Consider the following 57,671-nt stretch of genomic DNA (forward strand, 5'->3'; position numbering starts at 1 on the left):
GGCACTGTTGCAAATAGTCGGTGGTGATAAACTTATCATCCCCTTTTGCTGATGGAGCTGCACATGAACCCATTCAAAGGCCGGCATTTTCAGCGTGACATCATTCTGTGGGCCGTACGCTGGTACTGCAAATACGGCATCAGTTACCGTGAGCTGCAGGAGATGCTGGCTGAACGCGGAGTGAATGTCGATCACTCCACGATTTACCGCTGGGTTCAGCGTTATGCGCCTGAAATGGAAAAACGGCTGCGCTGGTACTGGCGTAACCCTTCCGATCTTTGCCCGTGGCACATGGATGAAACCTACGTGAAGGTCAATGGCCGCTGGGCGTATCTGTACCGGGCCGTCGACAGCCGGGGCCGCACTGTCGATTTTTATCTCTCCTCCCGTCGTAACAGCAAAGCTGCATACCGGTTTCTGGGTAAAATCCTCAACAACGTGAAGAAGTGGCAGATCCCGCGATTCATCAACACGGATAAAGCGCCCGCCTATGGTCGCGCGCTTGCTCTGCTCAAACGCGAAGGCCGGTGCCCGTCTGACGTTGAACACCGACAGATTAAGTACCGGAACAACGTGATTGAATGCGATCATGGCAAACTGAAACGGATAATCGGCGCCACGCTGGGATTTAAATCCATGAAGACGGCTTACGCCACCATCAAAGGTATTGAGGTGATGCGTGCACTACGCAAAGGCCAGGCCTCAGCATTTTATTATGGTGATCCCCTGGGCGAAATGCGCCTGGTAAGCAGAGTTTTTGAAATGTAAGGCCTTTGAATAAGACAAAAGGCTGCCTCATCGCTAACTTTGCAACAGTGCCCCTGCGCAAGCCGCAGCTCCGGCCGCAAAAGCGGAAGGCAAATCTGAGTTTGCTGAAAACGACGCTTACGTTCATGCAACGCCGCTGATTCGTCGCCTGGCGCGCGAATTCGGTGTGAACCTAGCGAAAGTGAAAGGTTCTGGCCGTAAAGGTCGTATCCTGCGTGAAGACGTTCAGGCTTACGTGAAAGACGCTATCAAGCGTGCTGAAGCGGCTCCGGCTGCAGCAGCAGGTGGCGGTATCCCGGGCATGCTGCCTTGGCCGAAAGTGGACTTCAGCAAGTTTGGTGAAATCGAAGAAGTGGAACTGGGCCGTATCCAGAAAATCTCTGGTGCTAACCTGAGCCGTAACTGGGTGATGATCCCGCACGTTACTCACTTCGATAAGACCGATATCACCGATCTGGAAGCGTTCCGTAAACAGCAGAACGCCGAAGCTGAAAAACGTAAACTGGACGTGAAATTCACCCCAGTAGTCTTCATCATGAAAGCCGTTGCCGCAGCTCTGGAACAGATGCCGCGCTTCAACAGCTCCCTGTCTGAAGACGGTCAGCGCCTGACCCTGAAGAAATACATCAACATCGGTGTAGCGGTTGATACTCCGAATGGTCTGGTTGTTCCGGTCTTCAAAGACGTGAACAAGAAGAGCATTACCGAGCTGTCTCGTGAACTGACCGTGATCTCCAAGAAAGCGCGTGATGGCAAGCTGACCGCTGGCGAAATGCAGGGCGGTTGCTTCACCATCTCGAGCATCGGTGGCCTGGGTACTACCCACTTCGCGCCGATTGTGAACGCGCCGGAAGTGGCTATCCTCGGTGTCTCCAAGTCCTCTATGGAGCCAGTGTGGAACGGTAAAGAGTTTATGCCGCGTCTGATGATGCCGATTTCGCTCTCCTTCGACCACCGTGTAATTGACGGTGCGGATGGTGCGCGCTTTATCACCATCATCAACAACATGCTGTCTGACATTCGCCGCCTGGTGATGTAAGCGAAAAAGCCGGCCCGACGGCCGGCTTTTTTCTGGTAATCTCATGAAGTCAGTGAGGTTATTGTGCGAAAGACAAATCGGTTGCCGTTTGTTGTTTCAAAATTGTTAACAATTTTGTAAAATACGGGCGGATAGAACGACCCGCTGGACGACGGGTATAAATTAAGAGGTCATGATGAGCACTGAAATCAAAACTCAGGTCGTGGTACTTGGGGCAGGCCCTGCAGGTTACTCTGCTGCCTTCCGTTGCGCAGATTTAGGTCTGGAGACCGTCATCGTAGAACGTTACAGCACCCTTGGCGGTGTTTGTCTGAACGTCGGCTGTATCCCTTCTAAAGCGCTGCTGCACGTAGCAAAAGTTATCGAAGAAGCCAAAGCGCTGGCTGAACACGGTATCGTTTTTGGCGAGCCGAAAACCGATATCGACAAGATTCGTACCTGGAAAGAAAAAGTTATCACTCAACTGACCGGCGGTCTGGCGGGTATGGCCAAAGGCCGTAAAGTGAAAGTGGTTAACGGTCTGGGTAAATTTACCGGGGCAAACACCCTGGAAGTTGAAGGCGAAAACGGCAAAACCGTGATCAACTTCGACAACGCAATCATCGCGGCGGGTTCCCGTCCGATCGAACTGCCGTTTATTCCGCATGAAGATCCGCGCGTGTGGGATTCCACCGATGCACTGGAACTGAAAACTGTTCCTAAGCGCCTGCTGGTAATGGGCGGCGGTATCATCGGTCTGGAAATGGGTACCGTGTACCATGCGCTGGGTTCAGAGATCGACGTGGTTGAAATGTTCGACCAGGTTATCCCGGCTGCCGACAAAGACGTGGTTAAAGTCTTCACCAAGCGCATCAGCAAGAAGTTCAACCTGATGCTGGAAACCAAAGTGACCGCCGTTGAAGCGAAAGAAGACGGTATCTACGTTTCCATGGAAGGCAAAAAAGCCCCTGCCGAAGCTCAGCGTTACGATGCTGTGCTGGTCGCTATCGGTCGTGTACCGAACGGTAAAAACCTCGACGCGGGCAAAGCTGGCGTGGAAGTTGACGACCGTGGCTTCATCCGCGTTGACAAACAGCTGCGCACCAACGTGCCGCACATCTTTGCTATCGGCGATATCGTCGGTCAGCCGATGCTGGCACACAAAGGTGTTCATGAAGGTCATGTTGCCGCTGAAGTTATCGCCGGCAAGAAACACTACTTCGATCCGAAAGTTATCCCATCCATTGCATACACTGAACCAGAAGTTGCATGGGTTGGTCTGACCGAGAAAGAAGCGAAAGAAAAAGGCATTAGCTACGAAACCGCCACCTTCCCGTGGGCTGCTTCTGGCCGTGCTATCGCTTCCGATTGCGCAGACGGTATGACCAAACTGATTTTCGACAAAGAATCTCACCGTGTTATCGGTGGTGCGATTGTCGGTACCAACGGCGGCGAGCTGCTGGGCGAAATCGGTCTGGCGATCGAAATGGGTTGTGACGCAGAAGATATCGCGCTGACCATCCACGCGCACCCGACTCTGCACGAGTCCGTTGGCCTGGCGGCAGAAATCTTTGAAGGTAGCATTACCGACCTGCCAAACCCGAAAGCGAAGAAAAAGTAATCTTCCCGCTTTTGTGAAAACGCCTCTTCGGAGGCGTTTTTTTTGCCTGAAAACTACCAGTTTTAGTAGTCATCTCATTGATATTTCCACTAAAAAAAATTGCGCAACTGCCGATACTTTTTTCGCCATTGTGTGGCTACTGGCCGCACGGAGAAGAGGCTCTGGACTCTCTATTACACGAAAAAGGAAAATACATGTCTTTAAAAAAAATCGCGGTTGTTGGCATGGTTGTCGCGACAATGACGCTGACCGGTTGTGGTGCGATGACCACCGCCGTTAAAAAACGTAACCTTGAAGTGAAAACGCAGATGAGTGAAACCATCTGGCTGGAGCCTTCCAGCGAGAAGACCGTTTACATTCAGGTAAAAAACACCTCTGACAAAGACATGAGTAACCTGCAAACCCTGCTGGCAAATGACCTGTCAGCGAAGGGGTATAAAGTGACCAGTTCGCCAGACAGCGCTTATTACTGGGTACAGGCGAACGTGTTGAAAGCGGACAAAATGGATCTGCGTGAAGCTCAAGGCTTCCTGAAAACGGGTTACGAAGGTGCCGCGATGGGCGCAGCGCTGGGCGCGGGGATTACCGCTTATAACAGCAACTCCTCTGGTGCGGCGCTGGGTGTTGGTATCGCGGCGGGGCTGATCGGCATGGCCGCGGATGCGATGGTGGAAGACGTTAACTACACCATGGTTACTGACCTGCAAATCTCTGAACGCAGCAAAGCGAAAGTGACAACGGATAATGTTGCTGCATTGCGTCAAGGGACATCTGGCATCAAGCTGCAAACCAGCAGCGCGCAAGGCGATCGCGCAAAATACCAGACCCGCGTTGTGTCTAATGCTAACAAAGTGAATCTGAAGTTCGAAGAAGCGAAGCCGGTGTTGGAAGCTCAATTGGCGAAATCTGTCGCTAACATCCTGTAATTTGTTGCGGGTTGCCGGGGGGCGGCTATGCCTTACCCGGCCTACTAACCTTCCGACTCGGTATCAGGGCGCTACAGGTTGCCAGTTTTTATCCGGATGGAATGTGGTTAACGCTTGTGCTTTCTGCTGTGATTCAACACCGAGATCGGCCTGGTAGACTTTGTCTTCACCGTTAATCATAAAACTCATCACGCCGGTGTGATCGTAGCTAACGGGCCAGGCTACCATGGCAAAACCGCTGGTTTTATCGGGAAGGATCCGGAAGCGATAGCCGTGATAGCCCATGCCCGGCTCCTGTGGACTGAAGGCTGGGCCAAGCGGGCTTGGCGCTTCGCCCGGCGAAACAGGCCAGTACAGACCATCCTTTTTCCCTTCAGAACTGACAATCTTTTGCGCGTATTTCTGGTTCATCGCAAAATAGCTCTGCTGAGCATCCACATAGGCGTGCAACGCCTCGATGGCAGCAAGTTCGTTGCGTCCAATCTCACGGGTCAGGATCTCTTCGGCCGCTTCCTTGATATCAAATTGCCAGCCTGAAGCGTTTTTGACGACCGGGATTGGCAGTTGCCAGTCGCTGTCCCCAACCACAAGATGCGCCGTATTGCCGTCGATGACAGTGCTATGGCGTACCTTCCAGTCACGCAGGAAGCGATCAACTGCATCAGGATCGACGCCTTCTGGCGGCAGAAAATCACGCCAGTTTTCCCCGAGCAGGTTGCTCATTGCACTTTCATTTTGCTCACTGATAGCGTTTGCCAGCGCATCTGTTGCCTGGTCTGGTGTGCTGAAGGATTGTTGTGCCATCGCGGTGGCCGAAACCATGAACAACACCATTCCACTGAGTAGTTTATTTTTCATGTCGGTTCCCTTAACGATGACGGAATTCACGGTGTTCAGCACGCCCGCCAGAAGGCTGGCGCGATGGCTGATTACGGGCGACCTGCCGGCTCTGGGCACCTCGCTGTTGCTGTGCCTGCCAGTTGGCGGAGCGACTGTCGTTACCGCTCAGCGCATTGGCGCGTGGCTGGCTGGTTCGCTGTTGAAGATTGCGCTGTTGCACATTGCGTTGTTGTGCCGGTTGCGTGACCCGTTTCTCCTGTCGCTGGGCGACTGCCTGGCGATTCTCACGCTGCTGAGTGCTCGTCCGCTTCGCGGTGTGCGGTTTGGTATCGTAACCGCGGTAGTTATTACGTTGGGAAATTTGCTTCAGCTGTTGATTCGATGCCTGACGCTGGGCGTCTTTCGTGCCCGAGCGTGCCGTCTGCGGGAATGTTTTCCCCGTCGATTTTTCCATTTGGCTCATCGCGGCCTGGCGCTGGTTATCACGGTTGACCGGTCTTTGCTGGGTCGAACTTAATCCGGTTGCCGTGTTAGTGGGGTGGAAGCGGTTATTGAGCTGGCTATTTGGGTAAGGCACACCCTCACGGTAGGCCGGGTTATGCTGCCAGGTACGGTTGGCATCTGTCAGGCGCTGACCACTGATTTTATTGAAGTTATCAACGTTAATGTTGATGTTGTTATCACCGTTGCGGTTATAGCCGCCATGGTTATCCCAGTCATCATTATGATGGTGGTCGTCGTCGTCATCCCAGTCGATGTTGCTGAAGATGGCATAGGTTGTGGCGACACCAAGGCTGAAGCCTAAACCATTGACGAAGCTGTTACCAAATTGCTCACCGGGCGTTGGTGGCAGATAGGTTGGCGGATAGGCGGTATTCGGCCAGGTACCGTAAACCGTGTTCGGGTTATAGGTTGGAACATACACCACCTGCGGATCGGCGGATTCAATCTTGATGACCGTAGGGCTTGTCGTGGTGGTAGTGCTGGTTGTTGACGTGCTGGTGGCGGTTTTCGCCGGTGCCGCTTTGGTCACGGTGGTGACGGTCTGTTGCGGTGTTGATTGCAGCGCGCCGGTTTGTTGCGCCAGCGCGCGCAGACGTTGAACGGAATCCATGACGTCTTTCGGCTGTGCGAGGAAAGCATCGCCCAGACTTTGTACCCACGGCGGATTTTCACCCATCAGCGACATCAACTGAGGAAAAGCGACCAGCGATTTCACGCTGGGATCCCAGGGCTGGCTGGCAACGGCCTGAATGGCGGCATCGCCCTGCATTTTGGGATTGTCTTTTGACCACTGTGCGGCCTGGATGACGTTAGCCGGATAGGTTGAGGCCATCAAAATTTGCGACAGCAGCGAGTCTGGATAGAGCGCGATAGGTGCAACCCACTGATCGATTTGTGCTGCTGAGTAGGTTGGTGCCACGGCGGGTGCAGTTTGCTCTACCGGGGCGGGGGCCGCTACGGGAGCTGGGGCCGGTGTTGACGGTTGCTGCGCAACGGGGGCCGGAGCAGCAGGCTCCGTTGTGCGACTTTTAACAAACATCACGCCAGAGGCGGCAAACAGCCCGGCACTGCACAAAAGGACAAGCAGATGTGGCTTAAGGGGCAACTTCATAAAATGACTCCAACGAGACGAGCGCTGTGCCGTGAGGCGTTCCTGTTGCCGCGAGTATTATTCACCCGTGTTAGACAGTTTTGACTTTTATGGTTGATTCACCAGATACGTCCGGAAAAAGAGTGTGAGTATTTATTACACAATTATATGTGATGGCGGAAAAATCGCTGGAATATTCAGCCGATCGCGCTTGAAAATTAACCGTTTATGGGCGATTTTAAGCTGACTTAATTTCGCCTCACCTTGTCGCTATACCATTCTTAACGATTCAGCCAATTTTTTATGTTGCTTTTTTGTAAACGGATTAACACTTAATGAAAATCCTGTTATTGTGCCTTATGCGGTACCGGGCATTTACCCTACTAACTACTGTCTCACAGGAGCGTGAAGAGAATCGCCCATCTACAAAAGCGCCGCATTATGACAATGAGAGCGAGGAGATATCGTCGTGCTAGAAGAATACCGTAAGCACGTAGCTGAGCGTGCTGCCCAGGGGATTGTGCCAAAACCTTTAGACGCAACCCAAATGGCTGCACTTGTCGAGCTGCTGAAGACCCCGCCTGTGGGCGAAGAAGAATTCCTGTTAGACCTGTTGATCAACCGCGTTCCTCCTGGCGTAGATGAAGCCGCTTATGTTAAAGCTGGTTTTCTCGCCGCTGTCGCAAAAGGCGACACCACCTCCCCGCTGGTTACCCCAGAAAAAGCCATTGAACTGCTGGGCACTATGCAGGGTGGCTACAACATTCATCCGCTGATCGACGCGCTGGACGATGCAAAACTGGCACCGATTGCCGCCAAAGCGCTCTCTTCAACGCTGCTGATGTTCGATAACTTCTACGATGTGGAAGAAAAAGCCAAAGCGGGCAACGAATATGCGAAGCAGGTAATGCAATCCTGGGCTGATGCCGAATGGTTCCTGAACCGTCCGGCTCTGGCTGAAAAAATCACCGTTACCGTCTTCAAAGTGACGGGTGAAACCAACACCGATGACCTTTCTCCGGCACCGGATGCATGGTCTCGCCCGGATATCCCTCTGCACGCGCTGGCGATGCTGAAAAACGCCCGTGAAGGTATCGAACCGGATCAGCCGGGCGTGGTTGGCCCGATCAAACAGATCGAAGAATTGCAGAAAAAAGGTTACCCGCTGGCTTATGTGGGTGATGTTGTCGGTACCGGTTCTTCGCGTAAATCCGCAACCAACTCCGTGCTGTGGTTCATGGGTGACGACATTCCTCATGTGCCGAACAAGCGCGGCGGCGGCCTGTGCCTCGGCGGAAAAATTGCACCTATCTTCTTCAACACCATGGAAGATGCGGGCGCACTGCCGATTGAAGTGGACGTGTCGAACATGAACATGGGCGACGTGATTGACGTTTACCCGTTCAAAGGCGAAGTACGCAACCACGAAACCGGCGAACTGCTGGCAAGCTTTGAGCTGAAAACCGAAGTCCTGATCGACGAAGTACGCGCCGGTGGCCGTATCCCGCTGATCATCGGTCGTGGCCTGACTACCAAGGCGCGCGAAGCGCTGGGTCTGCCGCACAGTGACGTATTCCGTCAGGCGAAAGACGTGGCGGAAAGCAGCCGTGGCTTCTCCCTGGCACAAAAAATGGTTGGCCGTGCCTGCGGCGTGAAAGGCATCCGTCCGGGCGCGTACTGCGAACCGAAGATGACCTCCGTCGGTTCTCAGGATACTACTGGCCCTATGACCCGTGACGAACTGAAAGACCTGGCGTGCCTGGGCTTCTCGTCTGACCTGGTGATGCAGTCCTTCTGCCACACTGCGGCGTATCCGAAGCCGGTTGACGTGAACACGCATCACACGCTGCCAGACTTCATCATGAACCGCGGCGGTGTGTCGCTGCGTCCGGGCGACGGCGTTATTCACTCCTGGCTGAATCGCATGCTGCTGCCGGATACCGTAGGTACCGGTGGTGACTCCCATACCCGTTTCCCTATCGGGATTTCCTTCCCGGCAGGTTCTGGTCTGGTGGCGTTTGCTGCTGCGACCGGCGTGATGCCGCTGGATATGCCGGAATCCGTTCTGGTGCGTTTCAAAGGCAAAATGCAGCCGGGTATCACCCTGCGCGATCTGGTACACGCCATCCCGCTGTACGCGATCAAACAGGGTCTGCTGACCGTTGAGAAGAAAGGTAAGAAGAACATCTTCTCTGGTCGCATTCTTGAAATCGAAGGTCTGCCGGATCTCAAAGTGGAGCAGGCGTTCGAATTAACCGACGCCTCCGCTGAACGTTCTGCTGCCGGTTGTACCATTAAGCTGAACAAAGAGCCGATCGTTGAGTATCTGAGCTCTAACATCGTTCTGCTGAAGTGGATGATCGCAGAAGGTTACGGCGATCGCCGTACGCTGGAACGTCGTGTGCAGGGCATGGAAAAATGGCTGGCGGATCCGCAGTTGCTGGAAGCCGACGCTGACGCAGAATACGCGGCAGTGATCGACATCGATCTGGCGGATATCAAAGAGCCAATCCTGTGTGCACCGAACGATCCGGACGATGCGCGTCTGCTGTCTGACGTACAGGGCGAGAAGATCGACGAAGTGTTCATCGGCTCCTGCATGACTAATATCGGCCACTTCCGTGCCGCTGGTAAGCTGCTGGATGCGCACAAAGGCCAACTGCCAACGCGTCTGTGGGTGGCTCCGCCAACCCGTATGGATGCGGCACAGCTGACCGAAGAAGGTTATTACAGCGTGTTCGGTAAGAGCGGTGCGCGTATCGAAATTCCAGGCTGCTCTCTGTGCATGGGTAACCAGGCGCGTGTAGCCGACGGCGCAACGGTGGTGTCGACCTCTACCCGTAACTTCCCGAACCGTTTAGGTACCGGGGCGAACGTCTACCTGGCTTCTGCGGAGCTGGCGGCGGTTGCGGCGCTGATCGGCAAACTGCCGACGGCGGAAGAGTACCAGACCTATGTGGCACAGGTGGATAAAACTGCCGTAGATACTTACCGTTATCTGAACTTCGACCAGCTGTCTCAGTACACCGAGAAAGCCGATGGTGTGATTTTCCAGACCGCGGTGTAATGCCCTAAAGCATTTTGTGTAAAAACGCATCAATGCCCGGAGAAGTCTGCTTCTCCGGGCATTTTTATTTCTATTCCTTATACCCACTACGCTTTTTTTCTGCCGCGCTGCTGCGATAATTACAGCAAGGCGCAATGCGGTATTGGCGCATTGCCGGGAGTAGAGGAAGACATTATGGATTACGAATTTCTGCGCGATATTACCGGGGTGGTAAAAGTGCGTATGTCCATGGGCCACGAGGTGGTGGGGCACTGGTTTAATGAGGAAGTGAAAGAAAACCTGGCCTTACTTGATGAAGTGGAACAGGCAGCGCGTGCGGTTAAGGGCAGTGAGCGCTCCTGGCAGCGAGCAGGGCATGAATACACGCTCTGGCTGGATGGCGAAGAAGTGATGGTTCGCGCTAATCAGCTGGAGTTCTCTGGCGATGAGATGGAAGAGGGGATGAGCTACTACGACGAAGAAAGTTTTTCGCTCTGTGGTGTAGAGGACTTTCTTCAGGTTGTGGCGGCATACCGCGAATTTGTGCATCAATCCTGAGATATTTCAGATATCAATGAAGCCGGGTGAGACAAACCCGGCTTTTTTTTCATCCGAATGATTATTTGATTTTTATTAATCATTCAAAAACTGTGATCTGCCGCGTTTGTGATCTTATTTTGATTGAATATAATCGTTGTGATTTTATTTAATCACAACATAACAACAGGCGGGAAGACCATGAACATCAAGAAGGCAATAGAACGCGTACCCGGCGGCATGATGGTTGTGCCGTTGGTTATCGGTGCCATTATCAACACTTTTGCCCCGCAGGCGTTGCAGATCGGTGGATTCACCACTGCTTTATTTAAGAATGGCGCGGCTCCCTTGATTGGCGCGTTCCTGCTCTGTATGGGCGCGGGAATTAGCGTAAAGGCGGCGCCGCAAGCTTTGCTACAAGGCGGCACGATTACGCTGACCAAGTTATTGGTCGCGATTGCAATTGGTCTCGGGGTTGAACACCTGTTTGGCGCGGAAGGCATCTTTGGCTTAAGCGGTGTTGCCATTATTGCGGCAATGAGTAACTCCAATGGCGGGCTTTACGCGGCGCTGGTTGGCGAGTTTGGCAATGAACGCGATGTTGGCGCGATCTCCATTTTGTCTCTGAATGACGGACCTTTCTTTACCATGATCGCGCTGGGCGCGGCGGGTATGGCAAATATTCCTATCATGGCGCTGGTGGCGGTTCTTGTTCCGTTGGTGGTTGGCATGATCCTCGGTAACCTCGACGCTAATATGCGTGACTTCCTGACCAAAGGTGGTCCACTGCTTATTCCTTTCTTTGCATTTGCACTTGGAGCCGGTATTAACCTGGAAATGCTGCTGCAAGGCGGTCTGGCGGGCATTCTGCTGGGTGTGCTGACCACCTTTGTGGGCGGCTTCTTTAACATTCGTGCCGATCGTCTGGTTGGCGGGAGTGGTATTGCTGGTGCTGCGGCATCCAGTACGGCGGGGAACGCCGTCGCGACGCCACTGGCCATAGCACAGGCCGATCCCTCGCTGGCAGAGGTTGCCGCTGCGGCAGCGCCGCTGATCGCTGCGTCAGTCATTACAACCGCCATTCTGACGCCAATTCTTACGTCGTGGGTCGCGAAAAGGCAGTCTCGTCAGACTGTGCAGGAGAAGAAAGCATGAAAATGATCGTTATCGCCGATGACTTTACGGGCTCTAACGATACCGGCGTACAGCTGGCGAAAAAAGGGGCGCGTACCGAAGTAATGCTGACCCCAGCGCAGAAACCGTCGCGCCGCGCCGATGTTCTGGTCATCAATACGGAAAGCCGGGCGATGCTGGCAACGCAGGCCGCCGCGGCTGTACAACAAGCGTTAGCGCCATGGTGTGAGGGCGAAGCAACACCGCTGGTATACAAAAAAATAGACTCGACATTTCGTGGCAATGTGGGGGCTGAAGTCACTGCAGCCATGCGTACAGCCGGTCGGACGCTGGCCGTGATTGCGGCGGCAATTCCTGCTGCCGGGCGCACCACGCAGGATGGCTTGTGCCTGGTCCATGGTGTGCCGCTGCTGGAAACGGAATTCGCCAGCGATCCAAAAACGCCTATTCACTCTTCGCGTATTGCTGAACTGGTCGCGCTGCAAAGCGATGTCCCTGTACATGAGGTGTCGCTGGTGGATGTGCGTCGGGGAAGTTTGAGTGCGCTGCTGAGTGCTTTTGCAAAAGCCGGCGAATGTATGGTGGTGGTGGATGCCGTGGAAGAGCGAGATCTCGCGCTCATTGCGCAGGCGGTTTGTGAGCAAAAACAGATGCCGCTGCTCGTAGGGGCGGCAGGGCTGGCCAATGCGCTACCGGCCGCAACGTTTATGCAAGAGAAGCAGGAATTACCGGTGTTGGTTGTGGCTGGCTCAATGAGTGAGGCAACGCGACGTCAGGTGGAAAAAGCAGTGTGTCAGGGCCGGGCAAAAGTCGTTGATATCGATGCCGCGCGGTTGGTTGCATCGTCATTTGCACAGGAAATGGACTCTGTTATTGAACAGGCTTGCGCGCAACTGAGCCAGCAGCAGCACACGATCTTACGCACCAGTCGATGTGCAGAAGACCGGGACATGATCGACACGCTGTGTTTCAACGTGGGGATGAGTCGCCAGCAGTTGGGAGAACTGCTGAGCCAGCGTCTAGGGGAGATAACGCTGCGCATTATTGAACAAGCACGTATCGGCGGATTGTTCCTGACCGGAGGCGATATTGCCACGGCGGTCGCCAGTGCGTTGGGTGCTGAAGGGTATCGCATCCACAGTGAGGTCGCCCCCTGTATTCCGTGCGGAACGTTTGTGAATAGCGAGATTGACGACTTGCCGGTTATTACCAAAGCGGGTGGATTCGGTTCTGATACGACCCTTTGCGATGCGCTGTATTTTATTGAGGAGATGTACCGTGGTAACTAAAACAATTGCGATTACGATGGGAGACCCGGCGGGGATTGGTCCGGAAATTATTGTTAAAGCGCTACGCGAAGATGAACTTAATGGTGCACCGCTGGTGGTGGTTGGGTGCCTAAAAACGCTGCAGCGGTTACAGGCTCAGGGGCTGGCTGACGGAGTAACATTTCGCGCTATTGAACAGGTCGCCGATGCCAGATTCACGCCAGATACGATTCATGTGATTGATGAACCGCTGGCGAAACCTGACGAACTGCTCCCAGGTACAGTGCAGGCGCAGGCGGGCGATCTGGCCTATCGCTGTGTGAAGCGGGCGACTGAACTGGCGATGAAGGGGGATGTACATGCCATCGCGACCGCGCCGTTGAACAAAGAAGCGCTGCATCTCGGCGGACACAATTATCCTGGACATACCGAACTGCTGGCAACGCTGACCGAAAGCCGCGACTATGCGATGGTGCTGTACACCGATAAGCTGAAAGTTATCCATGTTTCGACGCATATCGCACTGCGCAAATTCCTTGATACGCTCAATGGGCAACGTGTCGAAACGGTGATTGGTATCGCGGATACCTTCCTGAAGCGCGTAGGCTTTGCACACCCGCGTATTGCCGTTGCGGGGGTGAATCCACATGCCGGAGAGAATGGCCTGTTTGGCGATGAGGAAATTCGTATTGTCGGACCCGCGATTGAGAATATGAAAGCGAAGGGGATGGATGTTTACGGTCCGTGCCCGCCGGATACCGTGTTTTTACAGGCTTATGAAGGTCAGTATGACATGGTGGTGGCGATGTACCACGATCAGGGGCATATCCCGCTGAAATTGCTGGGTTTCTATGATGGTGTAAATATCACAGCAGGTTTACCGTTTATTCGTACCTCTGCCGATCACGGTACGGCATTTGATATCGCCTGGACGGGAAAAGCAAAATCTGAGAGCATGGCCGTATCGATCAAACTGGCAATGCAACTGGCGTAATTTACTGTTATGAAAGGGCAACACCGTCTGGATAAGATTGTGGCGTATTTGAAAAATCATACGCTGGTTACCGTGGAACAGTTGGTTGACGCGGTTGACGCCTCTCCAGCAACGATCAGGCGCGATCTCATCAAGCTGGATGAACAGGGTGTGATCAGCCGCAGCCACGGCGGTGTTGCGTTACGACGCTTTGAAGCGGCGCAGCCAACCACAAACGAAAAGCAACTGCGATCGCCTGCTGAGAAACGGGCGATTGCGCGTTTTGCCGCCTCAATGGTGCGTGCGGGTGATGCCGTGGTGCTTGATGCCGGTACCACAATGCTGGAGCTGGCAAAATGTCTGACGCATTTGCCGCTGAGAGTGATTACCGTTGATCTGCATATTGCCCTGTTTTTGTCAGAATTCCGTCAGATAGAGGTGACGATCGTCGGTGGACGCATCGATGACAGCAGCCAGTCCTGTATTGGTGAGTTTGGCCGGAAAATGTTGCGCAGCGTCTATCCTGATATTGCTTTTATGAGCTGTAACACCTGGAGTATGGAAAAGGGTGTAACCACGCCAACGGAAGACAAAGCGGGATTAAAGCAGGAAATTATTGCGAATGCCCAACGGAAGGTATTGCTGGCGGATAGCAGTAAGTACGGCGCACATTCGTTATTTAACGTCGCGCCGCTTAGTTGCTTTACCGATGTTGTTACCGATGTGAATCTACCGCCAAACGCGCAGGCTGAATTAAAAGCGCAATCCGTTGCCCTGACGCTGGTACAGCCAGAGTAACTGCACTCTCAACCCTGATTGCGCCGGAGATTATTTAACGTAGGCCAGCAGGCTCAGAGAGTCACGCGCCAGCGCTTTGCATTTCTTTGCTGTTGGGATGCCGATACCGCTGAGATCGCGGTAGCTGTCTTCACCCAGCGCTTTCATATTGAAGGTGTCGTAATTACTCAGGTCCCACTGGTTTTGCTGGGCAAAAAAGACCAGTGCGCGACGAATCTGCCCATTAGGCAAATTCTGGTATCCACAGTCATTTTTCAGAAAAACAAAAACTGCCGTTAAATCGGCCATATCTTCGGCTTCGGACTCGCTGAGCGCGTAGCTATTTGCGCATACGGCCATCAGGGTGCCGAACAAAACTGTTCTGAAAAACGTCTTCATTGCTTCTACCACTGCATCACGGAATTTAAACGTTAGCATACTGCGAGCGAAGCGACGACCTTTATTATTAGCCGTTCACTTGACCTTCCCGTAAGGGGAAGGCTTATGCTTAAAAGATAGCCTGCTTAAGCTGCTGAATATAAGGAAGTGATTATGCAACGTCGTGACTTTTTAAAGTACTCCGTGGCGCTGGGCGTCGCGTCAGCGTTACCTCTGTGGAGCCGGAGCGTATTTGCCGCAGACCGCCCTGCATTGCCCATTCCTGACCTGTTAACCGCGGATGCCTCAAACCGTATGCAATTGGTGGTGCAAGCCGGAAAATCGAGCTTTGCTGGTAAAACAGCGACGACCTGGGGATATAACGGCAATTTACTCGGACCTGCGGTCAAGCTGAACAAAGGGCAGTCGGTGACCGTGGATATCCATAACCAGCTTGCCGAAGAGACGACGTTGCACTGGCACGGTCTGGAAATCCCCGGTGAAGTCGACGGTGGACCGCAAGGCATTATCCCGGCGGGCGGGAAACGTTCAGTGACCTTCACGCCGGATCAACGGGCGGCGACCTGCTGGTTCCACCCGCATCAGCATGGAAAGACCGGCCGTCAGGTAGCTATGGGACTGGCCGGACTGGTGCTGATTGAAGATGAAGAGATTCGCAAGCTGATGCTGCCTAAGCAGTGGGGCATTGATGATGTGCCGGTGATTATTCAGGACAAACAGTTCTCTGCTGATGGGCAGGTTGATTATCAACTGGACATCATGACCGCCGCAGTCGGCTGGTTTGGCGATACGCTGCTGACCAACGGGGCGATTTATCCTCAGCATGCCGCACCGCGTGGCTGGCTGCGTCTACGCCTGTTGAATGGTTGTAACGCACGCTCACTGAACATTGCGGCCAGCGACAATCGTCCTTTGTACGTCATTGCCAGCGACGGTGGACTGTTGGCTGAACCGGTAAAAGTGACCGAGCTTCCTATGCTGATGGGCGAGCGCTTTGAAGTGCTGGTGGATGTCAGTGACGGCAAAGCTTTTGATCTGGTCACTCTGCCAGTCAGTCAGATGGGGATGGCGATTGCGCCATTCGATAAGCCGCACCCGGTGATGCGCGTTCAACCATTGCTGATTACCGCTTCCGGCACGCTGCCAGATTCGCTGACATCCATGCCATCGCTGCCGTCACTGGAAGGGCTGACGGTGCGCAAGCTGCAGCTGTCGATGGATCCGATGCTCGATATGATGGGCATGCAAATGCTGATGAAGAAATACGGCGGTCAGGCCATGGCGGGTATGGATCATGGGAAGATGATGGGCCATATGAATAATGACAATATGGGCCACGGCAATATGAATCATGGCAATATGAACCACGGTGAGATGGGGAATATGCAGCATGGCGACATGGGCAACATGAAGCATGGAACATTCGACTTCCATAATGCCAACCGGATTAATGGCCAGGCATTTGATATGAATAAACCGATGTTTGCCGCGGCGAAAGGTCAGCACGAACGCTGGGTGATTTCCGGCCAGGGCGACATGATGCTGCATCCGTTCCACATTCACGGCACGCAGTTCCGCATTCTGTCTGAGAATGGCAAAGCGCCTGCCGCACACCGCGCGGGATGGAAGGACACTGTGCGGGTAGAAGGCGGCGTGAGCGAGGTGTTAGTGAAGTTTGACCACGACGCGCCAAAAGAGCATGCCTATATGGCGCACTGCCATCTGTTAGAGCATGAAGATACCGGGATGATGCTCGGCTTCACCGTCTAAAAAATTACGCTGTGCTTATCCGGCCTGCAGAAATCTCTCGTAGGCCGGATAAGACACAGTCTCTTTACAGCGTTTCACCGCACGACTCCCTCCTCCTGCAAATTCTGCTATTGCGCATAAAGTAATCGCCTTTGAAGCCGATAATCATTGGGTACCCAATGTGAGTTCAATGGATGAAATACTATGATTAAAAATGTGCGTGTTATTACCGGCATTCTTCTGGTTCTCGCCATTTTCTGTTTGCTACAGGTCGTGACAGGAAGCTTTTTTTATTCTGCGGTAAACAATGATCGCCATAATTTCCAGAACTCAGGCACCCTGAATGCCCAACAGGAAAATCTGAGTGATAGCGTCAATACGCTGATTAAAACCCGAGTAACGGTAACCCGCGTAGCAATTCGTTTCTTAAAGAATCAACGCGATCCGGCCTCACTGGCGGCCATTGATACTTTGCTAAAGACGGCGAGTGAGTCGATGAAGAAGGCTGAGGGATACTTCGCGCATTATCAGTCATTGCCGCAGGTGTCGGGGCAGAATCCGCAAATTGCATCTGAAATGGAAAAACAGTATCGGCAGATGCACGACGTGATGGCGTTATCGATAGAGTATCTGCGCGCGAATAACTATCAGGCCTATGGCGATCTTGATGCTCAGAAGGCGCAGGATGAAATGGAAGCCAGCTATGACCAGTGGCGTAACGAAAACAACGCGTTGCTCCAGCACGCGGCGGCGGAAAATCAGCACAGCTTTACCCGCATGCAATGGACGTTAGGGGCAATTGTCGTCGCTGTGCTCATCGTTCTGGGCATGATCTGGAGTGGGTTGCAGCATATGCTGCTTAAACCCCTGGCGCAGATCATGGAGCATATCCGCATTATTACCCGTGGTGATCTGACCCATCAACTCGACGTCCAGGGACGTAATGAAATGGGACGTTTGGCCACGGGCTTAGATGAAATGCGACAGTCGCTGATTTCGACAGTCACGTCGGTGCGTAACAGCTCAGAAACGATTCATAGCGGCGCAACGGAAATCTCATCAGGTAACAACGATCTGTCTTCGCGTACTGAGCAGCAGGCTGCTTCACTTGAAGAGACAGCCGCCAGCATGGAACAGCTTACCGCGACCGTGAAGCAAAATACGGACAATGCGAAACAGGCGACTCAACTGGCTAAGAATGCGTCTGATACTGCCGCACGTGGTGGACGGGTTGTTGATACTGTCGTGCACACGATGAGTGAAATTGCCGGTAGTTCACAGCAAATTGCGCAGATCACCAGCGTCATCGACAGTATTGCTTTCCAGACCAATATCCTGGCGCTCAACGCGGCGGTTGAGGCTGCCAGAGCAGGAGAGCAGGGACGCGGATTTGCTGTTGTGGCGGGTGAAGTCCGTACCCTGGCAAGCCGTAGCGCTCAGGCAGCCAAAGAGATCAAAGCGTTGATTGATAACTCAACCCACAGCGTGGGGATGGGATCTCAGCAGGTGTCGGACGCGGGTAAAACGATGAAAGAGATTGTCGCAGCGGTCACCCGCGTGACGGACATCATGGGGGAAATCGCCTCAGCCTCGGAGGAACAGAGTCGGGGGATTGAGCAGGTGAGTCTCGCGGTCTCGCAGATGGACAGTGTCACACAACAAAACGCCGCGCTGGTAGAGGAGTCTGCCGCTGCAGCCGCTTCGTTGGAACAACAAGCTGAACAGTTACGCCTGGCCGTGGCGGCATTTCGCATCACTCGCGATGCCTCCAACGGTGAGCATCGAAAACCACCTAAGGATACTCCACGAGCGACCTCTGCGGGGAGTTCGCCACAAGATCCGCACTGGGAAACGTTTTAGCCACAGACTGCCGTGCACTCCTGGTTTTGATTAATAAGCGTACAAAAAACGACGCAAACGGGTTCTCCTGTGAACTATCAGAGGAACCCGCTCTCTTTACTGGTATACTTCATCAACTGAATTGTTTGTATGCTGTCGCAAGTTTTGTGGTTAGAGCGGGTCGCCGTCTGTCAGTCGGTGTATCAACGTAAGCGCTTTCTTTCGATCTGCATGATGTGTCAACTGATAAAAATCAGTGAGTTATAGGGTTTATGAAACATACTGTTGAAGTGATGATCCCGGAAGCGGAGATCAAAGCGCGTATTGCTGAACTGGGGCGCCAGATTAACGAACGTTACAAGGACAGCGGCAGCGATATGGTGCTGGTTGGTCTGTTACGTGGCTCATTTATGTTTATGGCGGATCTGTGCCGTGAAGTGCATGTCTCTCATGAAGTCGATTTCATGACGGCATCCAGCTACGGTAGCGGAATGTCTACCACGCGTGATGTTAAAATCCTGAAAGACCTGGATGAAGACATTCGTGGCAAGGACGTGCTGATTGTCGAAGACATCATCGATTCCGGCAATACGCTGTCCAAAGTGCGTGAAATTCTGAGCCTGCGCGAGCCGAAATCCCTGGCTATTTGTACGCTGCTGGACAAACCTTCTCGTCGTGAAGTGAATGTTCCGGTCGAGTTTATCGGCTTCTCAATTCCTGATGAGTTTGTGGTCGGTTACGGCATTGACTATGCCCAGCGTTATCGCCATCTGCCGTATGTTGGCAAAGTAGTGCTGCTGGACGAGTAACTGGCTGGAGCGCCTGATGGCGCAGGTTTGTAGGCCGGGTAAGGCGTCGCCGCCTCCCGGCAATGTCACATTATTTATGGTTGCTGTGTTTCTGACTCAGGTTAGACAACCCCTGGCGATAGCGCTGTTCCAGCGTTTCGCGGCTGGTGGCGGTGACGTCGAGATCGCGCAGCAGGCCATCATGAATACCGTAAGCCCAGCCGTGAATGGTCACTTTCTGACCGCGCTTCCAGGCTGAACGCATAATGGTTGAGTGGCCCAGGTTATAGACCTGTTCCATGACATTCAGTTCGCACAGGGTGTCCATACGACGTTCCTGCGGCATTTCGCCCAGCAGTGAGCTGTGTTTGAACCAGATATCGCGGATGTGCAGTAACCAGTTATCAATCAGCCCCTGTTCTTTATTTTCAATCGCCGCCTGGACGCCGCCGCATCCATAGTGGCCGCATATAATAATATGTTCCACTTCCAGCACATCCACCGCATACTGAACCACTGAGAGGCAGTTCAGGTCGGTGTGAATAACCAGATTGGCAACATTGCGGTGAACAAATAATTCACCCGGTTCAAGACCGGTCAATCGTTCAGCGGGAACGCGGCTATCGGAACATCCAATCCATAGAAAACGCGGATTCTGGGCATGCGTCAGCGTTTCAAAAAATCCGGGATCTTCTTCTATCAGCATCTTTGACCATAGTGCATTGTTGCTGATGAGTGTATCTATGTCTTTCATGGAGTAGCACGACCCGAAGCCAGATAAATTCGATGGGCTAATATAGGGTAACTCCATCATTATTTAAACTATATATAAAATGTCAGAACGTAAGGTAAGTATAAAAACATGACCATTGCTCTGGAACTTCAACAACTTAAAAAAACTTACCCCGGTGGCGTTCAGGCGTTACGCGGGATAGATTTGCAAGTCGAAGCGGGTGATTTTTATGCGCTTTTGGGACCGAATGGCGCAGGAAAATCCACCACCATTGGAATAATCAGCTCGCTGGTGAATAAAACCTCCGGGCGGGTGAGCGTCTTCGGATACGATCTTGAAAAAGATACGGTTAATGCTAAACGCCAGCTTGGCCTGGTACCGCAGGAGTTTAACTTTAACCCGTTTGAAACCGTGCAGCAGATTGTGGTCAACCAGGCGGGTTACTACGGTGTTGAGCATAAAGAAGCGGTCAAACGCAGCGAACTATATTTAAAGCAGCTCGATTTATGGGAAAAACGTAACGAGCGCGCGCGCATGTTGTCTGGTGGGATGAAACGTCGTCTGATGATTGCCCGTGCGCTGATGCACGAGCCAAAATTACTCATTCTGGATGAACCAACGGCGGGCGTCGACATTGAGCTGCGTCGTTCCATGTGGGGCTTTTTAAAGGATTTAAACGACAAAGGCACCACCATTATTCTGACCACTCACTATCTCGAAGAAGCGGAAATGCTGTGTCGTAATATCGGCATTATTCAGCACGGCGAGCTGGTGGAAAACACCTCGATGAAGAGTCTGCTCTCCAAGCTGAAATCCGAGACCTTTATCCTCGATCTGGCACCAAAAAGTCCGCTGCCGAAACTGGAAGGTTATCAGTACCGACTGGTCGACACTTCCACACTGGAAGTGGAGGTTCTGCGTGAACAAGGGGTCAACAGCGTCTTCTCTCAGCTGAGCGCGCAGGGCATTCAGGTATTGAGTATGCGTAACAAAGCGAACCGACTGGAAGAACTGTTTGTTTCTCTGGTGCATGAAAAACAAGGAGATCGCGCATGATGCAGCTTTACTGGGTTGCGCTGAAAAGCATCTGGGCGAAAGAGATCCACCGCTTTATGCGTATCTGGATCCAGACTTTGGTGCCTCCCGTCATCACCATGACGCTCTATTTTATTATCTTTGGTAACCTGATCGGCTCGCGTATCGGCGAAATGCATGGCTTTAGCTACATGCAGTTTATTGTGCCGGGGCTGATTATGATGGCAGTGATCACCAACTCGTACGCCAACGTGGCCTCGTCGTTCTTTAGCGCCAAGTTTCAACGCAATATCGAAGAGCTGCTGGTCGCCCCGGTGCCGACGCACGTGATTATCGCCGGTTTTGTCGGCGGCGGCGTGGCGCGTGGCCTGTGCGTAGGCATTCTGGTGACGGCTATTTCACTGTTCTTCGTGCCGTTCCAGGTGCATTCCTGGGTCTTTGTGGCGCTCACGCTGGTGTTAACGGCGGTACTGTTCTCGCTGGCCGGCTTGCTGAACGCAGTCTTTGCTAAAACCTTTGACGATATCAGCCTGATCCCCACCTTCGTGCTGACGCCGCTGACCTATCTGGGTGGCGTGTTCTATTCGTTAACGCTGCTGCCACCGTTCTGGCAGGGACTTTCGCATCTGAACCCAATTGTCTACATGATTAGCGGCTTCCGCTACGGCTTCCTGGGTATTCATGATGTTCCGCTGGTCACCACGTTTGGCGTGCTGGTGGTGTTCATTGCGGCGTTTTACTTGCTGTGCTGGTACCTGATTCAGCGCGGACGCGGCCTGCGTAGCTAATTCTTTCTTCCTCTCCTGACTCGGGAGAGGAAGACTTTTGATGCTTATCACCATTACCGATTTATCACCCTGATAAACTACTTGCCTGCTAAGGAGGTAGGCAATGTTAGGTTGGGTAATTACCTGTCATGACGATAAGGCACAGGATATGCTGCATCGTCTGGAGAAAAAGTACGGTCCGTTGGAGCAATGTCAGGCGGTAAGTTTCTGGCGTGGGCTCAGCTCGAATATGTTAAGCCGCATGATGTGCCATGCCCTGCATGCTACAGATTCAGGTGAAGGGGTAGTATTCCTGACGGATATGGCCGGGGCTGCGCCATACCGTGTAGCCTCGTTAATGAGTCATAAACATCCCCAGTGCGAAGTGATTTCAGGTATCAGCTATCCATTGCTTGAGCGAATGATTTCGTCACGGGAATCGCTGAGCAGTTCTGCGTTTCGCGATTGCATCGTCGCGCTTGGCGGCCCCGAAGTCTCCAGCCTCTGGCATCAACAACAAAAAAATCCCCCCTTCGTGTTGAAGCATGATTTGTATGAGTATTAATCATTGGTATTGATGATGCTTTTGCTACAATAACCGAGGTTTCTCGCCTCGGTTAAATCATATGGTTATGCGCGTTCTGTTTGTTCTGTTGCTCCTGTTTTCTGGTGGCGTAGGTGCGGCCTTGCCCGCTCGCTATATGCAAACCACGGAAGATGCGGTGATCTGGGCGCATATTGGCAATAAGACGGAGACTGTCGGTAATTTACGCGCGGGACAGATTATTGCCGTTGAACCGGATGCAAAGGATTACTACACCTTCAACTTCGGCTTTGGCAAAGGCTACATCGACAAAGGGCACCTGGAACCTGTGCAGGGGCGTCAGCGTGTGGAAGACGGCCTGGGTGACTTAAATAAACCGTTGAGTAACCAGAACCTGATTACCTGGAAAGATACCCCAGTCTATAACGCGCCGGACGTAGGCAGTGCGCCGTTTGGTACGCTGGCTGAGAATCTACGTTACCCGGTGCTCAGTCGGCTGAAAGACAGACTGAATCAGACCTGGTATCAGATTCGCATCGGCGAACGGCTGGCCTATATCAGCGCGCTGGATGCTCAGCAGGATAACGGTATCCCGATTCTGACTTACCATCATATTCTGCGCGATGAAGAGAACACGCGTTTTCGTCATACCTCCACCACCACATCAGTGCGCGCGTTCAGTAACCAGATGACCTGGCTGCGAGATATGGGCTATACCACGCTGACGATGTATCAGTTAGAAGACTACCTCAATAATCGCGCAAACCTTCCGGCGCGTTCGGTCGTTATTACGTTCGATGATGGCCTGAAGTCCGTTAGCCGCTATGCGCATCCCGTCCTCAAGCAGTATGGCTTTAAGGCTACGGCGTTTATCATTAGCTCACGTATCAAGCGTCACCCGCAAAAGTGGGATCCGAAATCGCTGCAGTTTATGAGTATTTCCGAGCTGGAAGGGATTAAAGATGTTTTCGACTTCCAGTCGCACACCCATTTCTTGCATCGGGTGGATGGCCAGCGACGACCTATTTTACTCAGCCGTAACTATCACAATATTCTGTTTGATTTTGAACACTCCCGTCGGGCGCTCGGGCAGTTTAATCCGCATGTGCTCTATCTTTCCTATCCGTTTGGCGGCTATAACGCGACGGCGGTGAAAGCGGCGCATGATGCCGGTTTTCATTTGGCGGTGACGACGGTGAAAGGGAAGGTGAAGCCTGGCGATAACCCGATGTTGCTAAAGCGGCTGTATATCCTGCGGACGGATTCGCTGGAAACAATGTCGCGGCTGATAGTCAATCAGCCGCAGGGGTAAGGGCTGTCAGGCGACCTGTACCGGAATGGCTTTTGCAGTGCGTTTCATTTCGTTGTCGCCTTCAAAATAGGCCACTTTCGGACGCCATGTACGGGCTTCTTCGTCAGACATAGTGACGAAGCTGGCGATAATCACAATGTCGCCAACTTCAGCACAGTGCGCCGCTGCACCGTTCACCGAGATGATTCTGGAGCCGCGTTCAGCCGCAATGGCATAGGTTGAGAAACGTTTACCATTGGTCACGTTCCAGATATCAATAGCTTCGTTTTCCAGAATACCTGAGGCATCAAGGAAATCCTGGTCGATGGCGCAGGAGCCTTCGTAATGCAGGTCCGCCTGCGTGACTTTTACGCGGTGGAGCTTGCCTTGCAGCATGGTGCGAATCATAACTTCTATACCCTGTCGTTTACCTTGGCTAAGCAGGCGCGACTGGCCTGCTTTGAGAAATCTTCAGGCAGTATTGCCCGATTTTTAACCCCTGTCTACTGGGCTAATGTAACGCTTTGATTATCGATCAAACGAGCCTGACCCAGCCATGCTGCGGCCAGAATCACCGCGCGTTTACTGGTTTCAGTCAACTCCAGCAGCGTGTCGGCATCACGAATCTGAATATCGTCGGCGCGGAAGCCTTTTTCATTCAGTTCTTGTTCGGCAATGGTAATAATTTCTTGCAGCTCACGATTACCCGCAATCAGCTTTTCAGCGATACCGTTCATCACGTTGTGCAGGCCTGGCGCAATTTTACGCTGTTCTGCCGTTAGATAACCGTTACGTGAGCTGAGGGCCAGACCGTCTTTGGCGCGAATAATCGGTACGCCAACGATCTCAATGTCATAACCCATGTCCGCTACCATTTTGCGGATCAGCGCCAGCTGTTGGAAATCTTTTTCACCAAAGCAGGCGATATCGGGTTGGATCAGGTTAAACAACTTGCTGACGATAGTGGAAACACCACGGAAGTGGCCCGGGCGGCTGGCGCCTTCCAGCATGGTAGAGAGGCCGGGAACATCAACGAAAGTCTGGCCTTCCAGACCCTGCGGGTAGATCTCTTCAACGGCCGGAGCAAAGACATAATCGACTTTACGCTTGTTCAGCTTTTCGCAATCTTCCTGCAGGGTGCGCGGATAGCGCACCAGATCGTCTGGTCGGTCAAACTGCATCGGGTTAACGAAAATGCTGACGAACACCACATCAGCCCGCGCTTTTGCTTCATCGACCAGTTTCATATGGCCGTCGTGCAGGTTGCCCATGGTGGGAACCAGTGCGACGCGTTTGCCTTCCTGACGCAGACGACGAATATGCTGGCGCAGCAGCGGCAGGGTTTCAATGATTAACACGACAAGACTCCTTGAGTTGCCTGAGGTACCGTAGGCCGGATAAGACGCGTAGCGTCGTCATCCGGCACGGTCAGAAAATTAGTGGAAGCTGTGCTCTTCGCCCGGATAAACGCCGGACTCCACTTCAGCCATATACTGCCGCACTGCGGCGCGCATGTCGCCTGCTTCATTGAGGAAATTCTTCGCAAATTTCGGAATGTGGCCGCCGGTAATGCCAAAGGCATCATGCATGACGAGGATTTGCCCGTCGGTGACGTTGCCGGCACCGATACCAATCACCGGGATCGACAGCGCTTCAGTGACGCGCTTCGCCAGCTCAACCGGCACGCACTCCAGCACCAGCAACTGAGCGCCAGCGGCTTCTAAGGCCAGCGCATCATCCAGCAGTACCTGCCCGGCGTCGCCGCGGCCCTGAATTTTATAGCCGCCAAAGATATTCACCGACTGGGGCGTTAATCCCAGATGGCCGCAAACCGGCACCGCGCGTTCGGTGAGCATTTTCACCGTATCCGTAAGCCAGGCGCCGCCTTCGATTTTGACCATATTAGCGCCCGCGCGCATGACTACCGCTGCGTTTTCAAACGCCTGCTCCGGAGTGGCATAAGCCATAAACGGTAGGTCGGAGAGCAGCAGACAATTCGGTGCGCCGCGACGCACGGCTCGGGTGTGGTAAGCAATTTCTTCAACGGTGACGGGCAGGGTGGAGTCGTGCCCCTGTACCGTCATGCCCAGCGAATCACCGACCAGCATCACGTTGATGCCTTCATCGGCAAACAGCTTAGCGAAGCTGTAGTCGTAGGCGGTGATAGTCGCGAAGCGCTTTTTCTCTTGTTTGCATTTCTGCAACACAGCGATAGTGGTGGGTTTGCTCATAACCTCTCCGGCCATAATATTGATGAATATAATGGCCGCATTGTAGGGGAATGAAGCAGAAAAGCGTTAGCCCTTTGTGTGTATTCCCGGCAGCGAGAACCGCCGGATTAACGCGCTTAGGGATAGTCAATAGTGAAGCTGCCTGTCGCTTTGAACTCGCCGGGTTTGATGGTGTTGCTACCGTCTTGTTTCAGCGTTGCTCTGAAATTTAGGATCTGGTCGGGGTTACCGATATTGCTATAAGTATAGTCTTCCATATTCGTAAACTTATAAACGGAGCTGGAGTTGTTTGGCATGATCGTCATCCAGTCGCTGATGCTTGCTGGATTCTTCTCGCCGGCAACCGTCACGCCAATACCGCTGGCGGCACCAGATGTTAAAGTATTACCCAATAATGCGTTGTCACTGCTGCCTGTTATTGTTGATCCTAACTTCACTTCGACATTCTTAATGTAGGTACAGTTACTTAATTTTATTGAAAAGTCTTTTGTCACACCGTCGCCTTTCAGTTCTTCTGCGTTGCGACTGCCAAAAGGCACGGTAGATCCTGAAACACCTTCACCTGTGACGGCAGTGGCGGTACATGTTGGGTAGTGAATCGTTATTGAACCTGGACTGATGACGTAATCAAGGTAGTGGTTGCCACCACCGATACTGGTGTCTGAAAGCTTAAATCGGAAGTTGTATCCGGTACTTGTTGGAAAGGTAACGTTAACTGCTGATGTGGTTGGCTTAAATGTATCATCAGCATAAAGATGGAATTTAATCCACAGAACAATTCCCCCCATTTCAAAATAACCTTTCTTCCATGCGATTGAATCACAGAAAGTGGAGAAATCTGCATAAGAGGTACTAATGAAATTCAGATCAAAGGACTTATAATCCGTACCACCGCCGTTCCAGTCAACCCAAAATGAACTCCCTGGATAATAGGCGGTGCCAAAGTTAATCTTGGTAATTTCCATACCAAGATACAAACCGGTAGTATTTGTTTTCCATAATGGATTGCCGCTATTATTTTTAATACCCGCACTCTGAAAACCATGATAAAGATTTACACTATGAACATCGTGGTTATAGTTACAATTAAGTCCATGCTTGGGATCAAATTCTGTCGCACCAGAAACGGCAAGTTCGCGTAAGCCTGATTCTGTATGGGCGGCAACTGAAGGGAGCAGGTTCCATGAGAATGGAGCTGAGTAGTCTTGTACATCTGCATATTCTGCACCTCCTTGATACGAGGTCGCTTGCCCAATATAGACAGACCAGGCATAAGCGTTGCTGGCTCCTAACCATAAAAATAGAGATGATATTAAAAGGACTATGTTTTTCTTCATGGCTAATTTCCCTATTAATGGTCGTTCCGAATTTTATTGGTAGGTGACATTGACAAGTACATGGCTACTTAATTCGCCGAGGGTAACTGTTTCGGTACTCAGGATTTTCTGCATCCGTGAATAAAAGGTCCAGGTTGTATCACTATAATCTGTAGCGGAAAATATCGCCCTTGACGAGCCGTCAGTATTCAACACATTTTGACGTGGTGAATCGGTGGTGAAAATCACTACTCCTACATTTGCCACACCGCCCGAGGTCTGAGTTAGATCATTCGCAAATACCTGCTGATTGCCCTTCGCAAACTGTCCGCTTTGGGGGGTAAAGTTAAAGGTAACATTAGTGATGGCTCCGTCACTGATTGGACAATTCAGAAGTTTAATTGAAAACTCTTGACCGCCTTCATAATCAGTTTCCGCAGTAATGCCGTCGGCAAAATAGGCGGGACCTACGGTTGCGAAATTTACCGTTCCACTACCATTAATTTCTAACTGGCAGGTATCCTTCTGCACGGTGGCGGTGAAATCCACGTTGGTGTCGGCATACAGCGGCGCGACAACCAGGGCTGTTGCCAGCCCCGGAATTAACGCGGAGAGTGTTAATCTACGCAAACGCATCATGGTAATTACCGTTACTGGTAAGTAATGGTGAACGTGGTTGGTGAATAGAAATCACCGGCAGTAATACCAGAAAGGGCAGCACCTTGAACGGCTACCATACGTGCGCTGAGTGGCTAATCTACAGGCGTTGTTGTGGTGGCGCTGCTCAGATCAACGGTCTCTGGGTTTTTATTATAACAGTGGAATTGCACGCTATCTGTACCACCAGGTGTACTGGTTGTCCAGACCTCAACACCGGTTTTGCTCGCTTTTGTGCTCGATGTTGAAGAGTTTGCAAATGCTGCCTGATTTGAGTCACCGCCAGAACAACCGACGTTATTTGGTGATAAAGTAACGGTCGCAGTTTTGTCCTTTAATCCCGCGCATTCACTAAAGCGCAGTTTAAACGGTTTCACTTTTGTTTTTGCAAAAACTTCAGAGATATAGACATTACCAAAGGCAATTGTGTTGGTAGCGGTCTCGCCGTCAACCACCGATGCCGCACAGGTACCGGCGGTGATATTTGCCTCTACGGTTAAGTCCAACTGTGCAGTACCATCAGCCTGCGCCATGGTGGAAACGCCCGCCCCCATCGTTGCCAGTGCGCCAATCATTAACCCGCGCAAAAGTTGTTTTTTCATTATCATCGTCCCTGTTATTGATAAGTGAAGGTGAAGGTCGCTTTAGAGCTGAATGCACCGGTGGTACCTGCGCCATCCGTCAGTTCGCGCAGCGCCACTGTCATTTCGACGGCGTTGTTAGTACGTTCTTCAGGGGTCCAGGTGAAGGAACCAGAACCTGGCTTCATATAGGTTTCATCACTGACGTTTTTACGTTTAAAGCCCATACCGATATTGGTGGCGGCGCCTGAATCAGCGGATTCATTTTTAATGAAGTCACCGCTGGCGGAGGTCGAGGTTGCCAGTGCTGTGGTGATACTGGTCAATGAACCGGCACAATCGCTGGCGACGAACTTAAAGTTCTTCTGCGATTCCGCTGATTTCTTAATGATCTTATCCAGACCAACATCGCCCACCGTTAACTTATAGCCGTTGGTGGCATCGCCAGAAACCGATGAGCCATCCAGGGCCGCAATGGTCATGCTGCAGGTGGTGGCCAACACGGTGGCGGTGAAGTCGACGTTAAGTGTTTCCGCCTGACTGGTCAGCGGAAAGAGTACCGCGAGTACGGAGGCAGCTAAAAAGCGCTTATTCCTTTTCATTGGGGATTCCATTTGTATTGTGGTTAGTGACACGACACGTAATGTTGTCTAACAGTAGGGTCTGGCTGGAGCCGACCGTTTGTTGCGTTGCTGGCAACAGGAAGGTTGCCGTACAGGTTGCGGGTTGGTTATTTTCAAACCAGCGCACCGTAAGTTCGCCGTTATCGCTAATACCGCGGACAAAAGCCTGGCCGCCCTGGCCCATATTGCCGATCTGTACATTGTTCTCATAAACTTCGGCGCCGAATGGAATCGTCTGGTGATCGCTGCGCGTCATGTTGAGAATGGCTGAACGTCCTTCATCGGTTTCGAAACTGGCGAAAACGACCGCGCCATCGCGTGGTACCAGTGTGGTACTGGTGCTCTTCAGCTCGACGTCGTTATCCATCGTATCGATGTCGAGATTGACCTGGTTTTCCCGGTAGGCCGTCAGTGAGTTCGTTGCGCCATAACCCCAACGATCAATTGTGCTGCTTCCACCGTTAATCCGAGCGCCTTTAGCGCCAGGCGCTTTCACCAGCACAATGGCATCGCTGTTGCCAAAGTTGTCGTTGGTAAACGTTAAGCCACCGCTGTGCAACACAAAACCGCCGTCAGTGGAGAGCGAATACTGACGGTTACTGTCGTTATTCGCCGAGGCGGATGCTGAAAGATCTCCCCATGGGGACTGATAGCTGGTATATCCACCAATATCGGAGATGTTTTTCCCCTCTTTTTGCATGGTGTAGCCTGTATTCACGCTGTAGTTCAGCTTATTGTCTTCGCTGCTGCCGCTACTGTTCATGCTGAGCTGGTGCCCACCGTTAAAATCGGTACGCATCTGGGTGCTCAAGTTGCTGAATCCTGAGCGGCGACGTTCACCACCCAGCAGGTTCTCCAGCGGAATATTGAAGTTGATATAAAGCGAATCATCCTTTTCGCCTTCTTCATCCCAGGTGCGCTGCAGGTTGATACTCATGCTGCCCCAGGAAAATCCTTTGCCATAACCCAGGCTGTAATCGCTGCGGCTCTCGTTGCTTGCCCAGTAGTCGGTCCAGGTGGCTGACAGATAAAATGAACCGTAATCAACCTCAGCGGACTGCAAAGGTTGGTTCATGCTGACGGTGACCTGATTCTTCATACGCGAGAAGTTATTCATGGTATTGCGTTCAGCGTCAGTACCTTTGAATTTGGCATCGTCGATTAGCTCTAGCGCGTCATTCAGGCCCAGGTAGTCTCGCGTCGAGTAGCGATAGGCCGCGACCTTGAACGACGTATCGGTCGCCTCAATCAGTTTGTTCCAGGTCAAGCGATAGCTTTGGCCTTGATAGGTATCGTCGTCAGGGATATCTGCGCGTGAATGGGTAACGTCAACCGCCAGTGCGCCAAAAGGTGTATTCAGACCCAGACCGAGGAGTCCAGCGAAATAGTCGTTGTCCGTTGCCTGAATACCGGTGTAGGCCGTCAGAAAGTTGTTCAGACCGTAGTAGTATGAGCCCTGCGCCAGGTTTGGTTTGTCATGAAGTTCGTCGTTATTGACTTCCCCGACGCTCACGTCCCAGCGTCCGACGCCCGGGCGCTGCATCTGCATGACCGAAGAAAACGGCTGGGAGAAAGTACGTTTACTGCCATCAGCTTCTTCGATGGTGACGATCAGGTCGCTACCGTAGCCGGAAGGGCTGATATCGTTGATCTCGAAAGGTCCCGGCGGAACGGTCGCTTCATAAATCTTATAACTGCCCTGAGTCACGGTCACTTTGGCGTTAGTGTTGGCGACGCCGCGGATAATAGGCGCATAGTTAGCCAACTGTGAAGGCAGCATACGCGTGTCGCTATACAGACGTGCCCCGCGGATGTTCACCGAGTCAAAGGTTTCGCCAGTGGTATAGGCTTCGCCGACAATCAGCTGTGAGCGTAGTGCCGGGAGGTCGCGCTGCAGATAACGGTTCTGGTATTCGAAATTGCTGCCGCCGTCCTTCGCCCAGTTGTAGTTACCACTGGCACGAAGACGCCATGCACCGAGATTGATGCCCGTATTAAATGCAGCATACAAGCTATCGCTGTCAGTATCGTGGTTGGTGCTGTGGTAGCCGTTAAGGGTATAGGAAAACAGGGCTGCCGGGATGCCGCTTTCCCACAAGGAGGGTTCGACATAGCCAGAATAACCTTTAATGAGCCACGCCTGAGGAACGGAGATATCCAGGCGCTGCTCACCCATATCAAAGCTTACGTTTGACTGCTCGATAAGTGCAGGTAGGTTTAAGCAGTCATCCCCATCTTCATCACCTTTTTTCAGAATAGCGTGTTCGTTGCCGATCTCAGGCTGCTTAATGTGCAGCTGTGCCAGATTCTTCGACGTCAGGCAGGCTTGCGCGCTATTTTTACCAACATCAACAAAGGGAAGGGTCAGGCTTGCTACTGATTTCTCGTTGACGAAAACTTTCACACTGTAGGTTCCCGCTGGCGTAGGGTTGCCGTCGGAATATTTACTGATATCGATACTAGCCGCGCTACTTCCCATTAAAAATGAGCTGTCGTACTCGACGTTTTCTGCGGCAAAACCGGGCTGGCTGTAAAGCAGTGCACAGCACATCGCCAGTAGCGTTTTTTTCGGCATCGATTCGGTATAAGGAAAGTTTTGCACCGTCTTTTGCATCCTGCGTTTTGATTAATCGATTACAGTGAAACAGAGCCTTCGATCATGCCGCCATAATCGTTAATGGCGTGGTAGTCCAGTTTGCCTGATACGGTATTTTGTAGACCTTTGACGTTAAAAGAGGCATTGCTCAAAGGCGCAACCATGGTGGCATCAACGGTATAGCGCTTCCCGCCAACCGTAACGACAGCATCATTAAATGAAACGTAGTAAGGTGTTGGGTTATTAACCTTTAGCGTCGTATGGCCTTGTTCATTCCCCATCTGCCACTTCAACTGTTTGGTGGCTTCTGCAGGCGAACCCTGTAAACCGGCAGGGCGGTAAAACAGTTTGATACGAGTGCGGAAAGCTAACTGCAGCAAACTTTTGTTTTCTTCTTTGTTGGCGTCTGCTTTTGGCGGTACTTCCAGCACGTTAAACCAGAACACGCTTTCACGGTCTTTTGGCAATGCTGTGGTTTGGGTAAACATTACTTTCACGGATTGACCGTGCTTTGGTTCTATACGTGAAACGGGAGGAGTGGAGACGAATGGGGCCTTAATACTGCCTGGATCGGCATTATCATTCCCGAGATCAATCCAGTTTTGCACCAGCAGCGGTCGGGTACCTTTATTTTCCAGGCGGATACTGACATCTTTTTTATTTTCATCATAAATGATGCGCGTGCCGGAAATGATAATATCGGCATGACTAGTATTACTCAATAAGCTTCCTGCTAGTACCAATGTGGTAAGCGTTTTCTTAAAATTCAACATGAGCATTCCTTGCCAGTAGATGATTTGGTGTTCTTAATTTAAGAAACGAGGTGCGATAGTAATCGTAATTCTCACCTCGTTATTACAAGCTGTGTTAATGACAAACGGTGTAATAATTCCGGTTAATGCTATTAACGCGCTTTTTTGTATACTTATTTCATCAGTAAAGCGTTAATGCTTACTGATAAGTAAAGGTATACATTGCGTTAGTGGTAACGTGACCTGGGGTTACGTCATCACTCAGTACTGCTTTCACATAGGAAGCTACAAAGTGGTAGGTAGCGATTTTGCTGGCATCGAAGGTGGCTTCGTGAACGTCTGCACCGTCAACTTTCATCAGCGTTTTGGTGTCTGCATCGTGAATCGCGATGTTTACGTTCTTCGCAGCAGCCATGCCGGCGGCAGTCAGGTTGGTGTCGTTATCCAGCGTGCCTTTGGTGTTACCAAAAGAAGAGACCATTGACAGACTGGCCTTAGTTCCGGTGGTCACTTCGGATGCATCTTTACAGTTCAGAACGATGGAGAAAGGTTCTGCTTTTGCGCCGTAAGTAGCATCAGCGACTTCAGTGGTGATATCCGCCGGGGTTGCGGTTTCCAGATAGATGTTGCCATCAGTGGATTCATCACCACGGCTGGTGGAAACGACTTTAGAACAGGTTGTAGCACTGACTAAACCGTGAAAATTAAGCTGACCGCCTTCTGCATCCGCTGCCATTGCCGAAGTTGAGCCCATTGCCATAACCATAGCTGCTGCCAAAATTGCTTTTTTCATTACTGTATCCTTACAGGATTTGAAATATTAGATAATTACTACTTTGCTATATTAAATAGCAGGGGCATATTCTAGCGGTTAGTAATGTTTTGTAAAATAACTTGGGCCTATGAGTTTTATAAAATCATTTTATTTTAAAATTATTGTAGGAGGGCTTTCTTTGTTTTTTGAAATATATTTTTATGGGATATAGGTTTGTGTGATAAAGCGCAAGGAACAAACAACTACTGGTCTTTAATAATAATTGTTTTGCATGGATGATGTCTGAGTAGTATGTGTTAATTAGATTTACTGAAAGGAAAATGTAGTTTAATTAATTTGAGTGAGGCTTTTCATAATTAATTTTATTATATAACGCGGTTACCATTGCGCCGGACGAGGAGTGGTTTGCTGGATGAAAAACGCAAGTGGTTGTTTATCGTCTGGAAAGATAAGATCCGGCGCGATTTCAGCGAGCGGCCACAGCATAAAACCACGGTTTTTCATGTCGTAGTGCGGTACGGTCAAACGTTCGGTGTTAATCACTTCATCGCCAAACAGCATAATGTCGAGGTCCAGCGTTCGTGGTCCCCAGCGTTCGGCTTTGCGCACCCGCCCCTGCTGTAACTCAATGCGTTGGGTGTGATTGAGTAATTCTTCCGGCGCGAGGGTGGTTTCCAGTGCGACGGCGGCGTTCAGGTAATCGGGTTGATCCTGTGGGCCTAATGGTGGCGTACGGTAAAATGAGGAGACAGCCACGATTCGGCTGTCAGGGATTTCCCCGATCGCTTTCACGGCAGCATTAACCTGCTCCAGAGGGGAGGCTAAATTACTGCCGAGGGCGATATATACCCGTCGTTTTTCAAGCTGCATCTGTGTCACCACCTTGATGCGACTCGAAATTTGTTGGGTATACGTGATAGGTCATGCGGAGCCTTCACGGCGTGGTGCGCGTTTACGCGGGCGACGATGGCGACGACGTGCGTCTGGCTCTTCATCCAGTTCGTTCAGCATGCCTTTTTGTTCTGGCGGCGCAGAAACCTGGAATTCACCCCACCATTTCGCCAGTCGCTGCAATTCCGCGTTGTGTTCGACTTCAGCACGCAGCGCTAACAGGTCGTAAGCTGCGCGGAACTTTGGATGCTCCATCAGCTTCCAGGCGCGTTTGCCCTGGCGACGGGACATACGTAACTGCAACTGCCAGATATCACGGGTCAGTGAGGTCAGACGTTTCGGGATCGCCAGCGAGCGGCAGGCTTCGTCCAGCACGTCGTTCATTGCCAGCGCGAAAGCGTCGTAATAGGCCAGACCGCTTTCTTGCGCAATTTTCTGTGCGGCTTCCAGTAACGGATACCAGAACATGGCAGCAAACAAGAACGCCGGGTTAACGCGCATATCATTGTGAATGCGGTTATCGGTATTCTTCAGTACCTGGGCAATGATGCGTTCCATTGGGCTGTCACCGTCTTCGGTGAAGTAGCGCGTAATGGTTGGGAACAGCGGTTGGAACAGGCTGTACTCACGCAGTTTTTTATAGGTTTCGTACCCATAGCCCGCCTGTAACAGCTTGAGCGCTTCTTCAAACAGGCGTGCGGGAGGAATATCGTTAAGCAAGGTTGCCAGACGTGGGATCGGCTCTGCGGTTTCCGGGCTGATACGCATGTCGAGCTTGGCGGCAAAGCGTACGGCGCGCAGCATGCGCACAGGATCTTCGCGATAGCGCGTTTCCGGATTACCGATCAGGCGAATGATGCCCTCTTCGAGATCCTGCATTCCCCCAACGTAATCACGTACGGTGAAATCGGCCACGCTGTAATACAGGCTGTTAATCGTGAAATCGCGACGCTGTGCATCTTCTTCGATGGAGCCGAAGATGTTGTCACGCAGCAGCATACCGTTTTGCCCGCGCTGCGATGTTGTGCGATCGGATTCGCTGCCTTCATGATGGCCGCGGAACGTCGCCACTTCGATAATTTCAGGGCCGAACATGACATGGGCCAGACGGAAACGGCGACCGACCAGGCGACAGTTACGAAACAGTTTGCGCACCTGATCCGGCGTTGCGTTAGTGGTGACATCAAAATCTTTCGGTTTTTTGCCCAGCAAAAGATCGCGTACACCACCGCCAACCAGCCATGCCTCGTATCCGGCCTTATTGAGCCTGTACATTACCTTCAGGGCATTTTCACTGATATCTTTGCGGGAGATAGAGTGCTGCTCACGCGGAATTACCGTCATATGTGGACGGGCGACGGCGAGCTCAGCCTCGCGCTCCTCGCGGCTTAGCACCTTGCGGCAAAAATTAGCGACTCGGGTAAAAATAGTGCACCTCGGTAGTGTCAAACTTCAATCAGAACAAGTGTTGCTGTGTAAAAATAGCGGCTAATCATAGCTCAGCATGATGCATTTGAGAATGCCGGATTTAAGATCGCCGATTCAGGCACCGTTGTCAGACGCCAATTCTCAACGGCAAACTCCAGGATCTGATCAACCTGCATATCCTGCCACGGGATATCGGCACGCTGGCCGAGAAAGCGCAGCGCGGCAATAATCACCGGACGCGGATCGCCTTGCGGCAGCGCAGGTGCATGATTTTGTTTTGAAAGTTTAGCGCCTTGTTCGTTGAGCGCCAGCGGAAGATGAATATAGTCAGGCGCTTGCCAGCCAAACTGCTGATACAAAGAGATTTGCCGCACCGTGGGTTCGATAAGATCGGCGCCGCGTACAATCTCTGTTACGCCCTGAAAGTGGTCATCAACCACCACGGCGAGGTTATAGGCAAACAGCCCGTCTCGACGGTGAATGATAAAATCTTCGCCTGCAAGTTGCGGGTCTGCCTGAATTTCACCGCGCAGCTGGTCAGTAAACTGCATCACCGGGTGACGTTGCTTTATGCGGACTGCCGCCTGCTCTGGTCCGAGGCGTAACTCACGGCAGTGGCCGTCATAAATACCGCCGACGCTTTGAATACGCGCCCGCGTACAGGTGCAGTAATAGCTCAGATCCTGTTGATGTAACCAGGCGAGCGCCTCGCGGTAGGCATCATGACGTTGGGATTGCCATAAAATATCGCCATCCCAGTGCAGTCCGTAATGTTCCAGCTGACGCAGAATCGTATCTGCAGCACCGGGAACTTCACGAGGGGGGTCAATATCTTCAATGCGCACTCGCCAGATTCCGCGCTGTGCGCGGGCCTGCAGGTAACTCCCGAGGGCGGCAATTAGTGAGCCGAAATGCAGTTCGCCGGAAGGGGAAGGGGCGAAGCGGCCAATATAGTGTGAATCGCTCATTTTGCGGACTAACAAATAATAAGGCGGGAGAAGCTCCCGCCTGTAGTAAACGTGGTAAAAATGACCGGAATTAACCTGCCATTTGTTTTTCGCGGATTTCTGCCAGCGTTTTACAGTCGATGCACAGATCGGCTGTCGGACGCGCTTCCAGACGGCGAATACCAATTTCTACGCCGCATGATTCGCAGTAGCCGAAATCTTCGTCTTCTACTTTCTTCAGCGTCTTCTCGATCTTTTTGATCAGTTTGCGCTCACGGTCACGGTTACGCAGCTCAAGGCTGAATTCTTCTTCCTGTGCGGCGCGGTCCACCGGATCAGGGAAGTTAGCCGCTTCGTCTTGCATATGAGTTACGGTGCGATCGACTTCATCCCTAAGTTGATTGCGCCATGCCTCAAGAATACGCCTGAAGTGCGACAGCTGGGCTTCGTTCATATACTCTTCGCCCGGTTTCTCCTGGTACGGCTCCACCCCAGCGATGGCGAGAATACTCAGGGACGATGTTTTACGGTTTTGCCCTTCTTGCATGTTGCTTCTCCTTAACACGCACTATCGATCCCCATGTTCGGGGGAAAAATCAGGTCGCTATAAATAGCAGATGCTTTTCCGGATAGCAATTATCTAAACGTAACACTTGACAACCCTGTGAGGAAAAGCGTATTTGCCCACGCGCCCAGAATACTAATTGACCAGATATTTACACCATTACAAGGTAATGGGCAACGGCTCTTTAAGAGTCATACCGTGGGCAGAAAGTTCCGCTTTATAAACCAGAATTTCAACCCCCTTAAGCTGTGCTTCAACTAATAATTGCGCATATTTTGCATCGATATGGTGCGCGGGTGAAAACCGTGTAATGGCTGAATGTAGCACGGCGAAAAATATCACTGCCCGCTTGCCTTCAGCCGCTACGCTCATCAATTCCCGAAGATGCTTCTGACCTCGTTCAGTGATGGCATCGGGAAAATAACCCTGCTCTTTTTCCGCCAACGTGACTGATTTCACTTCAATATAGCAGTCAGGTCGGGAATCTGCCTGTAACAAAAAGTCGATGCGGCTCCCTTCGGTGCCGTATTTTACTTCACTTTTCAAAGTACTGTAGCCTGAAACTTCCGAAATTAACGCCTGTTGAATCGCCTCTTTCGTTAATCTGTTGGCCCACAGCGTGTTAACACAAATAAATTCACCGGATTGGGTTTGCGTTAATTCCCAGGTATGTGGATATTTGCGTTTAGTATTTTCTGATGTCGAATACCAAACGGTGTCACCTGGCATTGCGCATCCGGTCATCGCACCGGTATTTGGGCAGTGTAGCGTTAACGCTGTGCCATCGGGTGTGATCACATCCGCTAAAAAGCGCTTATAGCGCTGAATGAGCGTTGCAGGTTGTAAAGGTGGAGAAAATTGCATAAGCAGTCCCTTTAATTATTCAGTCAGCGTCCAGCGTTGCAGCGGCGTATAACGCGTGCGTCCTCGTGAAAATGAGGAGGAGTAAAGTGCGAACTCCGTAACCGGAAATGACCAGCCAAAGCCCGGTGGAGGGATTGGAACCGCGTGACCGGCATCGCGCAGCAGCGTGATATGCGGGTGAAACGGCTGCGGGCTTTGATAGCACCCGCTACGCGCTGCCTGCGCCCGTAGCATATTCGCCAGTTGCAGCAACCCGCGCGGCGGCTGACGCATACCCAGCCACACGACCCTGGAGCGCAGCCATTGCCCGGCATCATCGAATTTGAGCGTGAAACCTGGCTGGCGAATACGCCCCGCGAGCTGCGACAGCGCCTGTTGCTTCTCAGCGCTGACGTCGCCTAAAAAGGCCAGCGTCAGATGCAGATTATCAGCCGCGACGGGGCGACCCGCTTCAGGGGGGAACTGCGCGGCCCGCCAGTGGATTAGCTGCTCCCGAACCCCGGCTGGCAATTCAATCGCAAAGAACAGCCTTTTTGGCTCAGACATGATGGATACTCGGTTATGAATTAACGCGATGCTACAATGCAGCGCGAAGAATGTTAACCCTCTGGAGCCATTTGTGACGTCGTTGCCCGTTGCCGCTGTAGTGCCTGAACTGCTTACCGCCCTTGATGCCTCGCCGCAGGTTCTGCTGACGGCGCCGACCGGTGCCGGGAAATCGACCTGGCTGCCGTTGCGACTTCTTGAGCATCGCGGTATCACGGGGCGGATTATTTTGCTGGAGCCGCGCCGCCTGGCAGCGCGCAATGTGGCGCAACGATTAGCGGAATTGCTGAACGAAAAGCCTGGTGAAACCGTGGGCTATCGCATGCGCGCACAAAGTTGCGTAGGGCCGCAGACCCGGCTGGAAGTGGTAACAGAGGGCGTCCTGACGCGGATGATCCAACGCGATCCTGAACTGACAGGCGTCGGGCTGGTGATCCTCGACGAATTTCACGAGCGGAGTTTACAGGCTGATCTGGCGCTGGCGCTATTGCTGGATGTGCAGCAAGGGCTGCGGGACGATCTGAAACTGTTGATTATGTCCGCCACTCTGGATAACGGGCGTTTGCAGCAGATGTTGCCCGATGCGCCGACGATCGTTTCTGAAGGCCGCGCATTTCCCGTTGAGCGGCGGTATCAGCCGTTGGCGGCGCATTTGCGTTTTGATGAAGCGGTGGCGATAGCGACGGCGGAGCTATTGCGCCATGAAAGCGGGTCGCTGCTGCTGTTTTTACCGGGTGTGGGCGAAATCCTGCGTGTACAGGAGCAACTGGCTACGCGTGTAGGCAGCGATGTTGTGCTGTGCCCACTGTACGGCGCGTTAACGCTTTCCGAGCAGCGTCAGGCGATTGTGCCCGCGCCGCAAGGCAAACGCAAAGTGGTGCTGGCCACCAATATTGCTGAAACCAGCTTGACGATCGAAGGCATCCGACTGGTGGTGGACTGCGCCCAGGAACGCGTGGCGCGCTATGACGTGCGTACCGGTCTGACGCGACTGATTACCCAGCGCATCAGCCAGGCTTCGATGACTCAGCGCGCGGGACGTGCGGGTCGTCTGGAACCCGGTATTTGCCTGCATCTGCTTACCAAAGAGCAGGCAGAAAGAGCGGCAGCGCAGGGGGAAGCGGAGATATTGCAGAGCGATCTGTCCGGGCTACTGATGGAGTTGCTGCAATGGGGATGTACCGAACCTGAGCAACTGAACTGGCTGGATACGCCGCCCGCCATCAACCTGCAGGCGGCAAAACGGCTGTTGCAGATGCTGGGCGCGCTTGAGGGCGACAGGCTCAGTGCCCGCGGGCAGAAAATGGCGGCATTGGGTAACGATCCTCGTTTAGCGGCGATGCTGGTCGGTGCCAAAAATAATACCGAAGCGGCTACGGCGGCAAAACTGGCCGCGATTCTGGAAGAGCCGCCGCGCGGTGGAAGTACCGATCTGACCGTGGCGTTTTCACGAAATCAGCCCGCCTGGCAGCAGCGCAGTCAACAGTTGCTGAAACGGCTTAACGTTAGCAGCGGGCAGCCCGACAGCACGCTGCTCCCCTCATTGCTGGCGCGGGCGTTTGCCGATCGGATCGCGCGTCGACGCGGGCAGGAAGGGCGCTATCAACTGGCGAATGGCATGGGCGCTATGCTGGATGCCGATGATGCTTCAGGACGCCATGAATGGCTGATAGCGCCACTTTTGTTGCAGGGCAGCGCTTCGCCAGACGCGCGTATTTTGCTGGCTCTGCCGCTGGATATCGAGTCGCTGATGCAGGCATGTCCTGAGCTGCTGCAACAGTCCGACACCATCGAATGGGATGAAACCCAGGGAACGTTAAAGGCATTGCGTCGGTCGCGCATTGGTCAGCTCACGGTAAAAGTACAGCCATTGGCCAAACCCTCGGAAGAGGAGTTGCATCAGGCGATGTTGAATGGCATTCGCGATAAAGGGCTAAGTGTGCTCAACTGGACGCCGGAAGCCGAGCAGTTTCGACTGCGTCTGCAATGTGCGGCAAACTGGTTGCCAGAATACGACTGGCCCGCGGTAGATGAGGATTCTCTGCTGGCGTCGCTGGAGACCTGGCTGCTGCCGCACATGAGCGGTGTGCACTCGTTACGCGCATTAAAAGCACTCAATGTGGGACAGGCGTTGCGCGGTTTACTGGACTGGTCAATGTTGCAACGTCTGGATAGTGAGCTGCCTGCGCATTACACTGTGCCGACGGGAAGCCGGATTGCCATTCGCTATCATGAGGATAATCCTCCAGTATTGGCGGTTCGGATGCAGGAAATGTTTGGTGAAGCAAAGACTCCAACCATTGCCCAGGGGCGCGTGCCGCTGGTGCTGGAGCTGCTGTCTCCGGCCCAAAGACCGCTACAGGTGACGAGCGATCTGAGCGCGTTCTGGCAGGGATCGTACCGTGAGGTGCAAAAAGAGATGAAAGGGCGTTATCCCAAACATGTCTGGCCGGACGATCCGGCGAATACCGCGCCAACGCGGCGCACCAAAAAGTATTCGTAATGTAACTGTAGGCCGGATAAGGCGTTATGCCGCATCCGGCGAAAGAGCGGTAATAATTGAGAGATTTCTTCTTCTGTCGCAGGACGGAAGAACAGAGAATCGGGCCCTTGCGCCTGAATGTTGCGGAGAAAAAGCATGGCGGGGAATGACCGCGAGCCAATTGGACGTAAAGGGAAACCCTCGCGTCCGGTGAAACAAAAGGTGAGCCGTCGTCAACTCAGAGATGAAGAGTATGACGACGATTATGATGATGATGACTATGAGGATGAAGAACCGATGCCGCGTAAGGGTAAAGGCAAAGGGCGTAAGCCTCGTGGTAAGCGCGGCTGGTTCTGGCTGCTGGTAAAACTGTCGATTGTCTTTTTGGTACTGATCGCCATTTACGGCGTTTATCTGGACCAAAAAATTCGTAGCCGTATTGATGGCAAAGTCTGGCAGCTTCCTGCGGCAGTTTATGGCCGTATGGTTAACCTTGAGCCAGAAATGCCTATCGGCAAAAACGAGATGGTGAAGCTGCTGGAGGCCACGCAGTATCGTCAGGTGACGAAGATGACGCGTCCGGGCGAATTTACCGTGCAGGCGAAGAGCATCGAGATGATTCGCCGTCCGTTTGACTTCCCGGACAGCAAAGAAGGGCAGGTGCGTGCGCGTCTGACCTTTGACGGCGATCATCTGGATACCATCGAGAATATGGATAACAACCGCCAGTTCGGTTTTTTCCGTCTCGATCCGCGTTTGATCACCATGCTCTCTTCACCTAACGGTGAGCAGCGCCTGTTTGTTCCGCGTAGCGGCTTCCCGGATCTGCTGGTGGACACGCTGCTGGCGACCGAAGACCGTCACTTCTATGAGCATGACGGTATCAGCCTTTATTCCATTGGTCGTGCGGTGCTGGCGAACCTGACGGCGGGTCGTACGGTACAGGGGGCCAGTACGCTGACTCAGCAGCTGGTGAAAAACCTGTTCCTGTCCAGCGAACGTTCCTACTGGCGTAAGGCCAACGAAGCCTATATGGCGCTGATCATGGATGCGCGTTACAGCAAAGACCGCATTCTTGAGCTGTACATGAACGAAGTCTATCTCGGCCAAAGCGGTGATAACGAGATTCGCGGCTTCCCGCTGGCGAGCCTTTATTATTTCGGTCGTCCGGTAGAAGAGCTGAGCCTCGACCAGCAGGCGCTGCTGGTGGGGATGGTTAAAGGGGCGTCGATCTACAACCCGTGGCGTAACCCGAAACTGGCGCTGGAGCGTCGTAACCTGGTTCTGCGTCTTCTGCAACAGCAGCAGATTATCGACCAGGATCTGTATGACATGCTGAGTGCGCGTCCGTTAGGCGTACAGCCGCGTGGTGGGGTGATCTCCCCGCAGCCTGCCTTTATGCAGATGGTGCGTCAGGAGCTCCAGGCGAAGCTGGGCGATAAAGTTAAAGATCTCTCCGGCGTGAAGATTTTCACCACCTTTGATTCCGTGGCGCAGGATGCCGCAGAAAAAGCGGCGGTGGAAGGCATTCCGGTACTGAAGAAACAGCGTAAGCTGAGCGATCTGGAAACCGCGATTGTGGTCGTTGACCGCTTTAGTGGTGAAGTTCGCGCCATGGTCGGCGGAGCAGAACCGCAGTTTGCGGGCTATAACCGTGCGATGCAGGCGCGTCGTTCGATTGGTTCTCTGGCCAAGCCTGCAACCTATCTGACCGCGCTCAGCCAGCCGAAGTTGTACCGCCTGAATACCTGGATTGCCGATGCGCCGATTGCGCTGCGTCAGCCGAACGGCCAGGTGTGGTCACCGCAGAACGATGACCGTCGCTATAGCGAAAGCGGCAAAGTAATGCTGGTGGATGCGTTAACGCGTTCAATGAACGTGCCAACGGTAAATCTGGGGATGGCGCTGGGCCTGCCTGCTGTAACCGATACCTGGTTGAAGCTGGGTGCGCCGAAAGATCAGCTTAACCCGGTTCCGGCCATGCTGCTGGGTGCGTTAAACCTGACGCCAATCGAAGTGGCGCAGGCGTTCCAGACTATCGCCAGCGGTGGGAACCGCGCGCCGCTGTCGGCGCTGCGTTCGGTGATTGCCGAAGATGGTACCGTGCTGTACCAGAGCTTCCCACAGGCCGAGCGTGCTGTTCCGGCGCAGGCGGCGTATATGACGCTGTGGACTATGCAGCAGGTGGTTCAGCGTGGTACGGGTCGCCAGCTTGGCGCGAAGTATCCGGGTCTGCATCTGGCAGGGAAAACCGGGACCACCAACAACAACGTGGATACCTGGTTTGCCGGGATCGACGGCAGCCAGGTGACCATCACCTGGGTGGGCCGCGATAACAACCAGCCAACCAAGCTGTACGGTGCCAGCGGCGCGATGTCGATTTATCAGCGTTATCTGGCCAACCAGACGCCAACACCGCTGGTGCTGACGCCACCGGAGGATGTGGTGGATATGGGCGTAGACTACGACGGTAACTTCGTTTGTAGCGGGGGTATGCGCACGCTTCCTGTTTGGACCACCGATCCGGATTCACTGTGTCAGCAAGGTGAGATGCTGCAGCAGTCGGGTAATCCGTTCGATCAATCTTCTCAGCAGCCGCAGCAACAGCAGCCTCAACAGCAGCAACCGCCGCAGCAGGAGAAGAAGGACGGCGATGGAGTAGCCGGTTGGATTAAAGAGATGTTTGGTAGTAATTAATTCAGTAATAAATTAGACCTAAACACCCGCTATTAGCGGGTGTTTTTATTTCTGGGTAAAATGATATTTGTTTTTTCATGATGTAATTGTATTGATTTAATTTTAATTAAGAACAAATTAAGTAAAATAAATGTTTGTAAAAGATATTGGAAATTAAATAGTTAACTTCTTTTATGGTGTGTGAAAAATCGCAGGCTATAGACAGTCTCTCCGGTGGTTTGATTTAATCCGCGAGTGAACACTATACAAGATTCATTATACGCGATTCATTGTATTGATTTGACGAATGGATTTCAGAAGATCATGTTTTTTTGCATATCTTTATTCTTTTCTCTCCGTGCTCACCCTCAATATTTCTCACCAGTAATTTATTATTGGTAATGGGACTTTGTCATTCAATCGTTCTGATTAAGGGATTCTAATGAATAAAAAGCTTCTTACTGTGCTGATGGCCGGAAGCCTGATTGCCGCTGTAAATACTTCTGCATTTGCAGAAGATACGGGTAAGGTAGAGTTTTCTGGCCGTATTGTTGCCGACACTTGCGTTATTGATGTCGATGGCGCAGGAGCAAATACCGTGGTGACTTTTGCTGATGCTTACCCGGAGAATTTTGGTTCTGATGGGGCAATTGGCCCGACAAAAGATTTCCAGATTTCTTTGGCTAAATGTGACCCTGCCATAGCAAGTTTAAACCTGAGGTTCAGTGGTGACACTACTGACGGCGAGAATTTACGCCTGAAGAACGACCTTAGTGATGCGAGTGCTGCAACAAATGTAGGTATTACCGTAACCAATAATAATGGTGGTAACACTGACGTTGTGTTTGATGACTCCGTTCCGGTATCAACCACTGATGTGGCGAATACTGGCGATGAAGCAACGCCTTCTATTTTCAACTATACCGCGAAAGTGATTCAGATTGGTAATGACAAACCGACTGCAGGTAAATATCACGCCTCCGCGAATTTTACCGTGTTCTATCGTTAAGTATGACAGGCAGCCCTTCAGGGCTGCCTGACCAGGGAGTATTGCGGGTGAAATTATATGCGCGAATTTGTTTTGCCATTATTGGGCTTATTGCCATAAATGCACAGGCCAGCATTGTTCTGGGGGGAACTAGAATCATTTACCCGGAGAATAAAAAAGAAGTACAGATATCTATTAAGAATAAAGAAGATGCCAATAAATATCTGATACAAAGCTGGGTAACAAAGACAGATAACACAAAAGCGCCTTTTATTATCACTCCGCCGATTTATAAAATGGACGCTAATGGCCAGGCTCTGCTGCATATCGTCTTTATTGGCGATAAAGGATCTCTACCACAAGACCGTGAATCGATGTTTGTTGCCAACTTTAAATCTGTTTCGGCTATGCCTGATGAATTAAAAGATAAAAATACGCTGCAGTTTGCGATGAAAACACAGCTGAAACTTTTTTGGCGGCCAGTGAGTCTTAAAGAATCGGCCGCTGCCGGTGCGTGGGAAAAATTACGGTTTAGCCGTCAGGGTTCTCAATTAACCGCAAAGAATCCAACGCCATTTCATATTTCGTTATTAGAACTCTCTGTTGGTGGAAAGCGGGTAAAACCTCTCGCAGACAGTTCTGTACCTGAGTCATTGTCAATGACGATTCCTCCCTTTGGGGAACAAATATTTTCAATACCTGCAGCAGCAGTAGGTGATGTGTCATGGGCTGCAGTGAATGACTATGGTGCTGCAACGGTGAAAAAGCACCAACAACTATAAACGCAATGACGCGTATGGGTAAAAATTAAAGGGACTTTATTATATGCAGCCTTATCCTTTGCGATCTTGCCGACTCTTTTTGCTCAACAGCATCACGCTGGCATTATTCTCTTTTTTGCACCCAGCGAGCGCTAAAGATGAATTCAATTTGCATATTCTGGAACTCGGTACACCGTTAGAGAATACGTCAACACTGGAAACCTTTTTGCAAAATAATGGGTTACAACCAGGGACTTATTTGACTGAAGTTATGTGGGATTATGATCGCATTGATAAGCGAAATATTACTTACGTACTATCACAGGATAAGACGCAGTTACTCCCGCAGTTCAGCAAAGGGGATCTCAGAGAGCTGGGGGTGAAGGTCGATAGCCTTCCCGGCTTGAAATCATTGGCTGATACGGCTCCAGTTGGCGACATCGCCCAGTACATATCGGGAGCAAAGTTTGATTTTCAACTCGATAGCCAAACTCTTTTCATTCGGATCCCGCAAATTTATCGCGACCAGCAAGTCGCTGGCGCTATCCCTATTAAAGACTGGGACGATGGCATTCCTGCGGCATGGAGCAGCTATTACATTAGCGGCAACCGCCAGCAAGTAAATGGCGAGAACGATAACTCGAACTGGGCAAGCCTTAATTCCGGTCTAAATCTTGGCGCCTGGCGGCTCCGTAATTCAAGTACCTACAGCAATTCGGATGGCTGGGATGCGATCAGCACCACGCTGGAGCGGGATATTAAATTTCTGCAAAGCCAGCTTGAAATTGGCCAGACATATACCAACGGCGAATTGTTTGACAGCGTACAGATGACAGGGGTGAAGCTGGAAACCGATACCAGCATGTTACCCAATAGCTTACAAGGGTTTGCGCCTGTTGTGCGCGGAATTGCTAATAGCGATGCAAAAGTAACGATTAAGCAAAATGGTTACACGATATACCAGACTTATGTCTCCAGCGGCCCCTTTGAAATCAGAGATCTCAGTCAGGTAACAGCAGGGTCAGATTTACAAGTTACCGTTAAAGAGGCTGATGGAAGCGAGCATTCGTTTATTCAGGCAAGCGCTTCGGTACCCATCTTACAGCGTGAAGGTGCGCTGAAATACAGCCTTGCTGGTGGAAAATACCGCGATAGCGATAACGGCGAGGAACCTGGGTTTGGTCAGGCGACGGTAATCTACGGCATGCCTCATGGCATTACACTGTATGGCGGAGCGCTCGACGCATCAATTTACCGTGCCGGTCTGGTCGGGGCGGGAGCCGATCTCGGTGAGCTTGGTTCTGTGTCTGTAGATGTTACTGCGGCCAGAACTCAGTTTGACGATGGGCGTGGTAATGCCAATGGTTTATCCTGGCGCGCACAATATTCCAAAGACTTTTCTGCAACAGATACCACGGTGACGCTGGCCAGTTACCGTTATTCCACTTCTGGTTTTTATACCTTCCAGGAAGCACTCGATCAACGTGATAGAGGCGAAGATGATGGAATTTACAATTACCGTAAAACAAACAATCGTCGTAGCCGTTTACAGTTGAGTATGTCGCAATCATTGGGCTCTGTAGGGTCTGTGTATATCAATGGTTATCAACAAGATTACTGGGATATGAGTGGGCATGAACGCAGTGCCAGTATGGGGTTCAGCTCCAGTTGGCAGGACATCACCTGGTCCGTGAACTATAGCCTGACAAAAACACCAAACAGCGATAATGACCAGCAGGTTGCATTTTCCGTCAATATTCCTTTGTCACGTTGGCTGTCAAACAGTTGGGCGACCTACAACCTAAACAGCGCTAAAAATGGCAATACCGTGCATCAGGTTGGGATTGGCGGGACTGCGCTGGAAGATAACAACTTAAGTTATAACCTGCAGCAAAGCTATACCGATCACGATACTGGATATGGTGCGAGCATGACGGGGCGTTATCGTGGCTCATACGGTGAAATTGGGGCGAACTATAGCTATGCCAAAGATAGCAAACAGTGGAACTACAGCGCGCAAGGATCCGTCGTCGCACATCCTTATGGTATTACGCTGGGGCAATCTGTCCAGGATGCTTTTGCTATTGTCCATATTGATGAGGGAGCAGATGTTAAGGTCCAGAATATGCAAGGTATTTACACTGACTACTGGGGAAATGCGGTCGTACCATATCTAACTAATTATCGTCGTAATACCGTCACGGTGAACAGCGGGGAACGCGACGATCTGGATATCGAAAAACCGGCCAAAGATGTCGTACCTACGAAAGGGGCAGTTGTCGCAGCTAATTTCTCTGCCCGCCAGGGTATTCGCGCCTTATTAACACTTCACCATGGATCGAGTTTTGTGCCTTTCGGCGCGGTACTGTCAATTGAGGGGGGCTCCTCAATAGTCGGAGATGGTGGCGAAGTTTATCTGACCGGTTTGAAAGGTAATGTACCGTTTAAAGTACAGTGGGGTAGTGCTCCAGAACAGCGCTGTGAAGGAAATGCACAGATCCCCGAAGATATTGAGTCCTCTATTTACCAGGCTGCGGTTGAGTGTCGATAGTGTAAAGGGAAAACATAAAATGGACTGTGGGAATATGAATAATTATATGATTTTTAGATTGATTCTATGTTGCGGTCTATTGTTCGCACAGCAATCAGTTCAGGCATCCTGCAAAATTGAGAATGATGCGTCGCCGTCAACCTCTACGTTCAATATGCCGTCGTTTACGGTAAATGCGGACGCCGCTCCAGGTACGATCATTGCAACCCAGGAAGTGACTGGCGACCTTATTAATGTCGTGGACTGTACAGATAATGGCGATATCTATACAGGCTATACCGTATTCACGAGTAGCGATGCCCGCACGGATAATCCACTTAGCCGCGTTTATCAAACAAATGTTCCGGGAATAGGTTTTCGGGTCGCCTGGGTTAAAGATAACGCTTCCGCCCTAACAGAAGGATCGGTGGTTACCCCAATGCATATAGGGTCGGCAAAAACAGACCATTTAAGTGACTATAGTATTCAATCACATGCGAGAGCTGAATTTGTCGTCACTGGCGTTGTGCAGTCAGGGGTTATTGACGTCAACATGCTCAATGCGGACTGGATTTATGATTCGCAGGTTATTGCTCAAATTCGCTTTGCGCCAATAGCGATTAACGTTACTGCTAACACCTGCAATTTGGTTGAAAAAAATATCACAGTGCCGCTTAAGAGAATCATGACTAGCGATATTGTGGACGGTTATTCCGATGTTGTATCTGATGATAGTTTCAAGATTCAGCTGGAACAGTGTGTCGCGGGCATCAAACTTGATTATAAATTCACCACTACCGGTTCAACTGGCGTGAGTGGCAATAGCGACATCCTGGAGATCGCCAGTGGTAATGACGCAGCCGAAGGGGTCGGATTACAAATTCTCGACAGCAACAATAATGTGCTGAAATTTGATCAAGATTACAACGCGGTAGCGCAAACAACCGATAGGCAGTCTGTCACTATCCCTTTGAAAGCAAGATATGTACAAACAGGAACTGTAAAAGCGGGAAAGGTTGACTCTGTTGCGACATTTAACGTTTTTTACCGCTAGCCAAAAATAGCCTGTGTATTTGCAGGCTTTTCTTTTCAACATTCCAGCCTAATTTATTAACCCTTTCTTTTCATCTGGTTATTTCTTAACCCCTCAGTTTTAGTAGGGGCGTGTACCGCTTGCGATCGCAACAGTGTTTCGAATATTATGCTCTCGTTATAATAATAATTCTCGTTTACGTTATCATTCACTTTCATCAGAGAAATACCAATGGCGCGTCTTAAAACTGCTCAGCCAAGTTCATCGCTGCGTAAAATCGCAGTAGTGGTAGCCACAGCGGTTAGCGGCATGTCTGTCTATGCACAGGCGGCGGTTGACCCGAAAGAAGAAACCATCACCGTAACTGCTGCACCTGCTCCGCAGGAAAGCGCATGGGGGCCTGCGGCAACCATCGCTGCACGACAGTCTGCTACGGCGACCAAAACCGACACTCCGATTCAAAAAGTTCCTCAGTCTATTTCAGTGGTCACCGCCGAAGAGATGGCGTTGCATCAGCCAAAATCGGTCAAAGAGGCGCTCAGCTACACCCCGGGCGTTGCCGTGGGTACGCGTGGCGCGTCCAATACCTATGACTACCTGATTATTCGCGGATTTGCCGCAGACGGCCAAAGTCAGAATAACTATCTGAATGGCCTGAAGATGCAGGGCAACTTCTACAATGATGCGGTCATCGACCCTTATATGCTGGAGCGCGCCGAAGTGATGCGCGGTCCGGTTTCCGTTCTGTACGGAAAGAGCAACCCGGGTGGGTTGTTGAACATGGTCAGCAAGCGCCCGACAACGGAGCCGCTGAAAGAAGTTCAGTTCAAAATGGGCACTGACAGCCTGTTCCAGACCGGTTTTGACTTCAGCGATGCGCTGGATGACGATGGTGTGTACTCATACCGTCTGACCGGCCTGGCGCGTTCCGCGAATGCGCAGCAGCAGGGCGCAGAAGAACAGCGTTATGCCATCGCGCCATCTTTCACATGGCGTCCGGATGATAAGACGAATTTCACCTTCCTCTCCTACTTCCAGAACGAGCCGGAAACCGGTTATTACGGCTGGTTGCCGAAAGAGGGGACCGTGTCTAAGCTGCCAAATGGTTCACGTCTGCCGACCGATTTCAACGAAGGTGCGGACAACAATACATACTCTCGTAACGAGAAGATGGTGGGCTACAGCTTCGACCACGAATTTAACGACACCTTTACCGTACGTCAGAACCTGCGTTATGCGCAAAACAAAGTGTCGCAGAAAAGCGTGTACGGCTACGGCATGTGCTCCGATCCGCTGTATACAAAAAACCAGGCAGCACTCAACGCTAGTCCATGTAAAAGCATCCCTCAGTCTGATTGGGATCACACGCTGACTCGTCAGTACGTTGACGATAATGAAAAATTGCAGAATTTCTCTGTTGATACCCAGTTGCAGAGCACATTCGCCACCGGTTCCCTGGATCACACATTGCTGACCGGCGTTGACTATATGCGTATGCGTAACGATATCAACTCCTGGTTCGGTTGGGCTGGTTCGGTAGCGCCGTCTGATATCTATAATCTTGACCGTAGCGATTTTGACTTTGGCTCGCACCCTGGACCTGGCGCAGCTTATCGCGTTCTGAATAAACAGGAACAAACGGGCCTGTACGCTCAGGATCAGATGCAGTGGGATAAGGTGCTGGTCACTCTGGGCGGTCGTTACGACTGGGCTAAGCAGGACTCTCTGAACCGAGTTTCTGGTGTGCTGGACTCCCGTGATGACCGACAGTTTACCTGGCGTGGCGGTGTTAACTATCTGTTCGATAACGGTGTAACCCCGTATTTCAGCTACAGCGAATCGTTTGAACCAAATTCTCAGGTTGGGGAAAGCGGTAATATCTTTGCGCCATCTAAAGGTAAGCAGTACGAAGCGGGCGTGAAGTACGTACCGAGCGATCGTCCGATCGTGTTGACCGGTGCCGTTTACCAGTTGACCAAAACCAACAACCTGATGGCCGACCCGAATGGATCGATCTGGTCAGTTGAAGGCGGCGAAATTCGCTCACGTGGTGTAGAAATTGAAGCGAAAGCGGCGCTGTCAGCCAGCGTTAACGTGGTTGGTTCTTATACCTATACCGATGCGGAATACACCACTGACACCAACTACAAAGGCAATACGCCTGCCCAGGTGCCAAAACATATGGCATCACTGTGGGGGGATTACACCCTCTATGATGGTGCGCTTTCCGGGCTGACGTTGGGTACGGGTGTTCGTTATACTAGTTCCAGTTATGGCGATCCGGCAAACTCCTTCAAAGTGGGAAGCTACACGCTGGTAGATGCGTTAGTGCGTTACGATCTGGCGCGTGTAGGTATGGCTGGCTCCAACGTGGCGCTGCATGTGAACAACCTGTTTGACCGTGAATACGTCGCCAGCTGCTTCAATACTTATGGCTGCTTCTGGGGCGCAGAACGTCAGGTCGTTGCAACTGCAACCTTCCGTTTCTAATTTCTCTTTGGGCACGCTTTGCGTGCCCGTTTTACAAGTTGGCTGCTATGCAGGAAAACAGATCCCATCCCGACACCACTTTTGCGTTGCGTAATGTCTCCTTTCGTGTGCCTGGTCGCACGCTTTTGCATCCTCTCTCATTAACTTTTCCTGTAGGGAAAGTGACTGGTCTTATCGGCCACAACGGTTCCGGTAAATCGACATTATTGAAAATGCTGGGACGTCATCAGCCGCCGTCAGAAGGTGAAATCCTGCTCGACGAACAGCCGCTGGAGAGCTGGAGTAGTAAAGCGTTTGCCCGCAAGGTCGCCTATCTGCCGCAACAGCTGCCGCAGGCAGAAGGGATGACCGTACGCGAACTGGTGGCGATTGGTCGTTATCCGTGGCACGGGGCGCTGGGGCGTTTTGGCGTTGCCGACAGAGAGAAGGTAGAAGAAGCAATTTCGCTGGTAGGTTTAAAGCCGCTGGCGCACCGTCTGGTCGATAGCCTGTCCGGTGGGGAACGCCAACGCGCGTGGATTGCCATGCTGGTGGCACAGGACAGCCGCTGTCTGCTGCTTGATGAACCGACTTCCGCGCTGGATATTGCCCATCAGGTTGACGTGCTGGCGCTGGTGCACCGCTTAAGCCAGCAGCGCGGGCTGACGGTGGTTGCGGTGCTGCATGATATCAATATGGCGGCCCGTTACTGCGATTACCTCGTTGCGCTGCGCGGCGGTGAGATGATTTCTCAAGGAACGCCTGCTGAACTGATGCGCAGTGAAACTCTGGAACAAATTTACGGTATCCCGATGGGCATTTTGCCGCATCCGGCCGGTGCCGCACCCGTGAGTTTTGTCTATTAATGATCGGATTACATCATATTACCCGTCGGCGGCTGCTTACGGCGATGGCGCTGTCGCCTCTGCTGTGGCGGATGAATACGGCGCACGCCGCGGCGGTTGATCCACAGCGCATTGTAGCGCTGGAATGGCTGCCGGTAGAGCTGCTGCTGGCGCTGGGTATTACGCCGTATGGCATCGCAGATATCCCTAACTACAAGCTGTGGGTCAGTGAGCCTCCTCTGCCGGACTCGGTAATTGACGTCGGGCTACGTACGGAACCCAATCTCGAACTGCTGACCGAAATGAAGCCCTCATTTCTGCTCTGGTCGGCAGGTTACGGTCCTTCTCCTGAAAAGCTGGCGCGGATTGCACCAGGCCGGGGATTTAACTTTAGCGATGGCAAAAAGCCGCTGGCCGTTGCGCGACAGTCGCTGCAGGAAATGGCGCAATTGTTCAATCTGCAAGCTTCTGCTGAACGCCATTTGACTGAGTACGATCATTTTATCGCCAGCCTGAAACCGCGCTTTATGCAACGCGGCGCGCGTCCCGTGCTCCTGACATCCCTGCTTGATTCGCGGCATATGCTGGTGTTTGGTTCAAACAGCCTGTTCCAGGACGTACTGGACGAATATGGGATCCCTAACGCCTGGCAGGGCGAAACAAACTTCTGGGGCAGCACTGCCGTGAGTATTGACCGTCTGGCTGCTTATAAGGATGTCGATGTGCTGTGCTTTGATCACGGCAACGATAAAGAGATGGCTGCGCTGATGTCTACGCCATTATGGCAGGCGATGCCGTTTGTCCATGGCGGACGTTTTCAACGTGTGCCTGCCGTTTGGTTCTACGGCGCAACGCTATCGGCCATGCATTTTGCCCGTATTCTGGATAATGCGTTGGGAGGCAAAGCGTGAGCAGGAAACTTGAAATGCCGGATGGCGGTGCGAAAAACGCCTTATCCGACTTACGGTTTGGGCGCTTTGTAGGCCGGATAAGGCGAAGCCGCCATCCGGCGTTGCTGTTGTTGGTGCTGTTTGTTGCTGCCTGCTGGCTGACATGGGTTAACTTCTCCGTTGCGCTACCGCGCAGTCAGTGGCAACAGGCTATCTGGTCACCGGATATCGACATCATTGAGCAGATGGTTTTTCACTATAGCCTGCTGCCGAGGCTGGCTATATCGCTACTGGTCGGCGCCGGGCTGGGCCTGGTCGGCGTGTTGTTTCAGCAGGTGTTGCGTAACCCGCTGGCGGAGCCAACCACGCTGGGCGTTGCGACTGGTGCGCAGTTGGGCATTACGGTTACCACGCTGTGGGCTATTCCTGGTGCGCTGACCACGCAATTTGCGGCGCTGGCGGGAGCATGTGTCGTTGGGGCGCTGGTGTTTGGCGTTGCCTGGGGCAAGCGTCTTTCTCCTGTGACGTTAATCCTTGCCGGGCTGGTGGTCAGCCTGTACTGCGGGGCGATTAACCAGTTGATGGTTATCTTCCATCACGATCAGCTGCAAAGCATGTTTTTATGGAGCAGCGGCACGTTAACGCAAACCGACTGGAGCGGCGTACAGCGTCTGTGGCCGCAGCTGTTGGGCGGTGTGATGCTGACTCTGTTGTTATTACGCCCAATGACGCTGATGGGACTGGATGACGGCGTGGCGCGCAACCTCGGTCTGGCGCTGTCGCTGGCACGTCTGGCGGCGTTATCGCTGGCCATTGTCATCAGCGCCTTACTGGTTAACGCGGTTGGGATTATCGGCTTTATTGGCCTGTTTGCACCGCTGCTGGCGAAAATGCTCGGTGCGCGTCGTTTGCTGGCACGTCTGGTACTGGCCCCGCTGATTGGTGCGTTGATCCTCTGGCTCTCCGACCAAATCATTCTGTGGCTGACCCGCGTATGGATGGAAGTCTCCACCGGTTCAGTGACGGCGTTGATTGGCGCACCGTTGCTACTGTGGTTGTTGCCGCGCTTGAGGAGTATGAGCGCCCCGGATATGAACGCCAGTAATCGCATCGCCGCTGAGCGTCAGAATGTGCTGATGTTTGCGCTGGCGGGTGGCGTAATCTTGCTGCTAACCCTCGTGGTGGCGCTGTCGTTTGGCCGCGACGCACATGGCTGGACATGGGCTAGCGGCGCGATGCTGGATGAGCTGATGCCCTGGCGCTGGCCTCGCATTCTGGCGGCCCTGATTGCCGGGGTGATGCTGGCGGTAGCGGGCTGTATTATTCAACGTCTGACGGGCAACCCGATGGCCAGCCCGGAAGTGCTGGGCATTAGCTCCGGTGCGGCATTTGGCGTGGTGCTCATGCTGTTTTTGGTCCCCGGAAATGCTTTTGGCTGGCTGCTGCCTGCCGGAAGCCTCGGGGCCGCGGCTACTCTGCTTATCATTATGATTGCCGCCGGGCGCGGTGGTTTTTCACCGCACCGTATGCTGTTGGCCGGTATGGCGCTCAGTACGGCCTTTACTATGCTGCTGATGATGCTGCAGGCCAGCGGCGATCCGCGCATGGCGGGCGTGTTGACCTGGATTTCCGGTTCAACCTATAACGCGAGCGGAGAGCAGGTACTGCGTACCGGGATTGTGATGGTGATTCTGCTGGCGATGACGCCGCTGTGCCGCCGTTGGCTAACAATTTTACCGCTCGGCGGCGATACGGCGCGGGCTGTAGGTATGGCTATCACGCCATCACGCGTGGGGTTACTGCTGCTGGCGGCAGGGCTGACGGCGACAGCCACCATGACTATTGGACCGTTGAGCTTTGTCGGGCTGATGGCTCCGCATATTGCCCGTATGATGGGTTTTCGTCGGGCGATGCCGCATATGCTGATTTCGGCGCTGGCGGGTGGCGTGTTGCTGGTCTTTGCTGACTGGTGCGGCAGGATGGTGCTGTTTCCGTATCAGATCCCGGCGGGATTATTGTCGACGTTTATTGGTGCCCCGTACTTTATCTATCTGCTGAGAAAGCAGAGCCGCTGAGGCTGACCCCTTTCATGTAGGCCGGATAAGACGCTTTGCGTCGACATCCGGCAATAAAAAAGCCGGGTGGCGGCTTCGCCTTACCCGGCCTACATTTCTGCACGTTCTCTTTTTTACAACTTCGCAAACACCCGGCGCGCGGCGTCGATGGTGTTATTGATATCGTCTTCACTGTGCGCCACGGACATAAAGCCCGCTTCGAAAGCAGACGGCGCCAGATAAATTCCTTCATCCAGCATCATGTGGAAGAAGCGCTTGAAGCGTTCGACGTCGCATGCCATCACATCCTGATAGCAGGTTACGGTTTCTGCATCGGTGAAGAAAATCCCGAACATCCCGCCCACATGGTTAACCACCAGCGGAATATTCGCTTCTTCGGCAGCTTCCAACAGACCTTCCGCCAGACGCGTCGTCAGTTCGTTCAGCGTTTCATGAATACCCGGTTGGGCGACTTCGGTCAGACAGGCATAACCTGCCGCCATCGCGATCGGGTTACCGGAAAGCGTCCCCGCCTGGTAAACCGGACCGGTCGGCGCCAGTGCGTCCATCACATCGCGGCGACCGCCGAATGCGCCAACGGGCATTCCGCCACCGATAATTTTACCGAGGCAGGTCAGATCCGGCACGACGCCGTAATAATCCTGTGCTCCGGCCAGCGCTACGCGGAAACCGGTCATCACTTCATCAATGATCAACAGCGCGCCAAACTCATCGCACAGCGCACGTAGGCCCGGCAGGAATTCCGGCAACGGCGGGATGCAGTTCATGTTGCCGGCGACCGGCTCAACGATGATGCACGCGATCTCCTGCGGATACTGTTCAAATGCCGCACGTACTGAAGCGAGATCGTTGTAGGTGCAGGTCAGGGTGTGTTTCGCGAAATCGGCCGGAACGCCTGGGGAGTTCGGCTGGCCCAGCGTTAATGCACCGGAACCGGCCTTAACCAGCAGGCAGTCGGCATGGCCGTGGTAGCAGCCTTCAAATTTGATGATTTTATCGCGACCGGTGAAACCGCGCGCCAGACGGATTGCGCTCATTGTCGCTTCCGTACCGGAGTTCACCATGCGCACCATGTCCATGGTCGGCACTAATTCGGTGACCAGCTCCGCCATTTTCACTTCCATCTCGGTCGGTGCACCGAAGCTTAAACCGCGCTCCGCAGCTTCAATCACCGCATTACGGATTGCCGGGTGGTTGTGACCCAGTACCATCGGTCCCCAGGAACCGACGTAATCGACATAGGCTTTACCATCGACATCGTACAGATACGCGCCGTCCGCTTTTTCGATAAACAGCGGAGTACCACCCACGCCAGTAAAGGCGCGAACGGGGGAGTTGACGCCGCCTGGGATAAGTTCGCGTGCTGCGCTGTAGAGATTTTCAGACTTACTCATGGATGGGGTCCTGGTTCGTAGAAAAAGTAAATGCCCGCTATTCTAGTTATTCAGAGAAGGTTATGAAAGTTTTACGCATTTGAAACAATGCGATTTGCAGGGGATTTTCGCGAAATGTGCGAGTAGAATGCCGATTCCGTATTTGTATTACCAATTAATGATCATCTGATGAAGACAGACACTCCCTCTTTTGAAGCACAGCAAATTGTGCGTTTACGCCGCAGGGATCAAATTCGTCGTCTCCTGGAACGAGACAAAACGCCGTTGGCGATCCTGTTGATGGCTGCAGTAGTGGGTACTGTGACAGGGCTTGTTGGCGTGGCATTTGAGAAAGCGGTGACCTGGGTGCAGAATCAGCGCATTGGCACGCTGGCTCAGGTTGCGGACCATGACATTCTGCTGTGGCCGCTGGCGTTTATTCTCTCGGCGTTGCTGGCGATGGTCGGCTATTTCCTGGTGCGTAAATTTGCGCCGGAAGCCGGTGGTTCGGGGATCCCTGAGATTGAAGGTGCGCTGGAAGAGCTGCGACCTGTGCGTTGGTGGCGTGTCCTGCCGGTGAAATTTATCGGCGGCATGGGCACGTTGGGTGCTGGCATGGTGCTTGGGCGTGAAGGTCCGACCGTGCAGATTGGCGGTAACCTCGGGCGCATGGTGCTGGATATTTTCCGCATGCGTAGCGCCGAAGCGCGGCATACCTTATTGGCTACCGGTGCGGCAGCGGGCCTTTCGGCGGCGTTTAACGCTCCGCTGGCGGGGATCCTGTTCATCATTGAAGAGATGCGCCCGCAGTTTCGCTATAACCTCGTGTCGATCAAAGCCGTGTTTACCGGCGTTATTATGTCGAGCATTGTGTTTCGTGTTTTCAACGGTGAAGCCCCGATAATTGAAGTCGGGAAACTGTCTAATGCGCCGGTGAATACGCTGTGGCTGTATCTCGTGCTCGGGCTTATTTTTGGCTGTGTCGGGCCATTGTTCAACACCATGGTGTTGCGCACCCAGGATATGTTCCAGCGCTTTCACGGCGGTGAAATTAAAAAATGGGTGCTGATGGGCGGCGCGATCGGCGGTCTGTGCGGTATCCTGGGATTAATTCAACCTGAAGCGGCAGG

47 protein-coding genes and 2 pseudogenes (1 of these 49 running past the window's edge) are annotated in these 57,671 nt (G+C 52.4%); 28 read left to right on the forward strand and 21 right to left on the reverse strand.

The genetic code is table 11. The features are described from left to right. The first annotated feature begins 63 nt into the window (after positions 1-63). The 4 genes and pseudogenes from OGY67_RS06625 (at position 64) to traT (ending at position 4,333) form a co-directional block, all read left to right on the forward strand. Entirely contained in the window at positions 64-768 is a 705-nt protein-coding gene (locus tag OGY67_RS06625; RefSeq protein WP_001067855.1) for an IS6-like element IS26 family transposase, read from the forward strand. Between the two features lie 46 nt (positions 769-814). Next, positions 815-1,807, forward strand: a pseudogene (aceF, locus tag OGY67_RS06630) (dihydrolipoyllysine-residue acetyltransferase); the annotation flags it as partial. Positions 1,808-1,982: 175 nt separating this feature from the next. Continuing rightward, the gene (gene lpdA / locus OGY67_RS06635; RefSeq protein WP_003829486.1) at positions 1,983-3,407 is read left to right on the forward strand and encodes a dihydrolipoyl dehydrogenase; all 1,425 of its coding nucleotides are present in this window, start codon (positions 1,983-1,985) and stop codon (positions 3,405-3,407) included. Positions 3,408-3,601: 194 nt separating this feature from the next. Continuing rightward, positions 3,602-4,333: a conjugal transfer complement resistance protein TraT gene (gene traT / locus OGY67_RS06640; protein WP_048236127.1), complete on the forward strand. Its 732-nt coding sequence runs from the start codon at positions 3,602-3,604 to the stop codon at positions 4,331-4,333. 63 nt (positions 4,334-4,396) lie between these two features. On the opposite strand, the gene OGY67_RS06645 is transcribed toward traT, so the two are convergent. Both OGY67_RS06645 and OGY67_RS06650 read right to left on the reverse strand, forming a co-directional pair. Continuing rightward, positions 4,397-5,191: a DUF2950 family protein gene (locus tag OGY67_RS06645; RefSeq protein WP_008786213.1), complete on the reverse strand. Its 795-nt coding sequence runs from the start codon at positions 5,189-5,191 to the stop codon at positions 4,397-4,399. 10 nt (positions 5,192-5,201) lie between these two features. Then, entirely contained in the window at positions 5,202-6,788 is a 1,587-nt protein-coding gene (locus tag OGY67_RS06650) for a DUF3300 domain-containing protein (protein WP_286573806.1), read from the reverse strand. A 448-nt stretch (positions 6,789-7,236) separates the two neighbouring features. Here OGY67_RS06650 and acnB point away from each other — a divergent pair, with 448 nt between their 5' ends. The 6 genes from acnB to OGY67_RS06680 all read left to right on the forward strand — a co-directional run bounded on the left by acnB (position 7,237) and on the right by OGY67_RS06680 (position 14,523). Next, a complete protein-coding gene (gene acnB / locus OGY67_RS06655) occupies positions 7,237-9,834 on the forward strand; it encodes a bifunctional aconitate hydratase 2/2-methylisocitrate dehydratase (RefSeq protein ID WP_008786215.1) in 2,598 nt (865 codons plus the stop codon). A 174-nt stretch (positions 9,835-10,008) separates the two neighbouring features. Beyond that, positions 10,009-10,371: a protein YacL gene (gene yacL, locus OGY67_RS06660; RefSeq protein WP_020996227.1), complete on the forward strand. Its 363-nt coding sequence runs from the start codon at positions 10,009-10,011 to the stop codon at positions 10,369-10,371. Positions 10,372-10,551: 180 nt separating this feature from the next. Next, a complete protein-coding gene (locus tag OGY67_RS06665) occupies positions 10,552-11,505 on the forward strand; it encodes a 2-keto-3-deoxygluconate permease 1 (protein ID WP_048214928.1) in 954 nt (317 codons plus the stop codon). Next, positions 11,502-12,773, forward strand: a complete 1,272-nt coding sequence (gene dtnK / locus OGY67_RS06670) for a D-threonate kinase (protein WP_174770696.1) — start codon at positions 11,502-11,504, stop codon at positions 12,771-12,773. The genes OGY67_RS06665 and dtnK overlap by 4 nt, the downstream gene beginning before the upstream one ends. Then, complete coding sequence (locus OGY67_RS06675) at positions 12,763-13,746, forward strand: D-threonate 4-phosphate dehydrogenase (protein WP_082196955.1); 984 nt, start codon at positions 12,763-12,765, stop codon at positions 13,744-13,746. The genes dtnK and OGY67_RS06675 overlap by 11 nt, the downstream gene beginning before the upstream one ends. A gap of 9 nt (positions 13,747-13,755) precedes the next feature. Next, positions 13,756-14,523, forward strand: a complete 768-nt coding sequence (locus OGY67_RS06680; protein ID WP_032942381.1) for a DeoR/GlpR family DNA-binding transcription regulator — start codon at positions 13,756-13,758, stop codon at positions 14,521-14,523. A 30-nt stretch (positions 14,524-14,553) separates the two neighbouring features. On the opposite strand, the gene OGY67_RS06685 is transcribed toward OGY67_RS06680, so the two are convergent. Continuing rightward, positions 14,554-14,901, reverse strand: coding sequence for a YacC family pilotin-like protein (locus OGY67_RS06685; protein WP_032941691.1), 348 nt, complete (start codon positions 14,899-14,901; stop codon positions 14,554-14,556). Between the two features lie 153 nt (positions 14,902-15,054). Here OGY67_RS06685 and cueO point away from each other — a divergent pair, with 153 nt between their 5' ends. The 3 genes from cueO to hpt all read left to right on the forward strand — a co-directional run bounded on the left by cueO (position 15,055) and on the right by hpt (position 19,298). Then, positions 15,055-16,671: a multicopper oxidase CueO gene (cueO, locus tag OGY67_RS06690; RefSeq protein ID WP_057067420.1), complete on the forward strand. Its 1,617-nt coding sequence runs from the start codon at positions 15,055-15,057 to the stop codon at positions 16,669-16,671. A 183-nt stretch (positions 16,672-16,854) separates the two neighbouring features. Beyond that, positions 16,855-18,510 carry a methyl-accepting chemotaxis citrate transducer gene (tcp, locus tag OGY67_RS06695; protein ID WP_186413724.1) on the forward strand — a complete coding sequence of 552 codons (1,656 nt, stop codon included), beginning with the start codon at positions 16,855-16,857 and terminating at the stop codon, positions 18,508-18,510. Positions 18,511-18,761: 251 nt separating this feature from the next. Next, positions 18,762-19,298 (forward strand): hypoxanthine phosphoribosyltransferase, encoded by a 537-nt coding sequence (hpt, locus tag OGY67_RS06700; protein WP_003018658.1) that lies wholly within the window; start codon positions 18,762-18,764, stop codon positions 19,296-19,298. A gap of 70 nt (positions 19,299-19,368) precedes the next feature. Here the strand turns inward: hpt and can are convergent, their stop codons facing one another. Further along, the gene (gene can / locus OGY67_RS06705) at positions 19,369-20,031 is read right to left on the reverse strand and encodes a carbonate dehydratase (protein WP_008786227.1); all 663 of its coding nucleotides are present in this window, start codon (positions 20,029-20,031) and stop codon (positions 19,369-19,371) included. 108 nt (positions 20,032-20,139) lie between these two features. Between can and OGY67_RS06710 the strand changes: the two genes are divergently transcribed. The 4 genes from OGY67_RS06710 (at position 20,140) to OGY67_RS06725 (ending at position 23,668) form a co-directional block, all read left to right on the forward strand. Further along, positions 20,140-21,066: an ABC transporter ATP-binding protein gene (locus tag OGY67_RS06710; RefSeq protein WP_003829469.1), complete on the forward strand. Its 927-nt coding sequence runs from the start codon at positions 20,140-20,142 to the stop codon at positions 21,064-21,066. After that, on the forward strand, positions 21,063-21,833 hold the full coding sequence (locus OGY67_RS06715) for an ABC transporter permease (RefSeq protein WP_008786229.1): 771 nt from the start codon (positions 21,063-21,065) through the stop codon (positions 21,831-21,833). Before OGY67_RS06710 ends, OGY67_RS06715 begins: the two co-directional genes overlap by 4 nt. A gap of 103 nt (positions 21,834-21,936) precedes the next feature. Continuing rightward, positions 21,937-22,377, forward strand: coding sequence for a PTS sugar transporter subunit IIA (locus OGY67_RS06720; protein ID WP_032942385.1), 441 nt, complete (start codon positions 21,937-21,939; stop codon positions 22,375-22,377). A gap of 61 nt (positions 22,378-22,438) precedes the next feature. Then, entirely contained in the window at positions 22,439-23,668 is a 1,230-nt protein-coding gene (locus tag OGY67_RS06725; RefSeq protein WP_020996224.1) for a polysaccharide deacetylase family protein, read from the forward strand. Between the two features lie 6 nt (positions 23,669-23,674). Here the strand turns inward: OGY67_RS06725 and panD are convergent, their stop codons facing one another. The 16 genes and pseudogenes from panD to thpR all read right to left on the reverse strand — a co-directional run bounded on the left by panD (position 23,675) and on the right by thpR (position 38,419). Next, positions 23,675-24,055 (reverse strand): aspartate 1-decarboxylase, encoded by a 381-nt coding sequence (panD, locus tag OGY67_RS06730; RefSeq protein WP_000621526.1) that lies wholly within the window; start codon positions 24,053-24,055, stop codon positions 23,675-23,677. Between the two features lie 95 nt (positions 24,056-24,150). Continuing rightward, positions 24,151-25,005: a pantoate--beta-alanine ligase gene (gene panC / locus OGY67_RS06735; protein WP_008786233.1), complete on the reverse strand. Its 855-nt coding sequence runs from the start codon at positions 25,003-25,005 to the stop codon at positions 24,151-24,153. Positions 25,006-25,083: 78 nt separating this feature from the next. Further along, the gene (gene panB / locus OGY67_RS06740; RefSeq protein WP_071446610.1) at positions 25,084-25,878 is read right to left on the reverse strand and encodes a 3-methyl-2-oxobutanoate hydroxymethyltransferase; all 795 of its coding nucleotides are present in this window, start codon (positions 25,876-25,878) and stop codon (positions 25,084-25,086) included. Between the two features lie 116 nt (positions 25,879-25,994). Beyond that, complete coding sequence (locus OGY67_RS06745) at positions 25,995-27,215, reverse strand: fimbrial protein (RefSeq protein WP_008786235.1); 1,221 nt, start codon at positions 27,213-27,215, stop codon at positions 25,995-25,997. Between the two features lie 33 nt (positions 27,216-27,248). Further along, positions 27,249-27,833: a fimbrial-like protein gene (locus tag OGY67_RS06750; protein ID WP_111466105.1), complete on the reverse strand. Its 585-nt coding sequence runs from the start codon at positions 27,831-27,833 to the stop codon at positions 27,249-27,251. Between the two features lie 11 nt (positions 27,834-27,844). Further along, positions 27,845-28,453: pseudogene (locus tag OGY67_RS06755) on the reverse strand (fimbrial protein). Between the two features lie 14 nt (positions 28,454-28,467). Next, positions 28,468-29,034 carry a fimbrial protein gene (locus OGY67_RS06760; RefSeq protein ID WP_100271492.1) on the reverse strand — a complete coding sequence of 189 codons (567 nt, stop codon included), beginning with the start codon at positions 29,032-29,034 and terminating at the stop codon, positions 28,468-28,470. Beyond that, positions 29,021-31,630: an outer membrane usher protein gene (locus tag OGY67_RS06765; RefSeq protein WP_286573816.1), complete on the reverse strand. Its 2,610-nt coding sequence runs from the start codon at positions 31,628-31,630 to the stop codon at positions 29,021-29,023. Before OGY67_RS06765 ends, OGY67_RS06760 begins: the two co-directional genes overlap by 14 nt. A gap of 59 nt (positions 31,631-31,689) precedes the next feature. Next, positions 31,690-32,424: a fimbrial chaperone gene (locus OGY67_RS06770; protein WP_008786240.1), complete on the reverse strand. Its 735-nt coding sequence runs from the start codon at positions 32,422-32,424 to the stop codon at positions 31,690-31,692. Between the two features lie 178 nt (positions 32,425-32,602). Further along, positions 32,603-33,196: a fimbrial protein gene (locus tag OGY67_RS06775; protein ID WP_071446612.1), complete on the reverse strand. Its 594-nt coding sequence runs from the start codon at positions 33,194-33,196 to the stop codon at positions 32,603-32,605. A 360-nt stretch (positions 33,197-33,556) separates the two neighbouring features. Further along, a complete protein-coding gene (gene folK / locus OGY67_RS06780; protein ID WP_008786242.1) occupies positions 33,557-34,048 on the reverse strand; it encodes a 2-amino-4-hydroxy-6-hydroxymethyldihydropteridine diphosphokinase in 492 nt (163 codons plus the stop codon). Positions 34,049-34,099: 51 nt separating this feature from the next. Then, positions 34,100-35,497 (reverse strand): polynucleotide adenylyltransferase PcnB, encoded by a 1,398-nt coding sequence (pcnB, locus tag OGY67_RS06785; protein ID WP_204192014.1) that lies wholly within the window; start codon positions 35,495-35,497, stop codon positions 34,100-34,102. 71 nt (positions 35,498-35,568) lie between these two features. Beyond that, entirely contained in the window at positions 35,569-36,465 is an 897-nt protein-coding gene (gene gluQRS, locus OGY67_RS06790; protein WP_103285752.1) for a tRNA glutamyl-Q(34) synthetase GluQRS, read from the reverse strand. Positions 36,466-36,535: 70 nt separating this feature from the next. Beyond that, a complete protein-coding gene (dksA, locus tag OGY67_RS06795; protein ID WP_003829221.1) occupies positions 36,536-36,991 on the reverse strand; it encodes an RNA polymerase-binding protein DksA in 456 nt (151 codons plus the stop codon). 177 nt (positions 36,992-37,168) lie between these two features. Next, positions 37,169-37,873: a DNA/RNA nuclease SfsA gene (gene sfsA, locus OGY67_RS06800; RefSeq protein ID WP_286573807.1), complete on the reverse strand. Its 705-nt coding sequence runs from the start codon at positions 37,871-37,873 to the stop codon at positions 37,169-37,171. 15 nt (positions 37,874-37,888) lie between these two features. Continuing rightward, positions 37,889-38,419 carry an RNA 2',3'-cyclic phosphodiesterase gene (gene thpR / locus OGY67_RS06805; RefSeq protein ID WP_032942390.1) on the reverse strand — a complete coding sequence of 177 codons (531 nt, stop codon included), beginning with the start codon at positions 38,417-38,419 and terminating at the stop codon, positions 37,889-37,891. 73 nt (positions 38,420-38,492) lie between these two features. Between thpR and hrpB the strand changes: the two genes are divergently transcribed. The 10 genes from hrpB to fhuB all read left to right on the forward strand — a co-directional run bounded on the left by hrpB (position 38,493) and on the right by fhuB (position 55,168). Then, on the forward strand, positions 38,493-40,922 hold the full coding sequence (gene hrpB / locus OGY67_RS06810) for an ATP-dependent helicase HrpB (RefSeq protein WP_286573808.1): 2,430 nt from the start codon (positions 38,493-38,495) through the stop codon (positions 40,920-40,922). Positions 40,923-41,057: 135 nt separating this feature from the next. Then, positions 41,058-43,598 carry a bifunctional glycosyl transferase/transpeptidase gene (mrcB, locus tag OGY67_RS06815; RefSeq protein WP_071446615.1) on the forward strand — a complete coding sequence of 847 codons (2,541 nt, stop codon included), beginning with the start codon at positions 41,058-41,060 and terminating at the stop codon, positions 43,596-43,598. A gap of 421 nt (positions 43,599-44,019) precedes the next feature. Further along, complete coding sequence (locus OGY67_RS06820; protein WP_186413717.1) at positions 44,020-44,586, forward strand: fimbrial protein; 567 nt, start codon at positions 44,020-44,022, stop codon at positions 44,584-44,586. Positions 44,587-44,633: 47 nt separating this feature from the next. Further along, complete coding sequence (locus OGY67_RS06825) at positions 44,634-45,347, forward strand: fimbrial biogenesis chaperone (RefSeq protein WP_125362715.1); 714 nt, start codon at positions 44,634-44,636, stop codon at positions 45,345-45,347. Between the two features lie 43 nt (positions 45,348-45,390). Further along, on the forward strand, positions 45,391-47,877 hold the full coding sequence (locus OGY67_RS06830) for a fimbria/pilus outer membrane usher protein (protein WP_286573809.1): 2,487 nt from the start codon (positions 45,391-45,393) through the stop codon (positions 47,875-47,877). A gap of 34 nt (positions 47,878-47,911) precedes the next feature. Then, positions 47,912-48,910, forward strand: a complete 999-nt coding sequence (locus OGY67_RS06835; protein ID WP_286573810.1) for a fimbrial protein — start codon at positions 47,912-47,914, stop codon at positions 48,908-48,910. Positions 48,911-49,120: 210 nt separating this feature from the next. Continuing rightward, on the forward strand, positions 49,121-51,379 hold the full coding sequence (gene fhuA, locus OGY67_RS06840) for a ferrichrome porin FhuA (RefSeq protein ID WP_128611361.1): 2,259 nt from the start codon (positions 49,121-49,123) through the stop codon (positions 51,377-51,379). 47 nt (positions 51,380-51,426) lie between these two features. Next, positions 51,427-52,224 (forward strand): Fe3+-hydroxamate ABC transporter ATP-binding protein FhuC, encoded by a 798-nt coding sequence (fhuC, locus tag OGY67_RS06845; protein WP_003829206.1) that lies wholly within the window; start codon positions 51,427-51,429, stop codon positions 52,222-52,224. Further along, positions 52,224-53,114: a Fe(3+)-hydroxamate ABC transporter substrate-binding protein FhuD gene (gene fhuD / locus OGY67_RS06850; protein WP_286573811.1), complete on the forward strand. Its 891-nt coding sequence runs from the start codon at positions 52,224-52,226 to the stop codon at positions 53,112-53,114. The genes fhuC and fhuD overlap by 1 nt, the downstream gene beginning before the upstream one ends. 14 nt (positions 53,115-53,128) lie before the next feature. Further along, entirely contained in the window at positions 53,129-55,168 is a 2,040-nt protein-coding gene (gene fhuB / locus OGY67_RS06855) for a Fe(3+)-hydroxamate ABC transporter permease FhuB (RefSeq protein WP_100247232.1), read from the forward strand. A gap of 113 nt (positions 55,169-55,281) precedes the next feature. On the opposite strand, the gene hemL is transcribed toward fhuB, so the two are convergent. Beyond that, entirely contained in the window at positions 55,282-56,562 is a 1,281-nt protein-coding gene (gene hemL, locus OGY67_RS06860) for a glutamate-1-semialdehyde 2,1-aminomutase (protein WP_100271481.1), read from the reverse strand. A gap of 168 nt (positions 56,563-56,730) precedes the next feature. Here hemL and clcA point away from each other — a divergent pair, with 168 nt between their 5' ends. Then, positions 56,731-57,671, forward strand: the 5' portion of a protein-coding gene (gene clcA, locus OGY67_RS06865; RefSeq protein WP_008786259.1) for a H(+)/Cl(-) exchange transporter ClcA. The gene runs 481 nt beyond the window's last position; the window shows 941 of its 1,422 coding nt (coding positions 1-941); it begins with the start codon at positions 56,731-56,733; its stop codon lies beyond the right edge, outside the window.

Origin of the sequence: Citrobacter sp. Cpo015 (assembly GCF_030333035.1) — a bacterium.
In the GTDB taxonomy this organism is placed as follows: Bacteria; Pseudomonadota; Gammaproteobacteria; order Enterobacterales; family Enterobacteriaceae; genus Citrobacter; species Citrobacter portucalensis.

Excerpts from the sequence above, each read along its gene's own strand:
- OGY67_RS06625 (WP_001067855.1), top strand. The coding sequence starts at position 64 with ATGAACCCATTCAAAGGCCGGCATTTTCAGCGTGACATCATTCTGTGG.
- lpdA (WP_003829486.1), top strand. The coding sequence starts at position 1,983 with ATGAGCACTGAAATCAAAACTCAGGTCGTGGTACTTGGGGCAGGCCCT.
- traT (WP_048236127.1), top strand. The coding sequence starts at position 3,602 with ATGTCTTTAAAAAAAATCGCGGTTGTTGGCATGGTTGTCGCGACAATG.
- OGY67_RS06645 (WP_008786213.1), bottom strand. The coding sequence starts at position 5,191 with ATGAAAAATAAACTACTCAGTGGAATGGTGTTGTTCATGGTTTCGGCC.
- OGY67_RS06650 (WP_286573806.1), bottom strand. The coding sequence starts at position 6,788 with ATGAAGTTGCCCCTTAAGCCACATCTGCTTGTCCTTTTGTGCAGTGCC.
- yacL (WP_020996227.1), top strand. The coding sequence starts at position 10,009 with ATGGATTACGAATTTCTGCGCGATATTACCGGGGTGGTAAAAGTGCGT.
- OGY67_RS06665 (WP_048214928.1), top strand. The coding sequence starts at position 10,552 with ATGAACATCAAGAAGGCAATAGAACGCGTACCCGGCGGCATGATGGTT.
- dtnK (WP_174770696.1), top strand. The coding sequence starts at position 11,502 with ATGAAAATGATCGTTATCGCCGATGACTTTACGGGCTCTAACGATACC.
- OGY67_RS06680 (WP_032942381.1), top strand. The coding sequence starts at position 13,756 with ATGAAAGGGCAACACCGTCTGGATAAGATTGTGGCGTATTTGAAAAAT.
- OGY67_RS06685 (WP_032941691.1), bottom strand. The coding sequence starts at position 14,901 with ATGAAGACGTTTTTCAGAACAGTTTTGTTCGGCACCCTGATGGCCGTA.
- cueO (WP_057067420.1), top strand. The coding sequence starts at position 15,055 with ATGCAACGTCGTGACTTTTTAAAGTACTCCGTGGCGCTGGGCGTCGCG.
- tcp (WP_186413724.1), top strand. The coding sequence starts at position 16,855 with ATGATTAAAAATGTGCGTGTTATTACCGGCATTCTTCTGGTTCTCGCC.
- hpt (WP_003018658.1), top strand. The coding sequence starts at position 18,762 with ATGAAACATACTGTTGAAGTGATGATCCCGGAAGCGGAGATCAAAGCG.
- can (WP_008786227.1), bottom strand. The coding sequence starts at position 20,031 with ATGAAAGACATAGATACACTCATCAGCAACAATGCACTATGGTCAAAG.
- OGY67_RS06710 (WP_003829469.1), top strand. The coding sequence starts at position 20,140 with ATGACCATTGCTCTGGAACTTCAACAACTTAAAAAAACTTACCCCGGT.
- OGY67_RS06715 (WP_008786229.1), top strand. The coding sequence starts at position 21,063 with ATGATGCAGCTTTACTGGGTTGCGCTGAAAAGCATCTGGGCGAAAGAG.
- OGY67_RS06720 (WP_032942385.1), top strand. The coding sequence starts at position 21,937 with ATGTTAGGTTGGGTAATTACCTGTCATGACGATAAGGCACAGGATATG.
- OGY67_RS06725 (WP_020996224.1), top strand. The coding sequence starts at position 22,439 with ATGGTTATGCGCGTTCTGTTTGTTCTGTTGCTCCTGTTTTCTGGTGGC.
- panD (WP_000621526.1), bottom strand. The coding sequence starts at position 24,055 with ATGATTCGCACCATGCTGCAAGGCAAGCTCCACCGCGTAAAAGTCACG.
- panB (WP_071446610.1), bottom strand. The coding sequence starts at position 25,878 with ATGAGCAAACCCACCACTATCGCTGTGTTGCAGAAATGCAAACAAGAG.
- OGY67_RS06745 (WP_008786235.1), bottom strand. The coding sequence starts at position 27,215 with ATGAAGAAAAACATAGTCCTTTTAATATCATCTCTATTTTTATGGTTA.
- OGY67_RS06750 (WP_111466105.1), bottom strand. The coding sequence starts at position 27,833 with ATGATGCGTTTGCGTAGATTAACACTCTCCGCGTTAATTCCGGGGCTG.
- OGY67_RS06760 (WP_100271492.1), bottom strand. The coding sequence starts at position 29,034 with ATGAAAAGGAATAAGCGCTTTTTAGCTGCCTCCGTACTCGCGGTACTC.
- OGY67_RS06765 (WP_286573816.1), bottom strand. The coding sequence starts at position 31,630 with ATGCCGAAAAAAACGCTACTGGCGATGTGCTGTGCACTGCTTTACAGC.
- OGY67_RS06770 (WP_008786240.1), bottom strand. The coding sequence starts at position 32,424 with ATGTTGAATTTTAAGAAAACGCTTACCACATTGGTACTAGCAGGAAGC.
- OGY67_RS06775 (WP_071446612.1), bottom strand. The coding sequence starts at position 33,196 with ATGAAAAAAGCAATTTTGGCAGCAGCTATGGTTATGGCAATGGGCTCA.
- folK (WP_008786242.1), bottom strand. The coding sequence starts at position 34,048 with ATGCAGCTTGAAAAACGACGGGTATATATCGCCCTCGGCAGTAATTTA.
- gluQRS (WP_103285752.1), bottom strand. The coding sequence starts at position 36,465 with ATGAGCGATTCACACTATATTGGCCGCTTCGCCCCTTCCCCTTCCGGC.
- dksA (WP_003829221.1), bottom strand. The coding sequence starts at position 36,991 with ATGCAAGAAGGGCAAAACCGTAAAACATCGTCCCTGAGTATTCTCGCC.
- sfsA (WP_286573807.1), bottom strand. The coding sequence starts at position 37,873 with ATGCAATTTTCTCCACCTTTACAACCTGCAACGCTCATTCAGCGCTAT.
- thpR (WP_032942390.1), bottom strand. The coding sequence starts at position 38,419 with ATGTCTGAGCCAAAAAGGCTGTTCTTTGCGATTGAATTGCCAGCCGGG.
- mrcB (WP_071446615.1), top strand. The coding sequence starts at position 41,058 with ATGGCGGGGAATGACCGCGAGCCAATTGGACGTAAAGGGAAACCCTCG.
- OGY67_RS06820 (WP_186413717.1), top strand. The coding sequence starts at position 44,020 with ATGAATAAAAAGCTTCTTACTGTGCTGATGGCCGGAAGCCTGATTGCC.
- OGY67_RS06830 (WP_286573809.1), top strand. The coding sequence starts at position 45,391 with ATGCAGCCTTATCCTTTGCGATCTTGCCGACTCTTTTTGCTCAACAGC.
- OGY67_RS06835 (WP_286573810.1), top strand. The coding sequence starts at position 47,912 with ATGAATAATTATATGATTTTTAGATTGATTCTATGTTGCGGTCTATTG.
- fhuA (WP_128611361.1), top strand. The coding sequence starts at position 49,121 with ATGGCGCGTCTTAAAACTGCTCAGCCAAGTTCATCGCTGCGTAAAATC.
- fhuC (WP_003829206.1), top strand. The coding sequence starts at position 51,427 with ATGCAGGAAAACAGATCCCATCCCGACACCACTTTTGCGTTGCGTAAT.
- fhuD (WP_286573811.1), top strand. The coding sequence starts at position 52,224 with ATGATCGGATTACATCATATTACCCGTCGGCGGCTGCTTACGGCGATG.
- fhuB (WP_100247232.1), top strand. The coding sequence starts at position 53,129 with ATGCCGGATGGCGGTGCGAAAAACGCCTTATCCGACTTACGGTTTGGG.
- hemL (WP_100271481.1), bottom strand. The coding sequence starts at position 56,562 with ATGAGTAAGTCTGAAAATCTCTACAGCGCAGCACGCGAACTTATCCCA.